The sequence below is a fragment of the Bradyrhizobium sp. HKCCYLRH3097 genome (genome assembly GCF_051167875.1).
Lineage (GTDB): Bacteria > Pseudomonadota > Alphaproteobacteria > Rhizobiales > Xanthobacteraceae > Bradyrhizobium.
Genome location: NZ_JBNPTX010000001.1, coordinates 965820 through 1023490, shown reverse-complemented (window position 1 = coordinate 1023490; position 57671 = coordinate 965820). Strand labels below are relative to the sequence as shown.

Below are 57671 nucleotides of genomic sequence, written 5' to 3'. Positions count from 1 at the left end.
GCAGCAGCCCGCGTACGATGCGGGAGGCGCTTGCCGAGATGGGCCTCGCCGGACGGCCGCGCCTGCAGGCCGAGCGCGGCCGGCATATCGGCTATCTCGAAGCTCATATCGAGCAGGGCGACACGCTCGAGGCGAGCGGGCTCAAGATCGGTGTCGTCACCTCGATCGTCGGCATCTGGCAATACCGCATCACCTTCACCGGCGAGCAGAACCATGCCGGCACGACGCGGATGGCGGTGCGCAAGGATGCCGGGCTCGCGCTCGCCAAGTTCTGTGTGGCGATCGATACGCGCTTTCCGGCCGCCTGCGGCCCGCGCACGGTGTGGACCACGGGACGCATCACGCTCGATCCGGGCGCACCGAGCATCATCCCCGGCCAGGCCGAGATGCTGTTCCAGATCCGCGACGACAATGCCGCCGTCGTCGACCGGCTCGAAGAGCTGCTGCGTGAGATGGCTGCGCAGGCGTCAGCGGCAGGTCCATGCCAGGTCGTGGTCGAGCGCATCCGGACCGGCGCGCCGGCCATGATGGACGGCACGTCCCAGGATGCGATCGAGGCCGCCAGCCGCGATCTCGCCGCCGGCAAGTCGCTGCGGATGCCGAGCGGCGCCGGACACGACGCGCAGGTGCTGGCCACCATCATGCCGGCGGGCATGCTGTTCGTGCCGTCGATCGGCGGCATCAGCCATCACTGGACCGAGAACACCTCCGATGCCGACATCGTCACCGGAGCCGCCGTGTTCGTCGACACCTGCCGCCGCCTGCTGACAGGCGCGACACGATAGGCCACGTCATCAGCGAGGCACGTCGTCAGTCCGGCTGGTTGAGCGCGGCCATCGGCGGATTGCGCGCCTTGCCCTTGCCCTGGCTCTGCCCCTGAATCATCTGCTTGAGATAGGCGACGTTGGCGGCGGCCTCGTCCGGCGGCAGATCGGCCCGTGCGATCTGCTCGGCCTCCGCGAAGCGCCCCTGCAGGCCAACGACGAGCGCGAGGTTCTGGCGCACCCGCGCGTCCGCCCCCTGCGAGCCGTAGGCCTGCCGCAGCACCTCCTCGGCCTTCGGCAGCTCCCGCGTCAGCATGTAGGACAGGCCGAGATTGGACAGCACCGAGGGCTCGCCGGGCACGATCTTCAGCGCGCTATCGTAATAGCGCCGCGCCTCCTCGTGGCGGCCCATCTGGTCAAGCACCGTGCCCTGCACCGACAGCAGCTTCCAATCGGGATTGTCCGGCGAGTGCGCGCGCGACAGCACGTCGAATGCGAGCTTGAAATTGCCGTTGTCGGCCAGCGCTCGGCCATAGGCCGCGAGCACGGTCTTGTTGCCGGCGTTGGCGAGCGTCGCCTGCTCCAGCACCGCAACCGCCTGCTCGCGCTGGCCGTTGTTGCGCAGCGCCTGGCCATAGGCGACCGCGATGGCCGCATCCTTGGGGTTGGCGCGGTAGCGCTCGCCATACACCTCGACCGCGCGCTGCGGGGTCGCGGGCGGCGGCGGCTCGGCCCGGCCGCGCAGCGAGCCCGTGACGTCGGACATGGTCTGGCAGCCGCCGAGGCCCGCAGCGACGAGCGCGGTGAGGGCAACGGACGCAAGCAGCCGGGGAATGGAAGGCGATTGACGCATGTCACGTGGACTCGAACGAGCGAATTGAACGCGCCAGCAATAAACTGTTAACGCTAACAGCCGGTTAATGGCGCGGCCACGGCGCCGTCGTCACATCCGCGTCGGTTTGCGGGCCAGGCGGCCGGCGTGATTGCAGCGGCCTTCAAACTCTGCGAAGTCTGGCTGCCGCGCGCCAGTTAGGGAACCATTAGGCATGCCGTCGATGTTCGAGACCGCCTCCACAACGTCCGCCATCCCGATCACCTTCGTAACGAAGGCGAGCTGGCCGGGGATCAAGGAGAGCCTGTCGGCCGAAGCACGCAACTTCGCCGAGGCCAACGTCTACACCGCGAAGCCCGGCAGCTATCTGGCGTTGCCCGCCGCCGACGGCCACATCGCGCAGGTGCTGTTCGGTCTCGAGGACGACGACGCCAAGCACCGTGACCCGTTCCGGCCGGGCGCCCTGCCCGGCCTGCTGCCCGCCGGCACCTACCGCTTCGCCAATGCGCCGCATGATGCACGGCTCGCCGCGCTCGCCTTTGCGCTCGGCAGCTACCGTTTCGGCCGCTACCGCAAGACCGAGACGCCGGAGGTCCGCCTCGTTCCGCCGGATGGCGTCGACGCCGCCGAGCTGAACCGCCTTGCCGACGCGGCGACATTGGCGCGCGACCTCGTCAACACGCCGTCCAACGACATGGGACCCGAGGAGCTCGAGGCCGCGGCGAAGCAGGTCGCCGACCGCTTCGGCGCGCGCTTCACCAGCATCGTCGGCGACGATCTGCTGCGCCAGAACCATCCGCTGATCCATGCCGTCGGTCGCGCCTCGACCCGCGCGCCGCGCCTGATCGAGCTCGTCTGGGGCGATCCATCGCATCCCAAGGTGACCCTGGTCGGCAAGGGCGTCTGCTTCGATACCGGCGGGCTCGACCTGAAGCCGTCGAGCAGCATGCTCCTGATGAAGAAGGACATGGGCGGCGCCGCCAACGTGCTGGCGCTGGCGCAGATGGTGATGGATGCCAAGCTCAAGCTGCATCTGCGCGTGCTGATTCCAGCGGTCGAGAACGCGGTCGCCGGCAACGCCTTCCGTCCGCTCGACGTGTTTCCCTCGCGAAAGGGCATCACGGTCGAGATCGGCAATACCGATGCCGAGGGCCGGCTGGTCCTGGCTGACGCGCTGGCGCTGGCCGACGAGGACAAGCCCGACCTGCTGATCGACATGGGCACGCTGACCGGCGCCGCGCGCGTCGCACTCGGTCCCGATTTGCCGCCGTTCTACACCCAGGACGAGGCGCTCGCCGCGGACGTCGCGCGCTGCGCGGCCGCCGAGAACGATCCGCTGTGGCGGATGCCGCTATGGGCGCCGTACGACTCGTGGCTCGACTCCAAGGTCGCGACCATCAACAACGCGCCGTCCGGCGGCTTCGCCGGCTCGATCACCTGCGCGCTGTTCCTGCAGCGCTTCGTCGAGCACGCCAAGAGCTGGCTGCATCTCGACATCTTCGCCTGGACGCCATCCGCCAAGCCGGGCCGGCCCGAGGGTGGCGAGTGCCAGGCGGCGCGTGCGCTCTACAAGCTCCTGAGCGAGCGCTATGGCTGATCCGCGCCTCACGCCTGCGCGCGGCGACGTCGCGGCGAAACATCTCGAAGGCCAGGTGACGGCCGCGCGTTTCGTCGAGGGCGAGGCGCTGGTCGTCATCGATCCGATCGCGCCGCTGCGCCAGCAGCCATATTCCGGCGCCGAGCTGGCGACGCAGGCGCTGAAGGGCGAGCGCGTCACGGTCTACGACCGCAACGGCGAGGGCTGGGTCTGGGGCCAGCTCGCAGCCGACGGCTATGTCGGCTGGCTGCCGGAGGCTGCGCTGGCGGCGCCCGCCGCAGCACCGACGCACAAGATCAGCGCGCTGCGCAGTTTCGCGTTCCCCGGGCCGTCGATCAAGCTGCCGCCGGTGGAGACGCTGCTCATGGGATCGACCATCGCCGTGACGCGCGAGGAGGCCAGCTTCGTGGTGACGGCGGAGGGCTGGTTCGTCCCGCAACAGCACGTCACGTTGCTGGATGCTATCGAGCACGACTACGTCGCAGTCGCCGAGCGCTTCGTCGGCACGCCCTATCTGTGGGGCGGCAAGAGCAGCCTTGGCATCGACTGCTCGGGCCTGGTGCAGGTGTCGTTGAATGCTGCGGGTGTGCCGTGCCCGCGCGACAGCGACATGCAACTCGCCGCGCTGGGGCGCTTGCTCGACGGCGGAGAGCCGCTTCGCCGCGGCGATCTGATGTTCTGGAAGGGCCACGTCGCCATCGTGCGCGATGCTGACACGATCGTCCACGCCAACGCGTTTCATATGGCCACGCAGATCGAGCCGATCGGCGAAGCGATTGCCCGTATCAAGGCGAGCGGGAGCGATGTGCTCGCGATCAAGCGGCTGGATTGACTCGCCTCATCGCGCTGGCGCGTCCTCCCGATGAGGTTTTGAGACGCAGGCTCCCTCCTCCGTCATTGCGAGCGTAAGCGAAGCAATCCAGAGTCCCGCCCACGACTCTGGATTGCTTCGCTGCGCTCGCAATGACGCGGAGAGAGCGGCGCAAGAGTCCGATATACCTATCAAACAGCAACAGGCCGCGCCAAACAGCAGGGCAAGCATCCGCATTCTCGCGGCCGCGTCGGTCCGAGTCCTGCTGCAATCATCCGCCCTCGGCAACATGAGAGGGCGCAGGGAAGGCCGGGTGCCGACCGCACCCGTGGTTGCGTGCAACAAGCACGCGGTAGTCACCACAGGTACGGGCCGAACATCCGGCCTTCCCTGCGCGATGTTTTGCGACTTACTTCGTGATCTCCCCAGGGACCGGCTTTCTTGCCCCTGTCGGCCGCAGGCCTCATCGGCTCCCGCGACCTTGACGCCAGCATCGGGGCGCCAGGACCACACGACTTCGCCGTCCGCATGACGCCGTTCGTCGGTGCGCACATGCACACTGCAACATCATCGCGGCCATCGCATCCCGCACCCGACGTCCGTGACGACGCGTACGTCCCTCTCGTGGGGCAGGACGGGGCGGAGTATGCACGATTTCCGAAAAAAAGAAAGATGAATATTTTTCGCGAGAGGACTGGACAGGCGTTCGCGGACCGCGCCCGTCGGCCAAATCACCCGCAATCGCGTGGGTTCTCGCCGCAGCCCAAGAGAGCTGAGATTCTGACTGTCGGCGCTTTTGGTAATTCGCCCGATCTCGAGAGTATAGCGACAGATTCGTGGCCCGGCAGACGATTGCCGCTTCTGTGAAGGGTTTCGGATGCCGGCCGCACGATTGACGGCGCGGCATGTTCGGGCGGCCGGCGTCCGAAAGCTTCCAAGGGAGGAAGCCGCGCATGGTGGGCAGGACTGGTGCGGAGGCGCTTTCCACCGTGGCCGGTCGATGAGCGGCGGGCACGACGAGCAGCTTTGCAGAACGGCGGTCGTGCGGTGATGAGGTGTCGATCCTGATGGCGCCGGTTGGCGCAGTCGGTCGATGGCGCGGCTGCCGTCGCCTCTGTTGATCTAGCGCAAGGCTGGAATTGAGAAGAACGCCCACGTTGATGCGACAGAGGGGCGGACCATGGTGTGCGCAGGACGCTGGCGGGTTCAAGGAGCGGCCATCGTCGCCGCGATGATTCTGCTGGCATCGCCGGCGCGGGCGGGCTGCAGTCCAGAAGACATCGCGGATGCCTTTATCGGGACGCTGTCCGCCGCATATGAGTGCAAGTCGGTCTATGAGAATGACGCAAGCCGCTACGCAGCGATTGCACTGACCGCAGCACTCAGCGGCGTCGCCTTGTCAGGGTCGGACACGGGGAAAGGGCAAGCCCTGGTCAATCAATTCTGCGCAGAGGCGCAGGGCAACGCCGACCAAGTCGTCAGCAAGCTGAACACGATCTTTGGCAACGCGATCGCGGAAAATGTTCTCGGCGATCTTTCCAAGGAGCTCGCAGCCATTGGCGCGGCCGCAGACGTCGTGAAATGCGCCTGCAAGAGCGAGCAGAGCACCGTTGGATTGGGTTCCGAAATCGGCTCATGTCTTCAGGAGGCGCTGTGCTGGGGGCAGGAAAAGCTTGGCATGCAGTCCTGCGGCGATTGCGAGGTCCTCCCGCCTGTTCAAGCCACATGCGCCGCGATCAACGCGACGTGCGAAAAAGTACCTTACATGGAGTGGTGGAGGTACCCGGAATGTCAAGGCATCGGCGGTCCCGGCTCGATCTTCAGCCCTTCCAGCAAAGGCGTCTATCAGGATCAATACGATCGATATGGCGTGGGCATGGTGGAAACCGGCGACGGGACGCTGGTGGTCACGGATCCCGGCGCCTATGCCTGCCACACAGGGAGCAGTTACTGCACCTGTCCGAAACCGATGGTGCCGCACTGGCAACAGGTCCCCAACCCCGGATCCGGCGATAGCAAGTACGTGTTCTCGTGCGATTGCCCGAAGGACACCCATCCCGGCGCGTTGAAGTCGGACGGGCTCTCCGAGTGCCTGTGCGACGACACCAACCAGGTGGCGGTCTTCGGCTTTGCGCCCTACGGCATGTGTCCGCCCGCGGCCTGCCCGGCCGGACAGACAAGACTCGGCGGCGACAAGAACAGCCCCTGTGTCACGCCCTGCTCCGACAAGAGCCAGGGAATGGCCTTTGACGGGAGCTGCTGCAATCCCGCGCAGATGACCAATTGTGGAGAATGTTGCCCGCCGGACACCGTGCCCAACGTCAAGACCGGCTCCTGCGAGCCGCGGCCCAAGCAGCCGAAATGAGGCGGACCGACATGATGGAGCTTGGCCGACAGACGTCCATGACAGCCGCCGTCCGTGCGATGCGGCACCTCGCCTGGCTGCTGATCCTGCCTCTCGCACTCGGGGGGCCCGCGTCGGCGCAAACGCCGCCCGGCGTTTACACCCCCGGCGATGCTGCAGTCACCGGATTCTCCGGGGCTATTCGCCCGTTCGAGATCGAGCCCGGTCAGGATCCCGACGTTCGGACCATCATCAATCCTGGAGGGCCGTCGCTGCGCATCGTCGATCTAAGACGCATGGGCGGTCCGCCCCAGGCGCAATTGGTCGGTGCGCCGAAACCGTTCACCGTCAGCGCGAAGTCGATCGGGCAGGTGTTTGGCGTCGCTCTGGACGACAGTTCCCCCGCCAACATTTACGTCGCGGCGACATCCGCCTATGGTCTCTCGATCGTCGCGCCGGGACCTGAAGGTCGACCGCAACATGTCAGGCTCGGGACTAGCGGCGCGACCTTCATGCCGGCACAATGGGGTCCGGGCGGCGGTCCGGGATCGATCTGGAAGATCAATGGCGCCACCGGCGCGGTGACGCTGTTCGCGAATGTCACCACGGGCGACAAGGCCAATTCGGGCGCGGCGCTCGGGGGATTGGCCTATGATCCGGCGACCAAGTCTCTGTTCGTCGCCGACCGTGAGACCGGGCTGATCCATCGCTTCGGCCCGAACGGCGTCGACCTCGGTGTCTATGATCACGGCGTCGCCGGCAGCGCAGCCGCGGAACTTCCAACGGCGCCGGCGCCAGCCGGGCCAGGCGTCGATATTACGAGTCCTCAATTCGACAGCGCGCAGCCCGAGACCTGGGGCTACGCGGCACCGGATCGGCGAGTGTTCGGCCTCGCCATTCGCGACGGCCGGCTCTACTACGCGGTCGCCGAGGGCTTGCGGGTGTGGTCGGTCGGGCTCAACGCGAACGGCTCGTTCGGTGCGGACGCCAGAATCGAAGTCGTCGTACCGTCCGCCGCCGGTCCCACCGAGATCTCCAGGATCACTTTCGACGATGAGGGACGGATGTTTTTGGCCGAGCGGCCGGCGCCGACCGGGGCGCAGGATTTCGAGGCCTTGTCCGCGCCGTCGATCGGCCGCGTGCTGCGCTATACGCTGATCGGTGTCACTGAGATCAAGCAGCCGATCTGGCAGCCCTTGCCGGACGAATATGCGGTGGGATTCCCCGAACGTTTCCGCAATGGCAATGGCGGCGTCGCGATCGGCTACAGCTACGACATGGGCGGGACCATGAATCCGGCCTCCTGCGGCGGCTTCGTCTGGACCACCGGCGAACAATTGCGCAACGCCACCGATCCCAAGCTCGTGGCTCAACTCGGCCAGAACGACGCGCTTGCGATCGACGGACTGCAGGGGAATCCGATCTGGCGCATCCGCCGCGGCGATGAGCCACCGCTGCTCAGTTACTTCATCGACTATGCCGACGCGCCGCCCGATCTATCAGCTCGCGGGCACATGGGAGATATCGCCATCTTGCGCGCGTGTACAAGGGAAGCCGCACGGATACGGCTGGCGCCTCGTCCAGCCGGCGCGCCGCCTCCCGCCGGCATGCCGAGGCCGCCGGGTCTGCAGACCTGCAAGACCCATGTCTGCGGTTCGGACGGATCGGTTTGTCCGCCCAATCAGATCTGGATCATCAAGACCAAGAGCTGCGCGTCGAGCTGCGCCCCGCCCAATGTTCTGGTCAATGGCCAATGCTGCTCGCCCAAAGACCTGCAGCCGGGGGGCATCTGTTCGAACAACAATCCGTCGACTGATATCGCCAAGCCGATGTGCGGCGTCAACCAGACGGCGATCGGCCCGAACAATGAATGCTGCGAGAACAGCCAGATCTATTCCGGCCCGATTGGCCAACAACTTTGCTGCGGGACGACCGTGGTGAACGGCGTGTGCGATCCGTTGAAGCCGAAAATTCCGGACTGGAAATGCCCCGGCTGCTGTGCGCCCGGCTATATGAAGATCGCCGGCAAGTGCTGTCTCAAGAGCCAGGCGACATCGAAGGGACAGTGCTGCCCGGCCGGCCAGATTGCGAGCCCCGACGGCACGCTATGCATACCGCTGCACTGGCTGCCGAGACTTTCACAGTGTTGCGCCTCGGGCTTCGTGCCGACTGCGAATAGCAAATGCTGCGCGTCCGCGAATCTGACGACGAGCGGCGAGTGCTGCGCGGCCCCGGTCGACCCAAAGGATCGAAGCCAGTGCTCCAAGACGATCGAGAAGAAGTCCACCACGGTCGTCCCCGTGATTCCGAAGCTGCCGACGACGTGCCAACCTGGTGAGCGGCGCAATGCCGACGGCGTGTGCGTGGCCCGCAAGCCGGGGGTGACGCGGGACCGGCAGGCGCCGGATGTCGGTCGCCCGATCGTCTGCCCCCCCGGTTGGATTCCGGGGCCGCTTGGCGCGCGCTGCCGGCCGACCGGCCGATTTGCGCCGCGCATGCGGGGGGTCAGACCGGTCCCCCCGCCCGGCATGATGATGCCGCGACGATGAAGGAAGCAGCGATGCACGAGGACACGAATTCCCAAATCATTGCTGCACGCCAACTGCGGAAGTCGGCAGCCATATGGAGGATGACCGATGACCAATTTGATCCGTAGCGTTGCCACGGCGGCTGCCGTCTTCACGCTGTCTTTGCTTTGCGTGCAGCCCGGCCGAGCGGAGAGTTCGCGCAGCGACATCGAGGCGATCGTCAAGGACTACATAGCGACCCATCCCGAAGAAATCGAGCAGGTCGTGAAGGACTACCTCGCCAAGCACCCCGAGGCCGTGCAACAGGCCATCTCCGACCTGATCAAGAAGCGGCAAGCCGCGATGCCGGCGGCAGCGCCCGGCTCCGACAAGACCGCACTGGTCAAGCAAAATGCGCCGGCCTTGTTCGCGTCCGCGCACCAGGTCACGCTCGGCAACCCGCTGGGTGATGTCACCCTGGTCGAGTTCTTCGATTACAGCTGCGGCTACTGCAAGCGCGCGCTCGGCGAGATACTCGAATTGTTGAAGAGCGACCCCAAGCTCAAGATCGTGCTCAAGGAATTTCCGATCCTCGGCCCCGGCTCGCTGGAGGCGGCGCGCGTCGCGGTAGCGGTACGCATGCAAGACCCGACGGGCGCGAAATACCTCGACTTTCATCAGCGGCTGCTCCAAAGCAGCGGACCCGCCGACAAGGCGCGCGCGTTGGCCATCGCGCAGACGATCGGTCTCGACGTTGCTCAGCTTGAAAAGGACATGGACAGCCTGGAGGTGCGCCAAAGCCTCGATGAGAGCGGCAATCTTGCGCAGAAATTGGGATTGAACGGGACGCCGAGCTATGTCATCGGCGGCAATGTCATCGTCGGCGCGGTCGGACTTGCCACGCTGAAGGCCAGAATTCAGCAGGCTCGCCAGTAGTACGCTCCGATCGCGAAGATATGCATCGACGCCCGAGGTCTCGATTTGTGCAGCGCGCGAGGTCCGCTGCTGTGAAGGGCTTCGGATGCCGGCAGCATGATTGACGGCGCGGCACATTCGGGCGGCCGGCGTCCGAAAGCCTCCAAGGGAGGACACCACGCATGGTGGGCAGGACTGGTGCGGCGGGCTCTATGGGGATTTGAGCGCCGCAGGCGATCTGGCTGATTGAGCTCGAAATGATGCAGCGAGCTTCGCGACGATGGCGCCGCGTTGCGCCTCGCGTGAAGTCGGTCTGCCTCGCGCTCCAGCAACCGGAGCGCTACGGCACCCCGCTCGGGCAATCGCTGACGACGCGTACGTCCCTCTCGTGGGCAGGACGGGGCGGAGCACGCACGACTTCCGAAAATAAGAAACAGAAATATTTTTTCAGGAGGGGCTGGACGGGCTTTCGCAGACACGACCCGTCGGGCAAATCATCACACCTATCCGCCGTCGTCGCCGGCGGCTTGGCTTTGATGGATCATGACTGCCCTGGCCGCGATCAGGCGATCCGCTTCAGGACGACCCGGAAGTGACATTCTGTCGGTGACGACTTCGGTGAGATAGTTCGCGATCGACTCGGCATCGGCACCATCGTCAAGCATGCTGAAGACCTGCAGAGCGTAGCGGTCATATTCGTCTTCGGCGCCCTCGCAGCCCGAAAGGCCGATCGGGTCCCACTCGGACAGCAGAAGAGCTCTGATGAGATCCAGCTTGGATGGCATTGTCTCGCGATTGCTCGGCTGCGGAGGTCCGCTGATCCTCTACGAAGCCGCCGCGCCGTTCCCCGCCGTCTCGTTCCGGAACGCCGCCGCAAACAGCGCGCGAGTGTAGTCGGTCTTCGGCGCCTTGAACAGCTCCACCGCCGGCCCCTCCTCCACCACCTTGCCGTGGCGCATCACGATCAGGTGGCTGGCGAGTGAGGCGACCACGCGCAGATCATGCGAGATGAACATGTAGGTGAGATCGAGCTTGCGCTGCAGGTCGCGCAGCAGCGCGACCATCTGCGCCTGAAACAGCATGTCGAGCGCCGAGGTCGGCTCGTCCAGCACGACGAAGCTCGGCTCGAGCACGACGGCGCGCGCGACCGAGATGCGCTGGCGCTGGCCGCCGGAGAATTCGTGCGGATAGCGGAAGCGCGTCGCCGGATCGAGCCCGACCTCGTTCAGCGCCTTGATGACCTTGGCCTCCCGCTCCTCTTCGCTGAGCCTGGGCTGATGCACGCTGATGCCCTCGGCGATGATGTCGCCGACCGACATGCGCGGGCTGAGCGAGCCGAACGGATCCTGAAACACGATCTGCATGTCGCGGCGGAACGGCCGGACATCCTTGAAGGACAGGCCCTGGATCTCCTTGCCCAGGAACACGATCGGACCGTCGGAGGAGATCAGCCGCAGCAGCGCCAGGCCCAACGTGGTCTTGCCGGAGCCGGACTCGCCGACGACGCCGAGCGTCTCGCCCTTGCGCACGGCGATGCTGACGCCGTCCACGGCCTTGATGTGGCCGACCGTGGAGCGGAACAGGCCGCGCTTGATCGGAAACCAGACCTTGAGGTCCCTGGCCTGCATCACGACCGGCTGATCGGGCCGCGGCGGCGCCGGGTCCGGCTTCGGCTCGGCCGCGAGCAGCGCCTTGGTGTAGGGATGGGAGGGCGCGGTGAACACCTGCTCCACCGGCCCCTGCTCGACGATCTTGCCACCGTTCATGACGCAGACGCGATCGGCGATGCGCCGGACGATGCCGAGATCGTGGGTGATGAAGAGCAGGCTCATGCCGAGCCGCGCGCGGATGTCGGCGAGCAGCGCCAGGATCTGTGCCTGCACGGTGACGTCGAGCGCGGTGGTCGGCTCGTCGGCGATCAGCAGATCCGGCTCGTTGGCGAGCGCCATCGCGATCATCACGCGTTGGCGCTGGCCGCCGGAGAGCTGATGCGGATAGCTGCCGAGCCGCGTTTCCGGCTCGGGGATGCCGACCTGCGTGAGCAGCTCGAGCACGCGCGCCCGCGCCGCGCCGTTCGAGATCGGTCGATGCAGATGCAGGATCTCGCCGATCTGCCGCTCGATCGTGTGCAGCGGATTGAGCGAGGTCATCGGCTCCTGGAAGATGATGGAGATGTCGCTGCCGCGGATGCCGCGCATCTCGCCCTCCGACAGCGGCAGCAGATCGCGGCCGTTGAAGCGGATGCTGCCCGACGGGTGCGAGGCGACCGGATAGGGCAGCAGCTTCAGCACCGACAGCGCGCTGACCGATTTGCCCGAGCCGGATTCGCCGACGAGGGCAACGCACTCGCCGCGCCTGATGTCGAACGAGACGTGGTCGACGGCGGTCGACACGCGGCCCTGCTGGTGGAAGGTCACCGAGAGATCGCTGACCGAGAGCAGCGGCTGGCTGATCGCATCCATGTCGGTCACCTGAACGTCTTGCGCGGATCGAACGCGTCGCGCACGGCCTCGCCGATGAAGATGAGCAGCGACAGCATGATCGCGACCGAGAAGAAGCCGGTCAGGCCGAGCCACGGCGCCTGCACATTGGCTTTGGCCTGCGACAGCATCTCGCCCAGCGACGGCGAGCCGGGCGGCAGGCCGAAGCCGAGGAAGTCGAGCGCGGTCAACGTCATCACCGAGCTCGACACGATGAAGGGCAGGAAGGTCATGGTCGCGACCATCGCGTTCGGCAGGAGATGCCGCCACATGATGACGGCATTGGAGACGCCGAGCGCGCGCGCGGCCTGGATGTATTCGAAATTGCGGCCGCGCAGGAATTCGGCGCGGACCAGGCCGACCAGCGACACCCAGGAGAACAGCAGCATGATCCCGAGCAGCGTGAAGAAGCCGGGCACCAGCACCGCCGACAGGATCAGGAGCAGATAGAGATAGGGAATCGCGTTCCAGATCTCGATGAAGCGCTGGAACAGGAGATCGACCCAGCCGCCGAAATAGCCCTGCACGCCGCCGGCGGCGATGCCGATGATCGAGGAGAAGAACGTCAGGGACAGGCCGAACAGGACGGAGATGCGGAAACCGTAGATCAGCCGCGCGACGACGTCGCGACCCTGATCATCGGTGCCGAGCCAGTTGTATTCGAGATCCCGGCAGCTCTTCAGCCCCTTTCTCTCGACCACCGCCTTGCACTGCGATTCCTTCAGCATCCAGGTCGGCGGCGACGGCGCCGGCGTGGGCAGGTCGAGATTATGCGTGGCGTAGGAATAGCGGATCAAAGGCCAGATCACCGTACCGCCCTTGTCGGCGATCAGCTTCCGCAAATAGGGATCGCGGTAGTCGGCCGCGGTCTCGAAGTCGCCGCCGAATGCCGTTTCCGGATAGGAGACGAACGCCGGGAAGTAAAGGTGGCCGTCGAACTTGATCAGGAACGGCCGGTCGTTGGCGATCAGCTCGGCGAACAGCGAGACGACGAACAGGAACAGGAATAGCCACAGCGACCAGTAGCCGCGGCGGTTGGCCTTGAAGTTCTGCCAGCGGCGCTGGTTGAGCGGCGACGGCCGGAAACGATGCCGCGTCGGCGGCACGGCCTCGCCGAGCGGGGCCTGCGCCTTGGTCTCGACCGGAGGGGTGGCTGTGATCGTCATCAGACCTCCCGCGCCTCGAAGTCGATCCGCGGATCGATCCACATGTAGGTCAGATCCGAGACCAGGTTGATGGCGAGGCCGAGCAGCGAAAAGATGAAGAGATTGCCGAACACAACGGGATAATCACGATTGAGAATGCTCTCGAACGAGAGCAGGCCGAGCCCATCCAGCGAGAAGATCGTCTCGATCAGCAGCGAGCCGGAAAAGAACGCGTGGATGAAGGTGCCCGGAAAGCCGGCGATCACGATCAGCATGGCGTTACGGAAGACGTGGCCGTACAGCACCTGGTTCTCGCTGCAGCCCTTGGCGCGCGCAGTCATCACATATTGCTTGCGGATCTCGTCGAGAAACGAGTTCTTGGTCAGCAAGGTCATGGTCGCGAAGGCGCCGAGCGCCATCGACACCAGCGGCAAAGTGAGATGCCAGAAATAGTCGATGATCTTCCAGTACCACGGGAAGTCCGACCAGCCATCCGAAGTCAGCCCGCGCAGCGGGAAGATGTTGAGAAACGAGCCGCCAGCGAGCAGGATGATCAGCAGGATCGCGAACAGGAAGCCCGGAATGGCGTAGCCGACGATGATCACGGCCGAGGTCCAGACGTCGAAGCGCGAGCCATCCTGCACCGCCTTGCGGATCCCCAGCGGAATCGAGATCAAATAGGTCAGCAAGGTCATCCAGAGGCCGAGCGACATCGACACCGGCAGCTTCTCCTTGATGAGCTGCAGCACTGACGTGTCGCGGAAATAGCTCTTGCCGAAATCGAAGCGCGCGAAGTTCCAGACCATCAGCGCGAACCGCTCGGGCGCCGGCTTGTCGAAGCCGAACTGCTTTTCGAGCTGCTTGATGAAGGCGGGATCGAGCCCCTGCGCGCCGCGGTATTTCGAGTTCAGCTCGCTGCCGGATCCGACCTGTCCCGGCGGACGCGCGCCGAAATCCGAACCGCTGCCGCCCGAAATCCGCGAGGTGCCGCCGGTGTCGGCGCCGGTCAATTGCGCGATGACGCGCTCCACCGGACCGCCCGGCGCGAACTGCACCACGACGAAGGAGATGAAGAGGATCCCGAGCAGGGTCGGGAGCATCAGCAAGATGCGACGGGCAATATAGGCAGCCATGAACTACTTCGCCTGCTCCAGCTTTGCGGCCTTGGCGGCATCGTACCACCAGATGTCGGGGGCGCCGACGCCCGAGGCGTATTTCGGCGGCTTCGGCGGATGGTCGAACTGATCCCAATAGGCGATCGGGTGGGTCTGGCGATACCATTGCGGTATCCAGTAGTGGCCGGCGCGGAACACGCGGTCGAGCGCCCGGCAGGCCAAGGTCAGCTCGCTGCGCGTCTCCGCGGCGATCGCCTTGGCGACCAGCGCATCGATCGCGGGATTGCTGATCCCGGCGAGATTGTAGGAGCCCTTGGTTTTGGCCGTGTCCGAGGTGAAATAAGCCCGGAGGCCGTCGCCGGGGGTCGGCGACATCGACATGCGCTGAATGGCGATGTCGAAATCGAAATCCTCGACGCGGGCGCGGTACTGCACGGCATCGACGATGCGCAAATCGGCGTCGATGCCGAGCGTCTGCAGGTTCTTGATCAGGGTGCCGTGGTGCGGCTTGAACGAGACCTCGTCGATCAGGAACTCGATCGCGAACACCTCGCCGGACGGCAGCAGCCGCTTGCCGTCCTTGACCGGCAGGCCGGCCTGCTGCAAGAGCTGCATGGCCTTGCGCAGCAGCGCGCGATCCTGGCCGGAGCCGTCCGAGACCGGCGGCACGAACGGCTCGCCGAACACATCGTCAGGCACCTGGCCGCGGAACGGCTCGAGCAGCTTCAGCTCCTCGGGCGAGGGCGGCCCGACCGCGACCATGTCCGAGTTCTGGAACGGCGACACCGTGCGCGCATAGGCGCCGTACATGATGGTCTTGTTGGTCCACTCGAAGTCGAACGCGTAGGTCAACGCCTGGCGGACGCGGGGATCCTTGAACTTGTCGCGGCGGGTGTTGATGAACCAGCCCTGCCCGCCGGACGGCGTCTCGTCCGGCAAGAGCTCGCGCTTGACGCGGCCGTCCTTGATCGCCGGGAAATCGTAGCGCGTGGCCCAGATGCGCGCGGTGAACTCCTCGCGGAACAGATAGCTCTTGGCGGTGAAGCCCTCGAAGGCGACGTCGCGGTCGCGATAGAACTCGTAGCGCACGATGTCGAAATTATACATGCCGCGGCTGACCGGCAGATCGGCCGCCCACCAGTCCTTGACACGCTCGAACTCGACGTAGCGGTTGATCTCGTATTTGCCGACCTTGTACGGCCCCGAGCCGAGCGGCACGTCGAGCGGACCCTCGTCGAACGCGCGGTTGGCGTACCAGGCCTTGGAGAAGATCGGCAGGGTCACGACATAGAGCGGCACGTCGCGCGCGCGCTTCTCGACGAAGCTCACCACGACGGTCGCATCGTCGATCGCCTCGGCCTTCACGAAGTCGCGCAGCTGAACAACGATCAGTGGATGGCCCTTCTCCTTCAGCGTGTTCAGCGAGAAGGCGACGTCTTGCGCGGTGATCCTGCTGCCGTCATGGAAGCGCGCCTCGGGCCGCAAGGTGAAGCGGTAGGCCAGCTTGTCCGCGGAGACCGCCACGGATTTCGCGACCAGCCCGTACACCGCGTCCGGCTCGTCGCTCGCGCGCACCATCAGGGTCGCGAACGTCATGTCCATGCCCTGCGCGCCCTCACCTTTCAGGACGTAGGCATTGAACGAGTTGAAGGTCTGATAGGACTGGTTATAGGCGCGCACCGAGGGGATCAGCGAGAACATCCCGCCCTTCGGAGCGTCGATATTGACGTAATCGAAATGATGGAAGTCGGCTGGATATTTCAGGTCGCCGAAGGCCGACGTGCCGTGCGACTCGGGGCCGAACTCCGCGGCCACGGCCGGCGTCAGCAGCGGATAGCTGAGCGCGCCGAACCCAAGCCCGAGCACGCCGCGGCGCGACAGATGCGGGAGCCGGCTCAAGAGCGCTTCACCTTGGCGGCCTTGTCGGCATCGTACCACCACAGATTCGGCCAGCCGGACCGCGCATATTTCGGGAACGGCGTGAAATGGCTGAAGCGGTCCCAGCGTGCGCTGCGCGCGAACGGGTAGGTGAACTGGGGGACGACGTAGAAATTCCACAGCAGCACCCGGTCGAGCGCATGCGTCGCCGCTTCGAGGGAGGCACGATCCTTGGCGTAGATGATCTTCTCGATCAGCGCGTCGACAGCGGGGTTCTTGATGCCGATCGTGTTCTTCGAGCCGGACTCGTCGGCGGCCTTGGAACCCCAGAAATCGCGCTGCTCGTTGCCGGGCGACAGCGACTGCCCCCAGACATCGATGATCATGTCGTAGTCGAAGGTGCGCACCCGGTTCTCATACTGGACGTTGTCGACCTGGCGTACCGTGACAGCGACGCCGAGGCGCTCCAGCGACGGCTTGTAGAACAGCACGATACGCTCGGAGGACGGGTCCTGGACCAAGAGTTCGACCGTGACCGGCTTGCCGGCGGGATCGACGAGCTTGCGGTCCTTGATCTCGAAGCCTGCGTCCTTCAGCAGCCTGGTGGCCTCGCGCAGATTGGCGCGAACATTCTCGGGATTGCCGCCCACCGGGGCCTGGTAGACCGTGGTGAACACGTCCGGCGGCACCTTGTCGCGCAGCTCCTCGAGGATCTGCAGCTCCTGGCCCTGCGGCAGCCCGGAACAGGCCAGATCCGTGCCTTCGAAATAGCTGTTGATCCGCTTATACTGGCCGTAGAACAGCTGCTTGTTCATCTCCTCGAAATCGAAGGCGTAGTTGAAGGCACGCCGCAGCCGCGCGTCCTGGAATTGCGGACGCCGCAGGTTGAAGGCGAAGCCCTGCATGCGGCCGGAATCGCTGATCGGGAATTCGTCCTTGACCACACGCTTGTCGTTGATGGCCGGGAAGTCGTAGGCCGTCGCCCATTGCTTGGCGGAATTCTCGTTGATCCAGTCGGCCTGATCGGCCTTGAAGGCCTCGAGGGCGACGATGTTGTCGCGGAAATATTCGAACTGCAGCTCGTCGAAATTGTTCTGGCCGATCTGGACCGGCAGGCTGGCGCCCCAGTAGTCCTTGACGCGCTCCATCTTGATCGAGCGGCCGGGCACGAACTCCTTGATGCGATACGGGCTCGACCCGAGCGGCGGCTCCAAAGTCGTCGCAGTGACGTCGCGCTTGCGGCCCTGCGCGTCGGTGCCTTCCCACCAGTGCTTGGGCAGAACCAGCAGCTCACCGACGATGTGCGGCAGCTCGCGATTGCCCGGACCATCGAAGGTGAACTTGACCTCGAGGTCGCCGGTCTTCTCGGCCTTTACGACATGGCGGTAGTAGGAGGAGTAGTGCGGGCTGTTCTTCTTGAGCACGTCGAGCGAGAAGATGACGTCCTCGGGCGTCACCGGCTTGCCGTCGTTCCAGCGCGCTTCCTTGCGCAGCCGGTAGATGACCCAGGAGTAGTCGTCCGGATAGGCCGCCGACTCGGCGAGGAGGCCGTATTCGGTCGACACCTCGTCCTGCGAGCGCGTCATCAGGGTCTCGTAGACCAGCCCCGCCGCGGACGCGATGTTGCCCTTCACATACATCACGACGATGTTGAAATTGTCGAAGGTGCCGAGCGAGATCATCCGCGCTGTGCCGCCCTTGGGCGCGTCGGGATTGACGTAGTCGAAGCGCTTGAAGTCCGCCGGGTACTTGATCTCGCCGAACAGCGACAGGCCGTGGCGCCAGACCAGTTGCTCACCGGCCTGCGCCTGCGCGGCGTCGAGCGGGGCAAGGCTGGCGGCGGTGCCGAGCGCCGGGGTCATCGCAGCGAAGACGCTGCTCTGCAGGAGCTGTCGTCGGGTAATCGTCAAATGAGACTTCCTCTGAATAAGACCGCTTGAAGCAGGTGGTCGGCCGTGGCCGCTGCTGCTCCCAGATCCAACGTTCGATCGTAACCCAATTCGCAAGGGCAGGTTTCGCCGGCCTCAGCCAGGGTGCTCCGGCCCCGCGAACCCGTTCCATTCAGGGGACCAATATACGGCAAGGTTTCGACCAATAACCTTGCTTTTTCCTCATGATACCGGGTTGTGAACGAGGTGGATGCGACCAAAGGTCCCAAATGCGGCGAATTTCGTCCCGCAAAGCAAAACGGCCGGGCTTGAGGCCCGGCCGTCGGAAATTGGGGGGTTAGCAGCCGATCACTTGGCTGCGGTCGGCAGCGGCGCCGGATTGTCCGACAGCGAGTTCAGGTAGGCCAGCACGTCGGCGCGCTCCGAGTCCTTCTGGATGCCGGCAAAGCCCATCGCGGTGCCCGGGATGTAGCCCTTCGGATTGGCGATGAAGTGGTTGAGATCCTCGATCGTCCAGGTGCCGCCCTTGGCCTTCATCGCGGCCGAGAAGTTGAAGCCGCGGCCTTCGCCGATCTTGTCGCCGACGATGCCGTAGAGGTTGGGGCCGACGGCATTCTTGCCGCCCTTGTCGAAGGTGTGGCAGGCCGCGCATTTCTTGGCGGCGGCAGCGCCCTTCTCAACCGAGGCGGTTTGCAGCAGCTTCTCGATCGGCTCGGCCGCGGCCGGCGCAGCGGCTTCCTTGCCTGCGCCCTGGGCCTCCTTCACGGCGATCTCGAACCCCGGTTTCTCCGGCATTTTCGGCGCGAAGATCGCGCCAGCGGAGAAGCTCGTGACCAGCACGACCAGACAGGCGGCCAGAACGGCGCCGAGGATTTTGTTCAGTTCGAAGGAGTCCATTTTGGAATCAGGCTCCGAGGGCGGATTTCATTGCTTGGAAGGCCGCGGGGCCGCGACCGTGAATCGCCCCAGGATTCGTCAAGGCATCGAGCGGAATCGAGCCGTCGCGCCTCCCCCTGCGGCAGAAGTGAGATATCGGTTTGCCCGTGCTCTGGCAACCCGTATAAGCGGGCCGCCCCTGCTGTCCCCATCCAGTCCGGCCCGCGCTGTTGCGACCGGCTCCGACCTGCCGTTTCCCGGATGACCAAGTCCAAAATCCTCGTGCTGATCCCTGCCCGCATGGCCTCGACCCGCCTGCCCGGCAAGCCGCTGCTCGACATCGCCGGCCAGCCGATGATCGTGCAGGTGCTCCGGCGCGCGCAGGAGGCCGCGATCGGCCGCGTGGCCGTGGCAACCGACACGCTGGAGATCGCGAACGCCGTGACGGCGGCGGGTGGCGAGGTGGTGATGACCAAGCCCAATCATCCCTCCGGGTCGGACCGCATCTACGAGGCCATGTGCAAGCTCGACCCTGCGCGCGAGGCCGAGATCGTGGTCAATCTGCAGGGCGATTTCCCGACCATCGACCCGCAGAACATCAGCGACGTGCTGCCGCCGCTGGACGATCCCGCCGTCGACATCGCGACCCTTGCCGCGCAGATCCATACCGAGGAGGAGAGCCTCAATCCGAACGTCGTCAAGGCGGTCGGCTCGCCTCTCGGCGGCCGGCGCATGCGCGCGTTGTATTTCACCCGGGCCACGGCGCCGTATGGCGACGGACCGAGGTACCATCACATCGGGCTTTACGCCTACCGCCGGGCGGCGCTGGAGCGCTTCGTCAGCCTGCCGCCGTCGCCGCTGGAGCAACAGGAAAAGCTGGAACAGCTGCGGGCGCTGGAAGCCGGCATGCGCATCGACGTGATGGTCGTCGACGCCGTGCCCCGCGGCGTCGACACCCCCGCCGACCTCGAAACCGCACGCCGGCTGCTGTCCAAGTCCTAAGCTGCTGCTACAAGGCCCCTCATGAGCAAGATCTTGAAAATCGCATTCCAGGGCGAGCCGGGAGCCAATTCCCACATCGCCATTTCCGAGGCCTATCCGACCGCCGAGGCCATGCCGTGCGCGACCTTCGAGGACGCGCTGAGCGCGATCTCCTCCGGCGAGGCTGACCTGGGCATGATCCCGATCGAGAATTCGGTCGCCGGCCGCGTCGCCGACATCCATCACCTGCTGCCGGCCTCCGGCCTCTACATCATTGGCGAGTGGTTCCTGCCGGTCCGCCACCAGCTGATGGCGCTGAAGGGCACCAGGCTCGCCGACATCAAGACGGTCGAGAGCCACGTCCATGCGCTCGGCCAGTGCCGCCGCATCATCCGCCAGCTCGGCGTCCGGCCGATCGTCGCCGGTGACACCGCGGGCAGCGCCCGGGACGTCTCCCAGCGCGGCGACAGGAGCGTCGCGGCGATCGCCTCGCGCCTCGCCGCCGAGATCTACGGCCTCGACATCCTCGCCGAGGACATCGAGGACGAGGCCCACAACACCACCCGCTTCGTCGTGCTGGCGCGCCAGGAGCAATGGGCCGAGCAGAACTCCGGGCCGTTGGTCACGAGCTTCGTGTTCCGCGTCCGCAACCTGCCGGCTGCGCTGTACAAGGCGCTCGGCGGATTCGCGACCAACGGCGTCAACATGACCAAGCTCGAGAGCTACATGGTCGACGGCAATTTCTTCGCGACGCAGTTCTACGCCGACGTCGACGGCCATCCCGACGACAAGGGGCTGGCCTTCGCCCTGGAGGAATTGAAGTTCTTCTCGCGCGAACTGCGCATCGTCGGCGTCTATCCGGCGCATCCGTTCCGCGCGACCTTCAGCGAGCGGATGGAATGATCGGACCGTCATCCCGCGGCTCCACATAGGCCGCCAGCTCGGCCGGCGTTCCCACCGGGAATGCCTGCTTCAGATGGTCGAGAAAGGCGGAGACGCGCGCGCTCAACAGCCGCCGCGACGGATACAGCGCCCACAGCGCAACCGCTGGCGCGTCCAAATCGCCCCAATGCGCCAGCCGGCCAGCCGCCAGATCGTGGCTGACGAGCGAGAGCGGCAGGCATGCGGCACCGACGCCGGCACGGACCGCATCGCGCACCATGATCAGCGATGACAACCGCAGGATCGGATCGATCGCGATGCGCGACGATCCCGTTGCAGCCATGACGTCCCACGCTGCGATCTGCTCGGTGCTACGAACAACCGCAGGAACGAGCGCGCCGTCCGCCGGCCGCGTCAGGCTTGGGCTGGCCACGACCACCAGCCGATCGCGCAGGAAGATGCGGCCGACGAGGCTCTCATCGGGATCGGGATTGACCCGGATCACTAGGTCATAGCCCTCCTCGACCATGTCGACGGCGCGGTCGTCGGTCGTCACCTCGAGCCGGACCTCCGGATATCTGAGCGCGAACGTAGCGGCGAGCTTACCCATCGCGGTCTGCGAGAACAGCAGCGGCGCGCTGATCCGCAACCGGCCGCGCGGCTGATCGCCGCCTGAGGCTATCGCACCGACGGTCTCGTCGAGCTCGGTCAGCAGCGCGCCCGTGCGCTCGAACAGCGCCCGCCCTTCCTCGGTCAGCCTCAGTGTGCGCCCGCCGCGCTCGATCAGCCTGATGTCCAGGCTCGCTTCGAGCTCCGCGACGCGGCGGGACAGCGTTGCCTTCGGACGACCGCTGGCGCGGGCGGCCCGGCCGAAGCCGCCGTGGCGGGCGACGAGCGTGAAATCGGCGAGCGCGAGCAGATCCATCTGTTCCATCAATGAGACGACATGTCCAAATATAGCGCCTATTGGCTCGCGTTTGGATCGATATCTTCCGGGTGTCTCAACACCAACCCCGGAGTGATCCCATGACCATCCTCGTGACCGGTGCCACTGGAACCGTCGGCCGTCGCGTCGTCGAACAACTCGTCAGGCGCGGGGCCGATGTCCGCGCCCTCGTCCGCGATCCTGGGAAGGCCAAGCTTCCGGCGGGCGTTCAGATCGCCCAAGGCGACCTGCTCGACGTCGATTCGCTGCGCGGCGCGTTCTCGGGCGTCTCGACCCTGTTCCTGCTCAACGCCGTCACGCCTGATGAATTCACTCAGGCGCTGATCGCGCTCAATCTGGTCCGCGAGGCCGGCATCGAGCGCATCGTCTATCTGTCGGTGATCCACGGCAACGTCTACGTCAACGTGCCGCACTTCGCCGGCAAGTTCGCCGTCGAGCGGATGGGCCTGAACGCCACCATCTTGCGCCCCGCCTACTTCATGAACAACGATCTCGCGATCAAGGACGTCGTGCTCGACTACGGCGTCTACCCGATGCCGATCGGAGCCAAGGGCCTCGCGATGATCGACGTCAGCGACATCGGCGAGATCGCAGCGATCGAGCTGATCCGCCGCGAGCAGTCAGCCGTGCCGCTGCCGCTCGATCGCATCAACCTGGTCGGTCCGGACACGCTGACCGACGCTGATGCCGCTGCGATCTGGTCTGACGTGCTGGGCCGCACGATCGCCTATGGCGGCGACAACACCGCGCAGTTCGAGACCAACCTCCGGCAGGTCATGCCGAGCTGGATGGCGTTCGACATGCGACTGATGGCCGAGCGCTTCCTGACCGACGGCATGGTGCCGGGCGAGGGCGACGTCGCGCGCCTCACCACGCTGCTGGGCCGGCCGCGGCGCTCGTACCGCGACTTTGTCGCCGAGATCTCGGCCACGGCCTGAAGCCGAGCCGCTCATCATCCCCCGAAACCAAATTGCGCGGCGCGCTTCCGCGAATGCGCCCCCTCCATGGAGATCATCATGACCAGTCAAGATAGCAATGTCACCACACCCAAGTCTAACATCCTCGTGCTTGGCGCCACCGGCGGCACCGGACGGCTGATCGTGCGCGACGCGCTGGCGCGCGGCCATCACGTCACCGCGCTGGTGCGCTCGCCCGACAAGGCCGGGGACCTGCAAGGCGCGCAACTGATCGTCGGCGATGCGCGCGACGAAGCCACGCTTCGCAAGGCGCTCAAGGGACAGGATGTCGTCATCAGTTCCTTGGGCACCTCGCTCAGCCCGTTTCGCGAGGTCACCACGCTCTCGACATCGACGCGGGCGCTCGTCAAGGCGATGGAGGCCGAGAATGTTGCGCGCCTTGTCGCCATCACCGGGATCGGCGCAGGCGACAGCCGGGGACATGGCGGCTTCGTCTACGACCGGCTGATCCTGCCGCTGCTGCTGCGCAACGTCTATGCCGACAAGAACCGGCAGGAGGCGATCATCCGCGATAGCGGGCTCGACTGGGTCATCGTCCGTCCCGCCATGCTCAACGACAAGCCGGGCGGCCAGACGGTCCGCGCGCTGACGGACCTCACAGGTTTTCACGGCGGCACGATCGCGCGGGCCGATGTCGCGCGCTTCGCGGTGGACCAGGTGAGCGACGACAGCTTCCTGCGTCGTTCGCCGCTAATCACGTGGTGAGACCGGCACGGCGCGCTTCGAAGTCCCGATCACGCCATTGTTCGCCTCAACTCTCTGCACGAACTCCGTTCGTCCAAGTGGGGGCTAGTTCGAGCACACATCTTCGCGGCGACGGGATTTTACCTCGCCCCGCTTGCGGGGAGAGGTCGGATTGCATCGAAAGATGCAATCCGGGTGAGGGGGGCTCTCCGCGAATGCGGTGCTCGCGGAGAGCCCCCCTCTCCCCGCAAGCGGGGCGAGGGAGCCCACCGTCCGTGCCTTGAAGTGACTGGATCCGACTTCGAGATGCGTGCTCACGCTAGCCCCGTCGGGGAGAGCTGAATCTTGATGCTGCACGATCCAGAACTCATCGGCTGCTGGGCTCGTGCGGGACTACGCCGCCGCCTTCCGCTCCAGGCCGAAGGCGTCGGCAAGCAGGCTGTAGGAGCGCTTGCGGGCGTCGTGGTCGAAGGTCGCCGTGATCACCATCAGCTCGTCGGCCTGGCTTGCCGCGATCATCGGATCGAGCTTGGCTCGCACCGTCGCCGGGCTGCCCACGAACAGCCGCGACCGGTTGCGTGCGATCGAGGCGCGGTCGGCGTCTGTATACATGTACGCCGCGGCCTCCTCGGGGCTCGGCAGCGGCAGGAACTGGCCGCGGTCGCGCCTGAGGCGGTTGAGGTCCATCGACGACGCCAGCCGCTCCGCCTCGGCGTCGGTCTCGGCCGTCACCACCGCGACCGCCAGGATCGCATGCGGCTGTGTCCGCCAGCGCGACGGCGTGAAATGGGCGCGGTAGGTTCGCATCGCGTCGACGGCGTCGTGGCTGGCGAAATGATGTGCGAAGCCGAACCCCATGCCGAGCTGCGCCGACAGCTCGCTGGAATAGTCGCTGGAGCCGAGCAGCCAGATCGGCGGCAATGGCGCGTCGTCGGGCATGGCGATGACGTTGTTGTAAGGATGACCGGCAGGGAACTCGCGGGTCTCCCACAGCATCAGCTCATGCAGCCGCTCCAGGAAGTCGTCGCCCTCGCGGCGGTCGAGCCGGCTGCGCAGCGCATAGGCCGTGGTGCCGTCGGTGCCCGGCGCGCGGCCCAGGCCGAGATCGATCCGGCCGGGAAACAGTGCCTCCAGCATCTTGAAGCGCTCCGCGACCACCAGCGGCGCATGGTTGGGCAGCATGACGCCGCCGGAGCCGACGCGGATGTGCTGCGTCGCTGCCGCGATCTGCCCAATCATGATGTCGGGCGACGGGCTCGCCACCGACGGCAGGCTGTGGTGCTCAGCCAGCCAATAGCGGACGTAGCCGAGCTGATCGACATGGCGGGCCAGATCGATGCTGTTGCGCAGTGCCGCCGAGGCAGGCGTGGCGGTGGTCGTGACGGAGAGGTCGAGCACTGAAAGCGGGATCATGGCTTCAACCTAATGACTGCGCGGCGTGCCACAATGGGCCAACCGCGGCGGAGCCCTGCTGGAAATGCAGGGATCGACATCATCCCGAGTTGGGACGCTGACATTGTATACAACGTCGCCCTCGAAACATCCCACACTCGATCTCGATCAAATCCGTTCACCCACAGCCAACACACATTGAAACATCAACATTTTATCTGCCCATCACATGATCGATGATAGCGGACAAAAGTCATCAAAATACATACAAGTGGGCTAAATCCCATTTAGGGTGGGCTGTCTATTGCGACGCACTTCCCTTATCTTCCCACATCCAAAGAGCGATCCCCTCTTGAGTTGAAATTTACGCGCCACCGGGAACCTGCGCTGCCATGACCGACCTCGCCACCGCCATCGCCGACGGCCACTCCGCAATCATCCGGCCGAAGATCTCGTTCGAGTTCTTCCCGCCGAAGACCGAGGAGATGGACCGGACGCTGTGGGCCTCGATCGAGCGCCTCGCCCCTCTGGAGCCGAGCTTCGTCTCGGTGACCTACGGCGCGGGCGGCTCGACCCGCGAGCGCACCCACGCCACGATCGCGCGCATCCTGAAGGAGACCGCGCTGCTGCCGGCGGCGCATCTCACCTGCGTCGGCGCTTCGCGCCACGAGATCGACGAGGTCGTCGACCGCTATCACGAGGTCGGCGTCCGCCACATCGTGGCGCTTCGCGGCGATCCGCCCGGCGGCATCGGCACGCCCTACTACACCCATGCCGAGGGCTATCAGAGCTCGCCCGAGCTGATCGCCGGCATCAAGAAGCGCCATCCCGACATCGAGGTCTCGGTCTCGGCCTATCCGGAGAAGCACCCCGAGAGCCGCGACTTCGACGCCGACATCGACATGCTCGAGGCCAAGGTCGACGCCGGCGCCACCCGCGCCATCACCCAGGTGTTCTTCGACAACGATCTCTACTTCCGCTACCTCGACCGTGTCCGCGCCCGCGGCATCACGATCCCGATCGTGCCCGGCATCATGCCGATGCACAATTTCAAGCAGGCGCGTGGCTTCGTGACGCGCGCCGGCACGACGGTGCCGGACTGGCTGGCCGAAAAATTCGACGGTCTCGACGACGATCCCGAGACCCGCAAGCTGGTCGCGGCGACCGTCGCCGCAGGCCAGGTGCAAAAGCTCGCCAAGCATGGCGTCGACACCTTCCATTTCTACACCATGAACCGCGCCGACCTCGTGTTCGCGATCAGCCATCTGCTCGGCATCCGTCCGAAGTCCGCCAACAAGGCTGCCGCCTGATGTCCACCCCTGTATCTCCAGCGCGTACCGCCTTCCTTGCCGCTGCAGCCAAGCGCATCCTGATCCTCGACGGCGCCATGGGCACGATGATCCAGGCGCTGCAGCTCGACGAGGCCGCCTTCCGCAGCGAGCGGTTCAAGGACTTCCATCGCGACCTCCGCGGCAACAACGACCTGCTGATCCTGACGCAGCCCGACGCCATCGAGGACATCCACGCGCAATATCTGCGCGCCGGGGCCGACATCGTCGCCACCAACACCTTCTCGGCAACCTCGATCGCGCAGGCCGATTACGACCTCTCCGACATCATCTACGAGCTGAACCGCGAGGGCGCCCGGCTCGCCCGCAATGCCGCGACCCGCGTTGCGGCCGAGGACGGCAAACAGCGCTTCGTCGCCGGCGCAATGGGCCCGACCAACCGCACCGCCTCGATCTCGCCCGACGTCTCCAACCCCGGCTACCGCGCCGTGACCTTCGACGACCTCCGGCTCGCCTATGGCGAGCAGGCGCGCGGGCTCCTGGACGGCGGCGCCGACATCCTGCTGCTCGAGACCATCTTCGACACGCTCAATGCCAAGGCGGCGCTGTACGCCATCGCCGAGCTCTGCGAGGAGCGCGGCATCGACGTGCCCGTGATGATCTCGGGCACCATCACCGACAAGTCCGGCCGCCTGCTCTCGGGCCAGATGCCGGAGGCGTTCTGGAATTCGGTGCGGCATGCCAGGCCGCTGACCATCGGCTTCAACTGTGCGCTCGGCGCCGAGGATCTGCGCGCCCATGTCGCCGACATCGGCCGCGTCGCCGACGCGCTGGTGTGTGCCTATCCCAATGCCGGCCTGCCCAACGAGTTCGGCCAGTATGACGAGACGCCGGCCTACATGGCGCGACTGATCGGCGAATTTGCGCGGGACGGCCTCGTCAACATCGTCGGCGGCTGCTGCGGCACCACGCCCGAACATATCGCGGCGATCGCCGCCGCCGTCGCCCCGCACAAGCCTCGCGCCGTGCCGGAGATCGCGCCGCGGCTGCGGCTGTCGGGCCTCGAGCCGTTCGAACTCACGCCCGCCATTCCGTTCGTCAATGTCGGCGAGCGCACCAACGTCACGGGCTCGGCCAAATTCCGCAAGCTGATCACCGCCGGCGATTACACCGCGGCGCTGCAGGTCGCGCGCGACCAGGTCGAGAACGGCGCCCAGGTCATCGACGTCAACATGGACGAGGGCCTGCTGGATTCGGAAGCCGCGATGCGGACCTTCCTCAACCTCGTCGCTGCCGAGCCGGACATCGCCCGCGTTCCCGTGATGGTCGACTCCTCGAAATTCCACGTCATCGAGGCCGGCCTGAAATGCGTGCAGGGCAAGCCGGTGGTGAACTCGATCTCGCTCAAGGAAGGCGAGGAGAAGTTCATTCACGAAGCGAAGATCGCGCGTCGCCACGGCGCCGCCGTGGTCGTGATGGCGTTCGACGAGACCGGCCAGGCCGACACCTACAAGCGCAAGACCGAGATCTGCGCCCGCGCCTACAAGATCCTGGTCGAGCAGATCGGCTTTCCGCCTGAGGACATCATCTTCGATCCCAACATCTTCGCCATCGCGACCGGACTTGAGGAACACAACAATTACGGCGTCGACTTCATCGAAGCGACACGCTGGATCCGGCAGAACCTGCCGCATGCGCATGTCTCGGGCGGCGTCTCCAATCTCTCCTTCTCGTTCCGCGGCAACGAGCCGGTGCGCGAAGCCATGCATTCGGTGTTCCTGTATCACGCCATCAAGGCGGGCATGGACATGGGCATCGTCAATGCCGGCCAGATGATCGTCTATGACGACATCGATCCGGAGCTGCGCCAGGTGTGCGAAGACGTCGTGCTCAACCGCGACCCCGGCGCCTCGGAGCGGCTGCTGGCGCTGGCCGAGAAATTCCGCGGCCAGGGCAAGCAGACCAAGGAGGCCGATCTGGCCTGGCGCGAATGGCCGGTCGACAAGCGGTTGAGCCACGCGCTGGTGCATGGGATCACGGAGTTCATCGAGCAGGACACCGAAGAGGCGCGCGCCGCCTCGACGCGGCCGCTCGACGTCATCGAAGGCCCGCTGATGGCCGGCATGAACGTGGTCGGCGACCTCTTCGGCGACGGCAAGATGTTCCTGCCGCAGGTCGTGAAGTCCGCGCGCGTGATGAAGCAGGCGGTGGCCTATCTGATGCCGTTCATGGAGGCGGAGAAGGCTGCCAACAAGGGCCGGGCCAACGAGCGCTCCAACGCCGGCAAGATCGTGCTCGCCACCGTCAAGGGCGACGTCCACGACATCGGCAAGAACATCGTCGGCATCGTGCTCCAGTGCAACAATTTCGAGGTCATCGACCTCGGTGTCATGGTGCCCGCGGCCAGGATCATCGACACGGCCAAGGCCGAGAACGCCGACATCATCGGTCTCTCCGGCCTGATCACGCCCTCGCTCGACGAGATGGCGTATCTCGCCTCGGAGATGGAGCGCCAGGGTCTCAACGTGCCGCTCCTGATCGGTGGCGCGACGACGAGCCGTGTCCATACTGCGGTCAAGATCGATCCGAACTACCAGAATGGCCCGGTCGTTCACGTCAACGACGCCAGCCGCGCCGTCGGCGTCGCCTCCTCACTGCTGTCGCCGGAGCGCAAGGATACCTACGCCACGGAGGTTCGCAGCGAGTATCAGAAGATCGCCGCTGCGCATCTGCGCGGCCAGGCCGACAAGAAGCGGCTGAAGCTCGCGGACGCCCGCGCCAACGCGCCGAAGATCGACTTCGCCAAGGCGAAGCCGGTCAAGCCGACCTTCCTCGGCACCAAGACGTTCGTCGACTACGACCTCGCCGAGCTTGTGCCCTATATCGACTGGACGCCGTTCTTCCAGACCTGGGAGCTCGCCGGCCGTTTCCCTGGCATCCTCGACGACGCCAAGGTCGGCGAGGCCGCGCGCTCGCTGTATGACGACGCGCTGAAGATGCTGAAGCGCATCGTCGACGAGAAGTGGTTCACGGCGCGCGCCGCGATCGGCTTCTGGCCGGCGAATGCGGCCGGCGACGACATCGTGCTCTATGCCGACGAGGGCCGCACCAAGCAGATCGCGACGCTGCACACGCTGCGCCAGCAGCTCGAGAAGCGCGAGGGTCGCTTCAATACCGCGCTCAGCGACTTCATTGCGCCGCAGGGCTCGGGCGTGCCGGACTATGTCGGCGGCTTCGTCGTCACGACAGGCCTCGGCGAGGATGCCGTCGCCGACCGCTTCAAGAACGCCAATGACGACTATTCCTCGATCCTGGTGAAGGCGCTGGCCGACCGCCTCGCCGAGGCGTTCGCCGAGCGCCTGCATGCCCGCGTCCGCCGCGAGTTCTGGGCCTACGCTCCGGACGAGGCGCTCTCGCCGGACGATCTGATCCTGGAGAAGTATCACGGCATCCGTCCCGCGCCCGGCTATCCGGCGCAGCCCGACCACACCGAGAAGGCGACCTTGTTCGAACTGCTCGACGCCGAGAAGAATGCCGGCGTGCGGCTGACCGAGAGCTTTGCGATGTGGCCGGGCTCGTCGGTGTCGGGCCTCTATTTTGCCTCGCCGGAGAGCTTCTATTTCGGCGTCGGCAAGATCGAGCGCGACCAGGTCGAGGACTACGCCGCGCGCAAGGGCATGACCGTCGCCGAAGTCGAGCGCTGGCTGGCGCCGATCCTGAACTACATTCCGGCAAGGGGCGGCCAGCAGGCGGACGCGGCAGCGCGCGCCGTCGCTTCGCCCGCTCCGGCCAACGACGCCGCCCCCGCCGAGCTCGCGAGCCATCCGGTGGGCTGCACCTGTGCCGTTCATCTCGCCTGGCGCAAGAAGGCGGTCGGCGCGAAGTAGCCGGCGCGGTCGCCCCATCCACAGCTGTCGTCCCCGCGAACGCGGGGACCCATACCGCGTGATCTACCCGTCGTCCGCGGGGCTGATATCGCGCAAAACAACATCTCCCTGTGGTTATGGGTCCCTGCGTTCGCAGGGACGACAGCGGTTATGACGCCCCCTGCTCGGCTCACACGCTGCACTTGGACGCCCCTGCCCGTGTCCCCCGCGCCACGGCCGCCGCGAATGACAATGCGCCACAGCCGGCGCCATGCGATGCAGCGTGGACTTATCCCCGGTAACCGGCTGAAATGCCGCCGGGGCCTCCGGGTGGTTTTTCGTTCATGTCGTTGCAGTTCAGGCTTGCGTCCCGAAACCTGTTCCATGACAGGCTTCGATTCATTGCCACCATCATCGGCATCATCTTCTCGATCGTGCTGGTGACCGTGCAGATGGGCCTCTATGTCGGCTTCCGCCGGATGGTCACGACCATGATCGACCATTCCCCGGCCGAGCTGTGGATCATGCCGGTCGGCACCAAATGCTTCGAGGACCCCTCGCTGCTCGACGAGCGGCAGCGGTTCCGCGCGCTTGCTGTTCCCGGCGTGGCGGAGGCGACGCCGCTGGTGATCGGCTATGCGCAATGGCGGCTGCCGCAGGGCACCACGACGCCGGTCTTCGTGGTCGGCTCGGAACTGCGCGGGCTCGGGCTGCATCCCTGGAACGTGGTGGAGGGACGGCTGGACGACCTGTCCGTGCCGGGCGCGGTCGCCATCGACCAGACCTATTTCGAGCGGCTCGGCATCGGCGGCGCCGGCCAGGCTGCGGAGCTCCGCGACCAGAAGGTGCAGGTGATGGCTGTCACCAAAGGCATCCGCTCGTTCACGACAACGCCTTACGTGTTCACCGACGTCGACCGCGCCCGCGCCTATACCGGCATCGCCTCGAACAAGGCGTCCTATCTGGTGGTCAGGCTGGCGGCCGAGGCCGACCTCTGGACCGTGCAGCGGGCGCTGCGCGACAGCCTGTCCAATGTCGACGTGCTGACCGCAGCCGAGTTCGCGAGCCGCAGCCGCTCGTTCTGGCTGTTCGGCACCGGCGCGGGTGCCGCGCTGTTCGCCGGCGCCCTGCTCGGCCTCATCGTCGGCACCGTGATCGTGGCGCAGACGCTCTATTCCAGCACCAAGGATCACATCAACGAGTTCGCGACCCTGCGCGCGATCGGCTCGTCCAGCCGCTACATCTACACCGTCATCATCTGGCAGGCGCTGCTCAGCGCCATCGTCGGCTTCGCCGGCGCTGCGGCGATCGGCAGGATCGTGGCGGCGGCGACCGCGGAATCGGCGCTGCCGGTCATCATGACCCCGACGCTGACGGTCGCGCTGTTCGTGCTGACGTTGACGATGTGCGTCGGCTCGGCGATCGCGGCGATCCTCAAGGTCATGCGCATTGACCCGACCCTGGTGTTCTCGCGATGACCGACACCGTGCTCGAGGCCACCGATCTCGTGCATCACCTCGGCCAGGGGGCCGGCCGGGTGCAGGCGCTGAAGGGCGTGAGCCTGTCGTTGAAGGGCGGCGAGCTGGCGCTGCTGATGGGCCCCTCAGGCAGCGGCAAGACGACGCTGTTGTCGATCCTGGGCTGCCTGATGACGCCGGATGGCGGTGCCGTGCGGGTTGCCAACCAGCCGGTCGCGGGGCTCGATCCCGAGGCGCTGGCGAAGCTGCGCCGCGAGCGCATCGGCTTCATCTTCCAATCCTATCATCTGTTTCCGACGTTGAACGCCGAGGACAATGTGCGGCTCGCGCTCGACGTGCGCGGCGAACGCGCGCGGGCCACGAAACTGGCGGCGCGCGAGGTGCTCGAGCGGGTCGGCCTCGGCCCGAAGAAGCGGTCGTTCCCGCGCCAGCTCTCGGGCGGCGAGCAGCAGCGCGTCGCGATCGCCCGCGCCATCGTCGGCAAGGCGCAGGTCATTCTCGCCGACGAGCCGACCGGCGCACTCGATACCGCCAACGGTCAGGCGATCATGACCCTGCTCGCCGATATCGCCAAGGATCCGTCGCGCGCGGTGCTGGTGGTGACGCACGATCCGCGCATCCTGCCGTTTGCCAATCGCGTCATTCACATCGAGGACGGCCGCATCGTCCGCGAGGAGAGCGGCGGCGAGTCCATGAAGAAAGTCTCGCACGCATGATATCGGGAATTCCAGAACGCGCTCACCTGCTCGGGCTCGTCGCCGCGGCTGCATTGGCTATCATCGTCACGCCGACCTCGATTCCACCGACGGCGCGTGCCGCCAATGCCCAGGAGGAACGCTGGCTGGCCGTCGCACCCGGCCGGGTCGAGCCGGCATCCGGCCTGATCAAGCTCGGCGCGCCGGTGGTTGGGCTGATCCAGGAGGTGCTGGTCAGGCCAAACGAGACCGTGTTCGCCGGCCAGGCCCTGGTGCGGCTCAGCGATGGCGAAGCTCGCGCGCAGCTCGCCAGCGCCGAGGCGCAGGTCGCGATGCGCAAGCGCGTGCGCAACAAGGAGTCGACGCCGTCTGGCGCGGGTCCCCGGCGCCGCGCCGAAGACGGCCTCGCCGATGCGCAGGCGGCGGCGTTCGACGCGCGTGCTGCGCTCGACAAGGCCGTGACCGAGCGGCGCGCCGGGCGCGGCGCCGATGCCGATGTCGACACCGCACGCACGCAATTGACAGCCGCGCAGGCGAAGCTGGAGCAGCAGGCCGACGAGCTGCGCAAGGTCACCGCTGATGCGCCACTGCCGATCAGCGCCGAGGGCCAGCTCAACGTCGCCCGCAGCGAACTGCAGAGCGCCCGCGCCACGTTGGAAAAGCTCACCATCCGCGCGCCGCTCGACGGCACGGTGCTGCAGGTCAATGCGCGCACCGGCGAGATCGCTTCGCCGCAGACGACGCCACCGCTGGTGCTGCTCGGCGACACGTCCTCGCTGCGCGTGCGCGCCGAGCTCGACCAGCGCGACCTCGACAAGATCAAGGTCGGCCAGCAGGCGGTGGTCCGCTCCGACGCCTTCCGCGGCCGCGACGTCGCCGGCAAGGTCGCCGCCATCGCCCCGCTGGTCGAGAGCAGCCGCACTGCTGCGCTCAGCCAGCGCAACATGACCGATGTCGACGTGGTGGAAGTGCTGGTCGATCTGGCCGAGCCGGGGCCATTCGCGGTTGGGATGAAGGTGGACGTGTATTTCAAGCCGTGAGGGGCGCGCCGTTCGGCCTACGCCTCGTGCGCTGCTGCCCACCCTCCCCTGGAGGAGGAGGGTCGCTCGCACGCGCAGCGGGCGATCGGGGTGGGTGAAGCCACGAGCACTGCTGCTGATGAGAGATCACCCCACCCCGCCTCACGTTTCGCTTCGCTCATCGTGCGGCGACCCTCCCCCTCCAGGGGAGGGTGAGCACCGAGCAAGCGGCACGGTCTGACGTCTCGATGGACTCCATCAATCCCCGCTCGGCGGGGCCAGCGGCTGGACGATCTCCTGGAATGGCGGCAGCGCCTCGCACCTTGCGGCGTGGGCCGCCAGCGCCGGATAGCGCGCGGCGTCGAACAGATGCGGATGCGCCTCGCGTGTGAAGCGCAGCACGCAGGCGACGGCGATGTCGGCGTGGCCGATGTTGTCGCCATACCAATAGGCGCTCGTCACATCTGCGCGCTCGGCCTCCAGCATTGCCAGCACGCCGGAGATCTGGGCCTCGCAGCGCGCGACCCACAGCGCGAGGCGGTCCTTGCGCAGCACGCGCTCGTAGATCAGGCTGACGGCCTTGTCGCCGAGACCGGTCGCGAGCGCGACCGTATGCAGCTGCTGGCGGCGCAGCGCGCCGCTCCGCGCCAGCATCGCGCGCTCGGGCCCGACGGTCTCGTCGAGATGATCGAGGATCGCCGCTGAATCGATCAGCGCCTCGCCGTCATCCAGCACCAGCACCGGCACGCGCAGCAGCGGATTGTACGGCGCGATCTTGTCGGCGTCGCCGAAGGTCGACCACGGCTTGTGCTCGAACGGCACGCCGTAGAGCTTGAGCGCGATCGCGGTGCGGCGGACGAAAGGCGAGTCGTATTGGCCGATCAGGAACATCGGTTATCCTCCTGTGCGGCGCATTGAAGCGCCGTTCGGCGCCGTTGTCAGCTCCGATGTTCAGGCGAGCAGCGGCACATGCGCTGCGACGTCGCGCGGCAGCGTGCCGTCGAGGCGCGGGTCGGGGGCGATCTCGATCTGCCGCCGGAAGGGACGGAAGCCGGAGCGCTGGTAGAAGGCCAGCGCACGGGGATGATCGAAGCTGCAGGTGTGGACCCAGAGCCGCGTCAGCGGCTGCGCCCAGGCGCGGCGCAGCGCGTGGTTCATCAGCAGCCGTCCGGCGCCGGTGCCGATCAGCTTCGACGTGACGCCGAACAGCGCCAGCTCGCAATCGGTCTTCTTGCGGAAGTCGAGCTCCAGCAGGGCTTCATCACCGCCGCCATGCGCCAAGGTGTAGATCTCGACTCCGTCAGCGCGAATCGTCTTGGCAAGCTCCGCATCGCTCATCCGCGTGCGCTGCGACCACAGCCACTCCCAGCCGACGCGGGCATAGAGGTCGCGGTACCAAGCGAGATCGGGCTGCGCGACGCGGCGAATGCTCCAGTCGCCGACCGGATCGGGCGGCAGCACCGGCGGTGCCAGCATTTCCAGCGAGGTCACCACGGCCGCGACCTTGCCGGGCGGGACGTCGACATATCCGTCGGGAATGGTCACTCAAGACGACCTGATTGAAGGGTGATCGGCAACCAGCTTACCTCGGACGTAATTGGAACCGCACAGCGGTCCCGGCATGGTCGGCGCATTCAACATCAGGAGCCATGCCCATGCAACGACGAGACGTGCTGCTGACCGCGGCAGCAGCCACCTTCGCGGCGACGGGACCGAGCCTCGCCGCCGCACCGACCGCGGCGCGCCCCCGTATCCGCTGCAGCGACGGCGTGACGCTCTATCACGAGGAGTGGGGCAGCGGCCGGCCGGTGCTGTTCGTACATGCCTGGGCGCTGACCAGCGCGATGTGGACCTACCAGATCTCCGATCTCAGCCAGCGCGGGCTGCGCTGCATTGCCTTCGACCGCCGCGGCCATGGACGCTCCGACGTGCCGGGCAGCGGCTACGAGCTCGACCGCCTGGCCGACGACATCGCCGAGGTCATCGCGCAGCTCGACCTTGATGATGTCGCGCTGGTCGGCATGTCCATGGGCTGCAACGAGATCCTCAACTGCGTCGCGCGGCACGGCACGGGACGCATCTCGCGCATCGCGATGCTCGGACCGACGACGCCGTTTCCGCTGCAGACCGCGGACAATGCGCTCGGCGCGCCCCACGGCTATTTCGAGCAGTGCTGGGCCGCGTGGCAGAGCGACTTTCCGAAATGGATCGAGGACAACAAGCTGCCGTTCTTCACGAAGGACGCCTCGCCGCAGATGATGGAATGGGTCGCGGCGATGATGCGCCAGATGCCCATTCCCGTCGCGGTCGCCACCAACCGCGCGCTGATCGCGACCGACCTGCGGCCGGTGCTTGCGAAGATCGACCGTCCCGTGCTGATCCTGCACGGCGACAAGGACGTCTCAGCGCCGCTCGACATGACGGCACGGCCGACCGCCAAGGGCATCAAGGGCGCCGAGCTGAAGGTCTATCCCGGCGGCCCGCATGGGCTATTCGTGACCCACATGAAGCAGGTCAATGCGGACCTTGCTGCGTTCCTGGCTTAGCTGCTGTGGGAGGCGAGCGCCCTACTCGCCCTCGTCGCTCGCCAGCACCCCCTTCACGGCGCGAGCCCAGCCGGCGAGCTTGCGCTCTCGCGTCGCCGCGCTCATCGCCGGCCGGAAGCGGTGCTCGAGCCGCCAATTGTCGGCGAACTTTTCCGGCTCCGGATAGACGCCCGCGTGGAGGCCGGCGAGATAGGCGGCGCCGAGCGCGGTGGTCTCCTGGATCATGGGACGGTCGACTGGTGCGTCGAGCAGGTCGGCGAGACGCTGCATGGTCCAGTCCGAGGCGGTCATGCCGCCGTCGACGCGCAGCACGATCGTGGCGGCGGACGCATCGGGCCAGTCGGCGCGCATCGCGGCCCACAGATCGTAGGTCTGGTAGCACACGCTCTCCAACGTGGCATGCGCGAGCTCGGCCGGGCCGGTATTGCGGGTCAGGCCGAACAGCGCGCCGCGCACGCGCGGATTCCAATACGGTGCGCCGAGGCCGACGAAGGCCGGCACCAGATAGACCGACTGCATCGAGTCGGACTTGTCGGCGAGCGGGCCGGTTTCGGCGGCATGCTTGATGATGCCGAGCCCGTCGCGCAGCCACTGCACGGCCGAGCCGGCGACGAAGATCGAGCCTTCGAGCGCGTAGGTCCTGACGCCGTTGAGCTGATAGGCGATCGTCGTCAGCAGCTTGTTGTTCGATTTCACCGGCGTGGCGCCGGTGTTGAGCAGCGCGAAGCAGCCGGTGCCGTAGGTCGACTTCATCATGCCCGGCGTGAAGCAGGCTTGGCCGATGGTGGCCGCCTGCTGGTCGCCGGCGATCCCCGCGACCTTGATCGGGCCGCCGAACAGATCGGGCGTGGTGGTGCCGAAATCGGCGGAGGAATCCTTCACCTCGGGCAGCATCGAGCGCGGCACGCGCAAGAGCTTCAGCAGCGTCTCGTCCCACGCACCGGTGTGGATGTTGAACAGCAGCGTGCGCGAAGCGTTGGTGGCATCGGTGGCATGCACCTTGCCGCCGGTCAGCCGCCACAGCAGGTAGCAATCGACGGTGCCGAACATCAGTTCGCCGCGTTCGGCGCGCTCGCGCGCGCCAGGGACGTGGTCGAGGATCCAGGCGACCTTGGTGCCGGAGAAATAGGGATCGATGATCAGGCCGGTTTTGGCGCTGACATCCGGCTCGTGGCCATCGGCCTTGAGCTTGGCGCAGATGTCGGCGGTGCGGCGGTCCTGCCAGACGATGGCGCGGTGGACGGCCTGGCCGGTGGCGCGGTCCCATACCACGGTGGTCTCGCGCTGGTTGGTGATGCCGATCGCCGCGATGTCCTTGGCCGTCAGTCCCGCCTTCTCAAGCGCATCGCGGCAGGTCATCACCGTCGAGGTCCAGATGTCCTCCGGCTCGTGCTCGACCCAGCCGGAGGCCGGGAAATGCTGCGGGAATTCCTGCTGCGCGACCGCGGCGATCGAGATGTCGGAGCGGAACACCATCGCGCGCGAGGACGTGGTGCCCTGATCGATGGCCAGCACGAAGGACATGGGTTTTCTTCCCGGTAGGTTGACGACGTTGGGCCGACAAGCAAGCGGATCGGGCGGGCGAGGTCAAGGTGGAGCGGCACGTGTCTATCCACCCTCCCCTGGAGGGGGAGGGTCGCCCGCGCAGCGGGCGAGCGGGGTGCGGTGAGCCACGGGCGATGGCGATTGTGGAGAGATCACCCCACCCCGCCTCACGTTTCGCTTCGCTCGTCGTGAGGCGACCCTCCCCCTCCAGGGGAGGGTGAACACCCGCGATCAGCTCCGCCGCTCGGATACGAAGGCTACACCGCGGCCGTTGTCACGCCGCCGTCGACGACGATGGTCTGGCCGGTCATGAAGGTCGACGCGTCCGAGGCGAGGTAGGCGACCGCGCCGGCGATCTCGTGCGGCTCGCCGATGCGACGCAGCGGGGTGGTGGCGCAGCGCTGCTTCAGGCGGGCTTCGTCCTCCCACAGCGCGCGGGCGAAATCGGTCTTGATCAGGCCGGGCGCGACGCAATTGATGCGCACGCCGTGCGGCCCCCATTCGCCGGCAAGGCTGCGGCACAACGCGAAGTCGGCGGCCTTGGAGATGCCGTAGGCGCCGATCACGGTCGAGCCGCGCAGGCCGCCGATCGAGGAGACGATGATGACCGAGCCCTTGCCCCGCGCGGCCATCGGCGGGATCGCCTTGGCGCAGAGCCAGAGATTGCTCTTCACGTTGGAGGCCATGATCTTGTCGAAGGCCTCGTCGGTGATGTCGAGCAGCGGACCGTAATACGGGTTGACCGCAGCATTGCAGACGAGGATGTCGACCTGGCCGCAATGCTTCACGGCGCCGTCGATCAGCGCGTCGACCTCGGCCCGCCGGGAGATGTTGCAGGGGATGACGTGGGCCTCGCCACCATTGGCGCGGATGGCGCTCGCAACCTCCTCGCATGCGTCCGGCTTGCGGCTGGAGATCACCACCTTGGCGCCGAGTTGCGCGAGCAGCTCCGCCGACGCCCGGCCGATTCCGCGGCTCGAGCCGGTGATGACGGCGACCTGGCCGGAGAGGTCGAAGGGATTGGGGGTCATGTCTGCTTCCTCCGCGTCATTGCGAGGAGCGAAGCGACGACGCAATCCAGATCAAGCATACCGCCCTGGATTGCTTCGCTTCGCTCGCAATGACGGCTCGATTGATCAAATCACTCCGGAGCCGCTCGACACCGGCAGCGTAGCCCTCTCAAATCCGTCATGCGCGGGCTTGACCCGCCTGCGGGGCCGAAGCCCCTTCGGCGCGGCGAAGGCCCGCGCATCCATCTTCAGAAAGCGATGGGTTGCCGGGTCAAGCCCGGCAACGACAAAGCTTTCTAGATCAACCCGCCCGCCTCGCTGACGCGGCGCATGTGGTAGTCGGTGTCGCCGAAGGTGCTCTCGATCATCGTCAGACGCTTGAAGTAGTGGCCGATCTTGGCCTCCATGGTCATGCCGATGCCGCCATGGAGCTGGATCGCCTGCTGGCCGACGAACTTAGCCGACTTGCCGATCTGCACCTTGGCCGCGGCGATCGAGGTGGCGCGCTCCTTGGCGTCGTCGAACTCGGCGGCCATGGTCGCGAACATCGACATCGAGCGGGCCTGCTCCAGCGCGACGAACATGTCGGATGCCCGGTGCTGCAGCGACTGGAACGAGCCGATCGCGACGCCGAACTGCTTGCGCGTCTTGATGTACTCGACCGTGGTCTTCAGCGACTCGTCCATCAGGCCGACGGCCTCCGCGCACAGCGCGATGCGGGCCTCGTCGACGACGCGCTCGATCAGCGGCAGGGCATTGACCGGATCGCCGATCGCGGCGTCGGCGCCGACTTCCACACCGGTGAAGGTGATGTCGGCGGCATGCAGACCGTCCTGGGTCGGATAGCCCTTGCGGGTGACACCCTTGGCGTCGGCCGGCACGATGAACACGCCGATGCCCGACTTGTCGCGCTGGCCGCCCGAGGTGCGCGCGGTCACGATCAAGGTGTCGGCGTTCTCGCCGTTGAGCACGACGAACTTTTCGCCGTCGATGACCCAGCCATCGCCCTTCTTCTTCGCAGACGTCGCAACGTCGAACAGGTCATAGCGCGACTGCTTCTCGAGCTGGGCAAACGCAAACGTCCTGCTGCCGTCGATGATTCCAGGCAGATGCGCGGCCTTCTGCGCCGCCGAGCCGCCATGACGGAGGAAACCGCCGGCCAGCACCACGGTTGCGAGATACGGCTCGAGCACCAGCGCGCGACCCATCGCCTCCATCACGATCATGGTCTCGACGCCGCCGGCGCCGAAGCCGCCGTCGTCTTCCGAGAACGGCAGACCGAGCAGGCCCTGCTCGGCGAGCTTGGACCACATCGCGCGGCTCCAGCCGCCCTTCTCCTTCATGTACAGCTTGCGCTTGTCGAAATCGTAGGCATCCGCCAGCAGGCCGTCGATGCTGTCCTTGAGGAGACGCTGCTCCTCGGTGAGATCAAAATCCATGCTCTCTATCCTCGTACCCGGAATTCATCATCGGCGTCATTCCGGGACGCGCCGCAAGGCGCGGGCCCGGAATCCATACTCACGATGGTGGTTATGGATTCTCCGACGCGCAACTGCGCGTCGTAGCTCGCCGCTTCGCGGCGCCCCGGAATGACAGCAACTCAGAGCCCCAGCACCGCCTTGGCGATGATGTTGCGCTGGATCTCGTTGGAGCCGCCGTAGATCGAGACCTTGCGGTTGTTGAAGTAGCTCGGCGCGATCTGGGCGGTCCAATCCATGGTCTCGTTGCTGTCGTCGTCGCCATGGACGTCGTAGGGCGCGGCAAACGGGCCGATCACCTCCATCAGCAGCTCGGTCGTGGTCTGCTGGATCTCGGAGCCCTTGATCTTCAGCACCGAGGACGCCGGATTGGGCTTGCCCTTGCCGTGCTTGCCCTCGTCGGCGACGACGCGCAGTTGCGTCAGCTCGAGCGCCTTCAGCTCGACCTCGCAGGCGGTGAGCTTCTCGCGGAACGACGGGTCCTCCAGCACCGGACGGCCGCCGGATTCGATCTTGCCGGCGAGCTCCTTGATGCGGCGGATACGCTCCTTGGAGACGCCGACGCGGGCGATCCCCGTGCGCTCATTGCCGAGCAGGAACTTGGCGTAGTCCCAGCCCTTGTTCTCCTCGCCGATCAAGTTCTCGATGGGCACTTCGACGTCGTCGAAGAACACCTCGTTGACCTCGTGGCCGCCGTCGATGGTCTGGATCGGACGCACCGTGACGCCCTTCGACTTCATGCTGAACACGATGAAGGAGATGCCCATCTGCTTCTTCGCGGAGGGATCGGTGCGGCACAAGCAGAAGATCATGTCGGCGTGCTGCGCGAGCGTGGTCCAGGTCTTCTGGCCGTTGATGATCCACTTGTCGCCGCGGCGCTCGGCCTTGGTCTTCAGCGATGCGAGGTCGGAGCCCGAGCCCGGCTCGGAGAAGCCCTGGCACCACCAGTCGTCGACATTGGCGATGCGCGGCAGATACTTCTTCTTCTGCTCCTCGTTGCCGAAAGTGTAGATGACGGGGCCGACCATGCTGACGCCGAAGGCGAGCGGCTGCGGCGCCGGATAGGCCTGCAACTCCTCGTTGAAGATGTAGTGCTGCACCGAGGTCCAGCCGGTGCCGCCATATTCCTCCGGCCAGTGCGAGACACCCCAGCCCTTCTTGTTGAGGATGCGCCACCAGGTCACCATCTCGTCCTTCGACAGATGGCGGCCTTCGATCATTTTGCGCCGGGTCTCCGGCGGGACATTGTCCTTGAAGAACTGCCGGACTTCCTCGCGGAACGCCTGCTCTTCCTTCGTGAATGCAAGATCCATCGGATCCTCCCGTGTGTATATATTCGTCGACAAATCGAGCTGTCATTCCGGGGCGCCTCGAAGAGGCGAACCCGGAATCCATAACCACCATCGTGAGTATGGATTCCGGGCTCGCGCTCCGCGCGCCCCGGAATGACGAAGACCTATTGCAGCACCTCGAACAGGCCGGCGGCGCCCATGCCGCCGCCGACGCACATCGTCACCACCGCGTACTTGGCCTTGCGGCGGCGGCCTTCGATCAGCGCGTGGCCCGTGAGCCGCGCGCCCGACATGCCGTAGGGATGGCCGACCGCGATGGCGCCGCCATTGACGTTGATCTTGTCGGGGTCGATGCCGAGCTTGTCGCGGCAGTACAGCACCTGCACGGCGAACGCCTCGTTGAGCTCCCACAGGCCGATGTCGTCGACGGTCAGCCCGTGGCGCTTGAGCAGGCGCGGCACCGCGAACACCGGGCCGATGCCCATCTCGTCGGGCTCGCAGCCATGCGCGACGAAGCCGCGGAAGATGCCGAGCGGCTGCAGGCCGCGCTTCGCCGCGGTGGCGTCGCTCATGATCACGCAGGCGGAGGCGCCGTCGGAGAGCTGGCTGGCATTGCCGGCGGTGATCGAGAAGCCGTCGCCGCGCACGGCCTTGAGGCCGGCGAGACCTTCGGCCGTCGTCTCGGGACGCGGACCTTCGTCCTGCGACAGGGTGACGTCCTTGAACGAGACGTTGCCGGTGGCCTTGTCGGTGACCGCCATCTTGGTCGAGATCGGCGCCAGCTCGTCGTTGAACTTGCCGCCCTGCTGCGCGGCAGCGGTGCGGCGCTGGCTCTCCAGCGCATATTCATCCTGGCGCTCGCGGGAGATGCCGTAGCGCTTGGCGACGATCTCGGCGGTGTCGATCATCGGCATGTAGACGTCGCCCTTGATCTCGAGCAGCGCCGGATCGGTGGCCTGGAACGTGTTCATCTTGTCGTTCTGGACCAGCGAGATCGATTCGCCGCCGCCGCCGACCGCGATCTCGACACCGTCGAAGATCACCGAGCGCGCCGCGAGCGCAATCGCCTGCAGGCCGGAGGCGCACTGGCGGTCGATGGTGGTGCCGCCGACCGACACCGGCAGGCCGGCACGCAGCAGCGCCTTGCGCGCGATGTTGCCGCCGGTCGAGCCCTGCTGCAGGGCTGCGCCCATCACGACATCCTCGACCTCGGCCGGATCGACCTTGGCGCGCTTGACGGCCTCGCCGATGGCGTGGCCGAGCAGCGTCGCGCCGCCGGTGGCGTTGAGCGCGCCGCGATAGGCCTTGCCGATCGGCGTGCGGGCGGTGGAAACGATGACGGCATCGGTCATGGGCGACCTCCTGTTGTTGTTACGGATGTTTGCTGTGAGACGTGGGTGATTGCTGCTGGCGCAGTTCGTGACGCGACAGCTTGCCGACCGGCGTGCGCGGCAGTTCGTCGACGAACTCGACCGCCGCCGGCAGCTCGTGCTTGCCGAGCTTGCCGGTGAGGAAGGCGCGGAGATCCTCGACCGGGAACGGCGCGAAGCCGTCGCGCAGCTTGATGAAGGCCTTGGCCGCCTCGCCGCGATAGGCGTCGGGAATGCCGATCACGATAACCTCCTGCACCGCCGGATGGGTGTAGATCGCCTGCTCGATCATCTGCGGATAGACGTTGAAGCCGCCGGAGATGATCATGTCCTTCTTGCGATCGACCAGGAAGTAGAAACCGTCGGCGTCGACATAGCCGATGTCGCCGGTCAGGAAATGATCGCCGACGAACGACTGCGCCGTTTCGTCCGGCCGGTTCCAATAGCCCTTGGTGACGTTCGGCCCCTTGATCCGGATCTCGCCGACCTCGTTCACGCCGAGCACCTTTGCGGGATCCTCGAGCGACACGACGTCCATCTCGATGCCGGGCAGCGTGATCCCGATCGAGCCGGGCTTGTCCGGGCCACCCTTGGGATGGGCGGTGCCGGGCGAGCAGGTCTCGGTCATGCCCCAGCCGCTCTTCAGCTTCATGCCGACGCGGCGCTCCAGGATGCGCGCGACCTCGACTGGCAGCGGCGCGCCACCGGAGCCAACGCTGGTCAGCGACGACAGATCGCGCGTGTCGAGATCGGGCAGGTTGGCGATCGCGATCCACATCGTCGGCACGCCGGGAAAATAGGTCGCGCGCTTGACCTCGATGTCGCGCATCACGGCTTCCAAGTCGAAGCGCTGGTGCAGCGAGATCAGGCTGCCGAGACGCAGCGAGGTCAGCAGCACCACCGTCAGTGCATAGATGTGGAACAGCGGCAGCACGCAGATGACTCGGTCGGAGCCGTTGCCGTTCGCGCGCGTCGCGCGGCCCCAGATTTCGGCGATCGACACCGCCGAGGTGAGATTGCCATGGGTCAGCATCGCGCCCTTGGGCAGGCCGGTGGTGCCGCCGGTATATTGCAGCAGGGCGATGTCGTCGGGCGAGATGGCCGGCCACGCTGCCGGCGCCACGGCGCCCTCGACGAAGGCACGATGGGTGGTCACGGCGGAGCTATCCGGCAACGGCGTCTGCGACGTACCGACCTTGCCCCAATGATCATCCTCGCAGACGATCAGGCGGTCGAGCAGGCCCTTCTCGAGGAACTTCAGCGCCGTCGGCAGCAGCGCCGACAGGTTCGAGGTGACGAGAATGCGTGCGCCGGAATCGCTGAGCTTGTGCGACAGCGCGATCTCGCCATCGAGCGGCGACAGGTGCACGACGCGGGCGCCGGCCTTGAGCGCGCCGAAGAAGTTGATCGGATGATCCGGCGTATTGCCGAGGAACAGCGCGATCGACGCGCCCTTGCCAAAACCGGCTCGCAGGAACGCGGCGGCAGCCTGGTCGACGAGCGCCGCGAGTTGCTTGAAGGTGACGGGGCGGTCGCGGAATTCCAGCGCGTCGCGATCGCCGAAGTCACTGACCGCCTTTGCCAGCAGATCTGGCAAGGTGCCACGCGCGATCGGCGCGTCCCAGCGGACGCCTTCGGGATAGAACTGTTCGCCAGGATGGGTCATGCGGACTCTGTGTTTCTTGCCGTAAGGCGGCCCCGCTCTTCCCGTTCCCTCCCCCCTTGTGGGGGAGGGCCAGGGAGGGGGGTGGCTCCGGGCGAGACTGCCGTTGTGGACCCCCACCCCCAACCCCTCCCCGCAAGGGGGAGGGGGGCGCAGCTGTGCACGGAGCTAGGGCAAAGCCTCAAGCGGCCTTCCCCTGCGCCAGCGAGGCGAAAGTCTTGCCTTCCTCCGCGAGCTGCTTCAGCAGCGGCGCCGGCTCGAGCGAGGGATCATTGGTCTCCTTGGCATAGAACGCCAGCCGCTCGGCGATGTGCTTCAGGCCGACGCTGTCGGCCCAGTACATCGGGCCGCCGCGATAGATCGGCCAGCCATAGCCGTACAGCCAGACCACATCGATGTCGGACGGACGCGCGGCAATGCCTTCGGCGAGGATCTTCGCGCCCTCGTTGATCATCGGATACATCATGCGCTCGAGGATCTCCTCGTCGCTGACCGCGCGCCGCTTGAGGCCGAGCTTGGCGAGCGTCTCGTCGATCAGCTTCTCGACATCGGGATCCGGCAGCGGCGCGCGCGAGCCCGCCTCATATTTGTAATAGCCCTTGCCGGTCTTCTGGCCGAAGCGGCCGGCCTCGCACAGCGCATCCGCGATCTCGCTCTTGATGCCGCGGTCCTTGCGCGAGCGCCAGCCGATGTCGAGACCGGCGAGATCGCCCATCGCGAACGGGCCCATCGGCATGCCGAACTTGGTGACGACCGCGTCGACCTGCTGCGGCAGCGCGCCTTCGAACAACAGCTTCTCGGCCTGCTTGCCGCGCTGCGCCAGCATGCGGTTGCCGACGAAGCCGTCGCAGACGCCGACCACGGCCGGCACCTTTGCGATCTTGCGCGCGATCGACACCGCGGTGACGAGCGCATCCGGCGCCGTCTTCTCCGCACGCACGATTTCGCACAGCTTCATGACGTTAGCCGGCGAGAAGAAATGCATGCCGAGCACGTCCTGCGGCCGGCTGGTCTCTGCGGCGATGGCGTCGATGTTCAGATAGGACGTGTTCGAGGCCAGCACCGCGCCCGGCTTTGCGTATTGATCGAGCTTGCCGAACACTTCCTTCTTCACCGCCATGGTCTCGAACACCGCCTCGATGACGAGGTCGGCGTCCTTGACGTTCTCGAGACCGACCTTGCCGTCGATCAACGCCATGCGCTTGGCCGGTGCATCCGCCGGGATGCCGCCGCGCGCGGCGGTCGCCTCCCAGTTCTTCTGCATGACGCCCATACCGCGCTTCAGCTGCTCCTCGGCGGTCTCGATCAGCGTGACCGGAATGCCAGCATTGGCGAACGACATCGCAATGCCGCCGCCCATGGTGCCGGCGCCGATGATCGCGACGCGCTCGACCTTGCGGCCCTTGGTGCCCTCGGGCACGCCGGCGATCTTGGCAGCCTCGCGCTCGGCGAAGAACGCATAGCGCTGCGCCTTGGACTGATCGCTGGTGAGCAGCTTGAGGAAACCTTCGCGCTCCTTCTTCAGGCCCTCGTCGAACGGCAGGTCGATCGCATAGCCGACCGCGTCGGCCGCTGCGAACGGCGCCTCGAGCCCACGCGACTTCTTGGTGATCGCCGCCACCGCACTGGTGAAGATCGTGCGATCGGCCTTGGCGGCCGCCAGCTTGGAATCGTCATCGCGCAATTTGCGCAGCGGACGGTTCTCCGCCACCACCTTGCGCGCGAAGGCTTCGCCGCCCGATGCCGGCCCCTCGACGATCTCCTCGATCAGGCCCGCCTTCAGCGCTTCCACTGCGCCGATCGGGTCACCGCCGACGATCATCTTGACTGCGAGCTCGGGGCCTACGGCGCGCGGCAGGCGCTGGGTGCCGCCCGCGCCCGGCAGCAGGCCGAGCTTCACCTCGGGCAGTCCGAGCTTCGCCTCCTTGGTGGCGACACGATAATGACAGGCGAGCGCCACTTCGAGACCACCGCCCAGGGCCGTTCCATGAATCGCCGCAATGACCGGCTTGGGGCTGTTCTCGATCGTGCTCAGCACGTCGTTGAGCGCCGGCGGCTTCGGTGGCTTGCCGAACTCGGTGATGTCGGCCCCGGCGATGAAGGTACGGCCGCCGCAGGTCAGCACGATCGCCTTGATCGCGGGATCGGCGATCGCCGCCTTGACGTTGTCCAGGATGCCGCCGCGAACTGCGGCACTCAGCGCATTGACGGGCGGGCTGTCGATGGTGACGATGCCGATGATGTCATGACGGTCAAGCTTTGCCACTTCGCTCACGCGTAAGCTCCTTGGGATGTCGTTTCTTTGCGGCCGGTTAACGCACCGGCCAATTCTTGGCTCTTCATTTGCGCAGAGTATCAGCCTTGCTTGCGTCTACCCGCTGCCGAACATCAATTCCGCAGTGCGAAATCTAATTCCACATCTTGACATCCAGGGTTATTTTGAAGCACGAGCGTTGTCAACGAGGCTCATCAATCAACAGCCGATGACATGAAACGCCCAGGGAAGAAACCCGCGACCGATCGGAGCTTCGTCGTCGCGCTGGCGCGCGGCCTCGACGTGCTGCGGGCGTTCCGGCCGAATGACGGCCTGCTGGGCAATCAGGAAATCGCCGCGCGCACCAACCTGCCGAAGGCGACGGTCTCGCGCCTCACTTACACGCTCACCAAGCTCGGCTATCTCACCCCGGTGCCGCGCTTCGAGAAATACCAGCTGGCCCCAGCGGCGCTGGCGCTGGGCTACGCCGCGCTCGCCAATCTCGGCATCCGCCATCTTTCCGAGCCGTTCCGCGAGCAGCTGATGCGCGAGACCGGCGGCGCGGTCGCCATCGGCGGCCGCGACCGGCTGAGCATGATCTATTTCGGCCAGAGCCGTCACGGCGTCATCAACGTTCAACTCGACGTCGGCTCGCGCATTCCGATTGCAACGACCGCGATGGGCCGCGCCTACATCTGGGCGCTGCCGGACGAGGACCGCGCCGCGTTGATGCGGGAGATGCGCGAGCATTACGGCAGCCGTTGGCCGAAGATCCGCGACGGCATCGAGCGCGCCGGCGAGACCGTTGCGAAATATGGCTTCACGATCTCCGCCGGCGAATGGCAGGACGACGTTCATGCGGTCGGCGTCGCGTTGCGGCTGAACGACGGAACCGGTCCCTACGCCGTGAATTGCGGAGCACCGGCATTCCGCTTCACGGAAGAGCGCTTGCGCACCGACATTGGACCTCGTCTCGTCGCGATGGTAAGGAACATCGAAGCGGCGCTCGGCGGCCTCGCGCCGTCAACTAATCAAACAAGCAGCCCATCAAACAAAGAACTCAATAAAAAGCCGAAGCCAGGAGGAAAAGTTGCCCGTGTTGCCGAGGGTATCAGATAGCCTGCATCATCGCGGTCGGCTGGCGCCGCGTCCTGACCTGAACGATTTGGGGAGGGGCGAGACGAGATGACGCAGGCACAACTCGCCCAGACCAACGATCCGCTGCTCGTCGTCCGCGACGTCAGCGTCGTGTTCGGCGGCATCGTGGCGCTGAACGGCGTCTCGTTCGAGATGCGCGAGGGTCAGATCCTCGGCCTCATCGGCCCGAACGGCGCCGGCAAGACCACCCTGTTCAACTGCCTCAGCCGGCTCTACCAGCCGAGTTCCGGCGACATCCTGATGGAAGGCCACAGCATCCTGAAGCGGCCGCCGCACCGCATTGCCGAGATCGGCATCGGCCGCACCTTCCAGAATGTCGCGCTGTTTCCCAATCTCTCCGTGCTCGACAACGTCCGCGTCGGCACCCATGCGCGCACCTCCAGCGACATCATCTCGGATTCGCTGCGTCTGGCCTGGGTCCGGCGCAGCGAGAATTCCGTCAACACCAAGGTTCACGAAATTCTCGCCTATCTCGACCTCGAGGAGGTCGCGCACAAGACCGTGTCCGGGCTGCCGTTCGGCACCCAGAAGCGCGTCGAGCTGGCGCGCGCGCTCGCCGCCGATCCCAAGATCCTGCTGCTCGACGAGCCCGCCGGCGGGCTCAATCATGAGGAAGTCCATGTGCTGGGCGATCTGATCCGGCGCATTCGCGACGACCGCAAGGTGACCGTGCTGCTGGTCGAGCATCACATGGGACTGGTGATGTCGATCGCCGACCACGTCGTGGCGCTGAATTTCGGCCGCAAGCTCGCCGAGGGCACGCCCGCCCAGGTGCAGGCCGATCCCGACGTCATCAAGGCCTATCTCGGGAGCAAGGATCAATGACGCCGCTGCTCAACGTCAAGGACCTGCGCGCCTATTACGGCCAGGTCCAGGCCCTGCACGGCCTCTCCTTCTCCCTCAACGAGGGTTCGCTGACGACCCTGCTCGGCGCCAATGGCGCCGGCAAGACCACCACCCTGCGCGCCATCTGCAACATGGTGCGCTCGACCGGTGCGATCGAGTTCGAGGGGAAGCCGCTCAACAACAAATCGACCGAGAGCATCGTGCGCTTCGGCATCGCGCACGTGCCGCAGGGCCGCGGCACCTTCACCAACATGACGGTGGAAGAAAACCTGCAGCTCGGCGCCATCACGCGCAGCGACAAGGCGGGCATCGTCGCCGACATCGAGCGGATGTACTCCTACTTCCCCAAGCTGAAGGAACGCCACACCCAGCAGGCCGGCACCTTATCCGGCGGCGAGCAGCAGATGCTGGCGGTGGCCCGCGCGCTGATGCTGCGACCCAGGCTGATGCTGCTCGACGAGCCGTCGTTCGGCTTGGCACCGCTGGTGGTCCGCGACCTTTTCGGCATCCTCGGCAAGATCAACCGCGAGGAAAAGGTCTCGATCCTCGTGGTCGAGCAGAATGCGCAGCTCGCGCTCGAGCTCGCCGATCGGGCCTATGTGATCGAGACGGGCCGCATCGTCATGTCGGGCGCGGCCTCGGACATCGCGAAAGACGAGAACGTCCGCAAATCCTATTTGGGCTACTAACGGAGGCGGGACAATGGAGCTCTTCACCAACCAGGTCCTGGCCGGCATTGCGACGGGCGCGATCTACGCCTGCATGGCGCTCGCCGTCGTGATGATCTACCAGGCCATCGACCATCTCAACTTTGCGCAAGGCGAGATGGCGATGTTCTCGACATTCATCTCCTGGCAGCTGATGCAATGGGGCCTGCCCTACTGGGTCGCCTTCGTGGTGACGCTGGCCTTCTCCTTCGCCGGCGGCATCGTGATCGAGCGGGTGCTGTTCAAGCCACTGACCAAGGCGCCGATCCTGACCCAGGTCGCCGGCTTCATCGCGCTGTTCTCGATCATCAACTCCTGCGCCGGGCTGATCTGGGACTTCACCATCAAGCAGTACCCGACGCCGTTCGGCTCCTCGCCGTTCCTGGGCAGCCAGCTGATCTCGACCCATCAGGCCGGCATGATCGGCATCACCCTGCTGCTCCTGATCGGGCTGTACTTCTTCTTCCAGTACACCCGTGTCGGACTTGCGATGCGCGCGGCCGCAGCCTTGCCGGAATCGGCGCGGCTGGTCGGCATCAACACCTCCTGGATGATTGCGCTCGGCTGGGGCATGGCGGCCGCGATCGGCTCGATCGCCGGCATGCTGATCGCGCCGGTGGTGTTCCTCGAGCCCAACATGATGGGCGGCGTGCTGATCTACGGTTTCGCCGCGGCCGTGCTTGGGGGCCTCACCAGCCCCTTCGGTGCGGTGCTCGGCGGCTTCCTGGTCGGCATCTTCGAGAATCTCGCCGGCACCTACATTCCCCACGTGGGCAATGAGATGAAGCTGCCGATCGCACTGGCCCTCATCATCTCCGTCCTAGTCATCAAACCGGCCGGCCTGTTCGGCCGCAACATCGTGAAGCGAGTCTGATCATGAGCGCAGTCGAGGACATCGCATCCCAGGCGCCCGCGGTCGATGCCGTTCCGAAGCGGGCCATGACCTTGAGTTCCGGCACCACCTTCGTCGTCGTGCTTCTGCTTCTCGTGGTTCCGCTGTTCGTCAAGAACTTCATCATCTTCCAGATGACGATGCTCCTGATCTACGGACTCGCCGTGCTGGCGTTGAACATCCTGACCGGCGGCTCCGGACAGTTCTCTCTCGGGCAGAGCGCGTTCTATGCGGTCGGCGCCTATACGTCGGCGATCCTGATGGAGCAGTACAATGTCAACTACGCGCTGACCCTGCCGGTCGCCGGCGTCATCTGCTTCGGCTTCGGCTTCCTGTTCGGCCAACCGGCGCTGCGGCTCTCGGGCGTGTATCTCGCGCTCGCCACCTTCGCGCTCGCCACCGCGATGCCGCAGATCCTCAAGCTCGGCTTCTTCGAGGAATGGACCGGCGGCGTGCAGGGCCTCGTCGTCACCAAGCCGGACGCGCCGTTCGGCCTGCCGATGTCGCAGGACATGTGGCTGTACTACTTCACGCTGGCGATCACGATCGCGATCTACGTGTTCTCGGTGAACCTATTACGCTCGCGTTCGGGGCGGGCTTTCATGGCGATTCGCGACAACGAGATCGCAGCGTCCGCCATGGGCATCGACGTCGCGACCTACAAGACGCTGGCGTTCGGCGTCAGCGCCGGCATCACCGGCGTCGCCGGCGGCCTCGGCGCCATCGCCGTGCAGTTCGTGGCACCCGACAGCTACACGATCGTTCTCGCGATCTCGCTGTTCCTCGGCATGGTCGTCGGCGGCGTCGGCTGGCTGCCCGGATCGTTCGTCGGCGCGGCCTTCATCATCTTCGTTCCCAACATCGCCGAAGGCATTTCGAAGGGCCTGTCCGGCGCGGTGTTCGGCGTGCTGCTGTTCCTCGTCATCTTCCTCGTGCCGCACGGCTCGCGGCAGGTGGCGATGGTGGCGCAGCAGCTGCTCGGCAAACTCAGAAAGAACTAAGGAGGAACTCTTGCAGGTCGTTCAACAACTACGAATCGCCGCGATCGCGACGGCGGTCATCGCCCTCACCTCGGGCGCAGCACTCGCCCAGAAGAAATACGACGCCGGCGCGTCGGATACCGAGATCAAGATCGGCAACATCATGCCCTATAGCGGGCCGGCGTCCGCCTACGGCGTGATCGGAAAGACCGAGGAGGCGTATTTCAAGAAGATCAACGCCGAGGGCGGCATCAACGGCCGAAAGATCAACTTCGTCAGCTATGACGACGCCTATTCGCCGCCCAAGGCGGTCGAGCAGGTGCGCAAGCTGGTCGAAAGCGACGAGGTCCTGTTCGTCTTCAACCCGCTCGGCACGCCCTCGAACTCGGCGATCCAGAAATATCTCAACGGCAAGAAGATCCCGCAACTGTTCGTCGCCACCGGCGCAACCAAGTGGAACGACCCGAAGAACTTCCCCTGGACCATGGGCTGGCAGCCGAGCTACCAGAGCGAGGGCCGCATCTATGCGAAGTACCTGCTCAAGGACAAGCCCGGCGCCAAGGTCGGCGTGCTGTTCCAGAACGACGATTTCGGCAAGGATTATCTGAAGGGCCTCAAGGATGGCCTCGGCGACAAGGCCGCGTCCATGATCGTCATGGAAGAGAGCTACGAGACCTCCGAACCCTCGATCGACGGCCACATCGTCAAGCTGAAGGCCTCCGGCGCCGACGTCTTCTTCAGCGTCACGACGCCCAAGTTCGCGGCGCAGGCGATCAAGAAACTTGCCGAGATCGATTGGCATCCGACGCATCTGGTCGTCAACGTCTCGGCCTCGGTCGGCAGCGTGATCAAGCCGGCCGGCTTCGAGAACTCGCAAGGGATTCTTTCGGCCGCCTATGCCAAGGACGCTGCGGATCCGCAGTGGAACGATGATCCCGGCATGAAGAAGTTCTTCGACTTCCTCGCGCAGTATTATCCCGACGCCAACAAGCTCGACAGCTCGACCGTCTATGGCTACGGCGCCGCACAGACGCTCGTGAAGGTGCTGCAGATGTGCGGCGACGACCTCACCCGCGCCAATGTGATGAAGCAGGCCGCCAGCCTGAAGGACTTCGCGCCCGACACCTTGCTGCCGGGCGTCAAGATCAACACCTCGGCTACCGACTTCGCGCCCATCGAGCAATTGCAGATGATGCGGTTCAAAGGCGAGAAGTGGGAGCTGTTCGGCGAGGCGATCAGCGGCGCCATCGAGTAATCGTGCAATCGAGCATCGCCGCCGAGAGCGGTGCCGATCTCAACCTCGCCCTCCGCGCCATCCGCGCGGAGGGCTTTTTCGTAGGTCGCACCGACGATGCCATGAACGGTGGACAGACACCGTTTAGCTGATCTCAGGCTGTTCTCGCAGAGCAAGCACCCGCCCAAATTGTGCGCACTTCTCGCAACTGCGCAGATGTTGCGCGGACGCGGACCGATAAAACACGGACCGTGCCGTGATGTCGCAACCACGCCGCGGCGGCTCTGCTATAGTCCCCCGACACACGAGAGCTTCCGTCAAGGAGGCCACGGCACGTCATCCAGAACCAACACGGGAGAAACGCACCATGATGATCACGCGAAGGGCCGCCCTCGCCTCGGCCGCCGCCATCGTCCTCGCCTCGAGCTCCGCAATCGCCGCCGACAAGAAGTACGACACCGGCGCCTCCGACACCGAGATCAAGATCGGCAACATCATGCCCTATAGCGGGCCGGCCTCTGCCTACGGCATCATCGGCAAGACGGAAGCGGCCTACTTCAAGAAGATCAACGCCGAGGGCGGCATCAACGGTCGCAAGATCAACTTCATCTCTTATGACGACGCCTATTCGCCGCCAAAGACGGTCGAACAGGCACGCAAGCTGGTCGAGAGCGATGAGGTGCTGTTCATCTTCAATTCGCTGGGCACGCCGCCGAACTCGGCAATCCACAAATACATGAACTCGAAGAAGGTCCCGCAGCTGTTCGTCGCCACCGGCGCCACCAAGTGGAACGACCCGAAGGATTTCCCCTGGACCATGGGCTGGCAGCCCAACTACCAGAGCGAATCCCGAATCTACGCAAAATATCTGCTGAAGGAAAAGCCGGACGCCAAGATCGCTGTGCTGTATCAGAACGATGATTACGGCAAGGACTATCTGAAAGGGCTGAAGGACGGGCTTGGCGCCAAGGCCGCCTCAATGATCGTGATGGAGGAGAGCTACGAGACCGCCGAACCCTCGATCGACAATCACATTGTCAAACTCAAGTCCACCGGCGCCGACGTATTCGTGAACATCACCACGCCGAAATTTGCGGCACAGGCAATCAAGAAGGTCAAGGAGATCGACTGGAAGACGCTGCATATCCTCAACAACGTCTCCGCCTCCGTCGGCAGCGTCCTGAAGCCGGCTGGCTATGAGAATTCGCAGGACATCATCTCGGCGGCCTATCTGAAGGACGTCTCCGATCCGCAATGGAAGGACGATACCGGGATGAAGCAATTCCTCGACTTCATGTCCAAGGATTTTCCCGATGGCGACAAGCTCGACGGCGGAACGGTCGTCGGCTACAGCGTCGCGCAGACGCTGGTCCAAGTGCTGAAGCAGTGCGGCGACAACCTCACCCGCGAGAACGTCATGAAGCAGGCCGCATCCCTGCGCAACTTCCGCACCGAGATGCTGCTGCCTGGCATCACGATCAACACCTCGGCGACCGACTTCGCACCCGTCAGCCAGCTGCAACTGATGCGCTTCAAGGGCGAGAAGTGGGAGCTGTTCGGCGACGTGATCTCCGCCGACGTCGGCGGCTAACGACGGAACGCAGTTGAAACCGCCTCCTGCGGCCTCCCGCCGCAGGCGGCGCTCTCTCCAAGCATCTTTGCTGTCTTTGCCAATAATTTCTTAAGCTAGGAGTTGAAAGAGAGGCGGTCATGCAGCGGCGGCGGTTACGCCGAGCGCGCGGCTGCGCTATGGGGACTCGTCCGGAGTGAAACGAGTCGCCCGCCTTGCGGGCGGATCCAACAACAAGGCCAAGCTCCAAGGCCGAGAAGGAGTCCCCACGTGACCACTGCCCTCACCCGCCGCACGCTCTCCAGCATGCTCGGTCTCGCCTTGGTTGGCGCCGCTGCCGGCAGCGCCCATGCCGACAAGAAATACGACACCGGAGCCAGCGACACCGAGATCAGGATCGGCAACATCGTGCCCTATAGCGGCCCGGCCTCGGCCTATGGCTCGGTCGGCAAGGCGATGTCGGCAGTGTTCAAGAAGGTCAACGACGAGGGCGGCATCAACGGTCGCAAGATCAATTTCATCTCCTACGACGACGCCTATTCGCCGCCAAAGACCGTCGAGCAGGCGCGCAAGCTGGTGGAGAGCGACGAGGTGCTCTTCCTGTTCGGTGTGCTCGGGACTGCGCCTAACACGGCGATCCAGAAATACATGAACGCCAAGAAGGTGCCGCAGCTGTTCGTCGCGACCGGCGCCACCAAATGGAACGAGCCCAAGACCAATCCGTGGACCATGGGATGGCTGCCGAGCTATCAGTCGGAAGCCCGCATCTATGCCAAATATCTCACCGCGCAGCAGCCGACCGGCAAGATCGCAGTGCTCTACCAGAACGACGACATGGGCAAGGACTATCTGAAGGGTCTCAAGGACGGCCTTGGCGACACCTCCCGCGTGGTGCTGGAGGAGAGCTATGAGATCGCCGAGCCCACGATCGAGTCGCACATCGTCAAGATGAAGTCGGCCAATCCGGACATCGTCGTGCTGTTCACCACACCGAAATCCGGCGCACAGGCGATCAAGAAGCTCGGCGAGATGAACTGGAAGCCGCTCACCATCATCTCGAATGTCAGCGCCTCGACCGCGGCGGTGATGCGGCCGGCCGGCGTCGAGAACTCGCAAGGGGTGATCTCGGCCGCCTATGCCAAGGATGCCTCCGATCCGCAATGGGCCAACGACCCCGGTCTTGGCGCGTTCAGGGAGCTGCTCGCCAAATATCTGCCGGAAATCAACCCCGTGGATTCGTCGGCGCTGACCGGTTACAACATCGCCACCACAATGGTCGAGGTGCTGAAGCGATGCGGCGACGAACTGACCCGCGCCAATGTCATGAAGCAGGCGGCAGGCCTGAAGCAGTTTGCGCAGGGCGGGCTGTTGCCCGGCATCACGCTGACCACCGGTCCGGACGACTTCCAGCCGATCGAGCAGCTGCAGCTGATGCAGTTCAAGGGCGAGCGCTGGCAGTTGTTCGGCGAGGTCATGAGCGGCGAGCTGAAATAGGCTCTGCACGGCAGACGGGCGGCGCCGCATGACCAGCCGCCGTCCGTTGTTGCGCTCAATCTTCGATGCCGCCGTCGCCGCGGCGCATCCCGACGTCGTGCTGCCGGCATTCCTGCCGGCGGCTCCCAAAGGACGAATCATCTGCCTCGCCGCCGGCAAGGGCGCGGCCGCGATGGCGCTCGCGGCCGAGCGCCATTACCTGGACACGCTCGGGTTCGATCCCGCGAAGCTGACCGGCATCGCAACCACCCGCCACGGCCATGGTGTGCCGACCCGGCGGGTGAAGGTGATCGAGGCCGGACATCCGATGCCGGACGAGGCCGGGCTGAAGGCCGCCGACGAGACGCTGCAATTGGCGGCAACCGCCGAGCCCGGCGACCTGATGCTGGTGCTGCTCTCCGGTGGTGGGTCCGCCAATTGGGTCGCGCCGGTGAACGGTGTCAGCTTCGCGCAGAAGCAGCAGCTGACCCGCGCGCTGCTCCGCTCGGGCGCACCGATCGGCGAAATGAATACGGTCCGCAAGCATCTGTCGCGAATCAAGGGCGGCCGGCTGGCGCGGGCCGGGCAGAAGGCCGAGATCGTGACGCTGGCGATCTCCGACGTGCCGCATGACGATCCCTCGGCGATCGCATCGGGTCCGACGGTGCCCGATCCGACCACGCTGGCCGATGCCCGCGGCATCGTCGCCAAATACAAGCTCGAGGTCGACCCGGCGATCGGTCGGGCGCTCGATGATGCCGCCAATGAGAGCTGCAAGCCCGGCGATGCCGCCTTCGTCCGCGCCTCGTTCGAGCTGATCGCGCGCCCCGCCAGCTCGCTGGAGGCGGCCGTGGCCAGCGTCAAGGCCGCGGGCTACGACGTGCTCGATCTCGGCGCCGATCTCGAGGGTGAGGCCCGCGAGGTCGCGGCCGATCACGCCAAACTGGCGCGCGAGGCCCGCGCGCTCGGCCGCCGCATGGCGATCATTTCCGGCGGCGAGCTCACCGTGACGGTGCGCGGCCAGGGCCGCGGCGGCCCGAACCAGGAATATGCCCTGGCGCTCGCCGACCTCCTCAAGGACATGGAGGGCGTCGCGGCGCTCGCCGGCGACACCGACGGCGCCGATGGCGGCGGCGGCAGCGCCTCCGATCCGGCCGGTGCGCTTGTCGATGCCGAGGTCATCGCCGCGATGCGGGCGCAGGGGCTGGATCCGCAGGCCTATCTCGCCAACAACGACGCCACCGCGTTCTTCGCCGCGACCGGCGGCCTGCTGCAGACCGGACCGACGCTCACCAACGTGAACGACGTCAGGGTCATCCTGGTCGATTGAAGGGCGCGACTGCGTCCTTCAGAACTCCTCCGCGATCTTGGTGAGCATCGCCAGCAGCGCGTCGCGGCCATCCGGGCCCAGCAGCTCGTTGAGCCGCGCCTCGTGCTTCGACACCACCAGCTTCTTGGCGCGGGCCAGCACGGCGCGGCCCTTCTCGGTCAGCATCAGGATGTGCGAGCGCCGGTCGTTGGCCGAACGCACCCGCGCACACAGGTCGCGGCTCTCGAGGCTGTCCAGCAAGGACACGAAGTTCGGCCGCAGGATGCCCAGGGTGTTGGCGATCTCGGTCTGGTTACGGCCCGGATTGGCGTCGAGCAGCAGCAACACCGAGAACTGGGCCGGCGTCAGTTGCAGCGGCGCGACGCAGCGCAGGAAGTCCTCGAACACCTTCAACTGCGCCCGTTTCAGCACATAGCCAAGCAGATCCGACAGCTCGCCGAGCTGGACCGCTTGCGTCTCGTCGGCCGCTACGGCAGCTTCCTTGCGGCTTTCCCTCTTGCTGACGGGCTTGGCGCTATCGGCCATCACGGTCCGCCAAATTCATCGCATTTGCTTCCATCCCTGGTCTCGAATGCCGCAGCCGGAACAGCGGCCTTGAGATTATAATCGATAATTGTTATCCACTATATCAAACACGGGCAGCCCAATTCAACTGCCCAAGACCGGCGGACGGCGCAGGGCGCCGGCCGCGCCCGGTCACCACAGAGGGGGAGCGTCCTGTCTTGAACACAACGATCTTGCTGTTCCTGTTGCAGGACGGCATTACCAATGGCGCGATCTACGCGCTGCTCGGGCTGGCGCTCGTGCTGGTGTTTGCCGTCACCCGGGTGATCCTGATCCCGCAGGGCGAATTCGTCACCTACGGCGCCCTCACCTATGCCTCGCTCGCTGCCGGCCAAATGCCGGGCACCGCGAAGCTCGCCGTCGTGATCGGGCTCGCGGCCTTCGCCTTCGACCTCTA

The 57671-nt window shown here is 65.8% G+C and carries 47 protein-coding genes (2 of these 47 cut by a window edge); 27 read left to right on the top strand and 20 right to left on the bottom strand.

Annotation, left to right across the window (positions count from 1 at the left end; translation table 11 throughout):
• A protein-coding gene (locus tag ACQR0U_RS04575; protein WP_315825980.1) for a Zn-dependent hydrolase crosses the window boundary here: on the top strand, window positions 1–785 show its 3' portion. It extends 457 nt beyond the left edge of the window; the window shows 785 of its 1242 coding nt (coding positions 458–1242); its start codon lies beyond the left edge, outside the window; it ends in the stop codon at window positions 783–785.
• A 25-nt stretch (window positions 786–810) separates the two neighbouring features.
• Here ACQR0U_RS04575 and ACQR0U_RS04570 read toward each other — a convergent pair whose 3' ends face one another.
• Window positions 811–1617 (bottom strand): tetratricopeptide repeat protein, encoded by an 807-nt coding sequence (locus ACQR0U_RS04570; RefSeq protein WP_315825979.1) that lies wholly within the window; start codon window positions 1615–1617, stop codon window positions 811–813.
• Window positions 1618–1810: 193 nt separating this feature from the next.
• Here ACQR0U_RS04570 and ACQR0U_RS04565 point away from each other — a divergent pair, with 193 nt between their 5' ends.
• From ACQR0U_RS04565 to ACQR0U_RS04545, 5 genes are all read left to right on the top strand, one after another.
• Window positions 1811–3193 (top strand): leucyl aminopeptidase family protein, encoded by a 1383-nt coding sequence (locus ACQR0U_RS04565; RefSeq protein ID WP_434842662.1) that lies wholly within the window; start codon window positions 1811–1813, stop codon window positions 3191–3193.
• Entirely contained in the window at window positions 3186–4025 is an 840-nt protein-coding gene (locus ACQR0U_RS04560; RefSeq protein WP_434842661.1) for an NlpC/P60 family protein, read from the top strand. The genes ACQR0U_RS04565 and ACQR0U_RS04560 overlap by 8 nt, the downstream gene beginning before the upstream one ends.
• Window positions 4026–5235: 1210 nt before the next feature.
• Window positions 5236–6369, top strand: a complete 1134-nt coding sequence (locus tag ACQR0U_RS04555; protein ID WP_434842660.1) for a hypothetical protein — start codon at window positions 5236–5238, stop codon at window positions 6367–6369.
• Window positions 6370–6407: 38 nt separating this feature from the next.
• The gene (locus tag ACQR0U_RS04550) at window positions 6408–8897 is read left to right on the top strand and encodes a hypothetical protein (protein WP_316172667.1); all 2490 of its coding nucleotides are present in this window, start codon (window positions 6408–6410) and stop codon (window positions 8895–8897) included.
• A gap of 87 nt (window positions 8898–8984) precedes the next feature.
• Window positions 8985–9791 carry a DsbA family protein gene (locus ACQR0U_RS04545; RefSeq protein WP_316172668.1) on the top strand — a complete coding sequence of 269 codons (807 nt, stop codon included), beginning with the start codon at window positions 8985–8987 and terminating at the stop codon, window positions 9789–9791.
• A gap of 482 nt (window positions 9792–10273) precedes the next feature.
• On the opposite strand, the gene ACQR0U_RS04540 is transcribed toward ACQR0U_RS04545, so the two are convergent.
• The 7 genes from ACQR0U_RS04540 to ACQR0U_RS04510 all read right to left on the bottom strand — a co-directional run bounded on the left by ACQR0U_RS04540 (window position 10274) and on the right by ACQR0U_RS04510 (window position 19174).
• Window positions 10274–10555, bottom strand: a complete 282-nt coding sequence (locus ACQR0U_RS04540; protein ID WP_316172758.1) for a hypothetical protein — start codon at window positions 10553–10555, stop codon at window positions 10274–10276.
• A 39-nt stretch (window positions 10556–10594) separates the two neighbouring features.
• Entirely contained in the window at window positions 10595–12232 is a 1638-nt protein-coding gene (locus tag ACQR0U_RS04535; RefSeq protein WP_316169637.1) for an ABC transporter ATP-binding protein, read from the bottom strand.
• A 5-nt stretch (window positions 12233–12237) separates the two neighbouring features.
• Complete coding sequence (locus ACQR0U_RS04530; RefSeq protein WP_316225817.1) at window positions 12238–13416, bottom strand: ABC transporter permease; 1179 nt, start codon at window positions 13414–13416, stop codon at window positions 12238–12240.
• Window positions 13416–14528: a microcin C ABC transporter permease YejB gene (locus ACQR0U_RS04525; RefSeq protein WP_316225816.1), complete on the bottom strand. Its 1113-nt coding sequence runs from the start codon at window positions 14526–14528 to the stop codon at window positions 13416–13418. Before ACQR0U_RS04525 ends, ACQR0U_RS04530 begins: the two co-directional genes overlap by 1 nt.
• A gap of 3 nt (window positions 14529–14531) precedes the next feature.
• Window positions 14532–16409, bottom strand: a complete 1878-nt coding sequence (locus ACQR0U_RS04520; RefSeq protein WP_434842659.1) for an extracellular solute-binding protein — start codon at window positions 16407–16409, stop codon at window positions 14532–14534.
• The gene (locus tag ACQR0U_RS04515) at window positions 16406–18250 is read right to left on the bottom strand and encodes an extracellular solute-binding protein (RefSeq protein ID WP_316225955.1); all 1845 of its coding nucleotides are present in this window, start codon (window positions 18248–18250) and stop codon (window positions 16406–16408) included. Before ACQR0U_RS04515 ends, ACQR0U_RS04520 begins: the two co-directional genes overlap by 4 nt.
• 375 nt (window positions 18251–18625) lie before the next feature.
• Window positions 18626–19174, bottom strand: a complete 549-nt coding sequence (locus ACQR0U_RS04510; RefSeq protein WP_315825971.1) for a c-type cytochrome — start codon at window positions 19172–19174, stop codon at window positions 18626–18628.
• A 240-nt stretch (window positions 19175–19414) separates the two neighbouring features.
• Between ACQR0U_RS04510 and ACQR0U_RS04505 the strand changes: the two genes are divergently transcribed.
• Together ACQR0U_RS04505 and ACQR0U_RS04500 are read left to right on the top strand one after the other, a co-directional pair.
• Window positions 19415–20155: a 3-deoxy-manno-octulosonate cytidylyltransferase gene (locus ACQR0U_RS04505; RefSeq protein WP_316172672.1), complete on the top strand. Its 741-nt coding sequence runs from the start codon at window positions 19415–19417 to the stop codon at window positions 20153–20155.
• A gap of 21 nt (window positions 20156–20176) precedes the next feature.
• Complete coding sequence (locus tag ACQR0U_RS04500; protein ID WP_316169528.1) at window positions 20177–21037, top strand: prephenate dehydratase; 861 nt, start codon at window positions 20177–20179, stop codon at window positions 21035–21037.
• Here ACQR0U_RS04500 and ACQR0U_RS04495 read toward each other — a convergent pair.
• Entirely contained in the window at window positions 21018–21941 is a 924-nt protein-coding gene (locus ACQR0U_RS04495) for a LysR family transcriptional regulator (RefSeq protein ID WP_316172754.1), read from the bottom strand. The genes ACQR0U_RS04500 and ACQR0U_RS04495 overlap by 20 nt on opposite strands.
• A 101-nt stretch (window positions 21942–22042) precedes the next feature.
• Between ACQR0U_RS04495 and ACQR0U_RS04490 the strand changes: the two genes are divergently transcribed.
• Together ACQR0U_RS04490 and ACQR0U_RS04485 are read left to right on the top strand one after the other, a co-directional pair.
• Entirely contained in the window at window positions 22043–22900 is an 858-nt protein-coding gene (locus tag ACQR0U_RS04490; protein WP_316172673.1) for an SDR family oxidoreductase, read from the top strand.
• A gap of 78 nt (window positions 22901–22978) precedes the next feature.
• Entirely contained in the window at window positions 22979–23644 is a 666-nt protein-coding gene (locus ACQR0U_RS04485) for an NAD(P)-dependent oxidoreductase (protein ID WP_316169531.1), read from the top strand.
• 372 nt (window positions 23645–24016) lie between these two features.
• Here the strand turns inward: ACQR0U_RS04485 and ACQR0U_RS04480 are convergent, their stop codons facing one another.
• Window positions 24017–25036, bottom strand: a complete 1020-nt coding sequence (locus ACQR0U_RS04480; RefSeq protein ID WP_315713793.1) for an LLM class flavin-dependent oxidoreductase — start codon at window positions 25034–25036, stop codon at window positions 24017–24019.
• 371 nt (window positions 25037–25407) lie between these two features.
• On the opposite strand from ACQR0U_RS04480, the gene metF reads away from it, so the two are divergent.
• The 5 genes from metF to ACQR0U_RS04455 all read left to right on the top strand — a co-directional run bounded on the left by metF (window position 25408) and on the right by ACQR0U_RS04455 (window position 33383).
• Entirely contained in the window at window positions 25408–26325 is a 918-nt protein-coding gene (metF, locus tag ACQR0U_RS04475; RefSeq protein ID WP_315713792.1) for a methylenetetrahydrofolate reductase [NAD(P)H], read from the top strand.
• A complete protein-coding gene (metH, locus tag ACQR0U_RS04470; protein WP_316201479.1) occupies window positions 26325–30191 on the top strand; it encodes a methionine synthase in 3867 nt (1288 codons plus the stop codon). Before metF ends, metH begins: the two co-directional genes overlap by 1 nt.
• A 323-nt stretch (window positions 30192–30514) precedes the next feature.
• Entirely contained in the window at window positions 30515–31648 is a 1134-nt protein-coding gene (locus ACQR0U_RS04465; RefSeq protein ID WP_316167378.1) for an ABC transporter permease, read from the top strand.
• Window positions 31645–32364 carry an ABC transporter ATP-binding protein gene (locus ACQR0U_RS04460; RefSeq protein WP_316167376.1) on the top strand — a complete coding sequence of 240 codons (720 nt, stop codon included), beginning with the start codon at window positions 31645–31647 and terminating at the stop codon, window positions 32362–32364. Before ACQR0U_RS04465 ends, ACQR0U_RS04460 begins: the two co-directional genes overlap by 4 nt.
• Window positions 32361–33383, top strand: a complete 1023-nt coding sequence (locus ACQR0U_RS04455; protein ID WP_316167375.1) for an HlyD family secretion protein — start codon at window positions 32361–32363, stop codon at window positions 33381–33383. The genes ACQR0U_RS04460 and ACQR0U_RS04455 overlap by 4 nt, the downstream gene beginning before the upstream one ends.
• A 237-nt stretch (window positions 33384–33620) precedes the next feature.
• On the opposite strand, the gene ACQR0U_RS04450 is transcribed toward ACQR0U_RS04455, so the two are convergent.
• Both ACQR0U_RS04450 and ACQR0U_RS04445 read right to left on the bottom strand, forming a co-directional pair.
• The gene (locus ACQR0U_RS04450) at window positions 33621–34253 is read right to left on the bottom strand and encodes a glutathione S-transferase family protein (RefSeq protein ID WP_434842658.1); all 633 of its coding nucleotides are present in this window, start codon (window positions 34251–34253) and stop codon (window positions 33621–33623) included.
• Between the two features lie 60 nt (window positions 34254–34313).
• Complete coding sequence (locus tag ACQR0U_RS04445) at window positions 34314–34907, bottom strand: GNAT family N-acetyltransferase (RefSeq protein ID WP_316225807.1); 594 nt, start codon at window positions 34905–34907, stop codon at window positions 34314–34316.
• 110 nt (window positions 34908–35017) lie between these two features.
• On the opposite strand from ACQR0U_RS04445, the gene ACQR0U_RS04440 reads away from it, so the two are divergent.
• Window positions 35018–35908, top strand: coding sequence for an alpha/beta fold hydrolase (locus ACQR0U_RS04440; RefSeq protein ID WP_434842657.1), 891 nt, complete (start codon window positions 35018–35020; stop codon window positions 35906–35908).
• 21 nt (window positions 35909–35929) lie between these two features.
• On the opposite strand, the gene glpK is transcribed toward ACQR0U_RS04440, so the two are convergent.
• The 7 genes from glpK to ACQR0U_RS04405 form a co-directional block, all read right to left on the bottom strand.
• Window positions 35930–37432 (bottom strand): glycerol kinase GlpK, encoded by a 1503-nt coding sequence (gene glpK / locus ACQR0U_RS04435; protein ID WP_316194823.1) that lies wholly within the window; start codon window positions 37430–37432, stop codon window positions 35930–35932.
• Window positions 37433–37710: 278 nt separating this feature from the next.
• Window positions 37711–38484 carry an SDR family NAD(P)-dependent oxidoreductase gene (locus ACQR0U_RS04430; protein ID WP_315825958.1) on the bottom strand — a complete coding sequence of 258 codons (774 nt, stop codon included), beginning with the start codon at window positions 38482–38484 and terminating at the stop codon, window positions 37711–37713.
• 275 nt (window positions 38485–38759) lie between these two features.
• Window positions 38760–39902, bottom strand: a complete 1143-nt coding sequence (gene pimD / locus ACQR0U_RS04425; protein ID WP_315713781.1) for a pimeloyl-CoA dehydrogenase small subunit — start codon at window positions 39900–39902, stop codon at window positions 38760–38762.
• 161 nt (window positions 39903–40063) lie between these two features.
• On the bottom strand, window positions 40064–41254 hold the full coding sequence (gene pimC / locus ACQR0U_RS04420; protein ID WP_315825957.1) for a pimeloyl-CoA dehydrogenase large subunit: 1191 nt from the start codon (window positions 41252–41254) through the stop codon (window positions 40064–40066).
• 143 nt (window positions 41255–41397) lie between these two features.
• Window positions 41398–42585 carry an acetyl-CoA C-acyltransferase gene (locus ACQR0U_RS04415; RefSeq protein WP_315825956.1) on the bottom strand — a complete coding sequence of 396 codons (1188 nt, stop codon included), beginning with the start codon at window positions 42583–42585 and terminating at the stop codon, window positions 41398–41400.
• 19 nt (window positions 42586–42604) lie between these two features.
• Window positions 42605–44269 carry a dicarboxylate--CoA ligase PimA gene (gene pimA, locus ACQR0U_RS04410; protein WP_434842656.1) on the bottom strand — a complete coding sequence of 555 codons (1665 nt, stop codon included), beginning with the start codon at window positions 44267–44269 and terminating at the stop codon, window positions 42605–42607.
• Between the two features lie 178 nt (window positions 44270–44447).
• Window positions 44448–46541: a 3-hydroxyacyl-CoA dehydrogenase NAD-binding domain-containing protein gene (locus ACQR0U_RS04405; RefSeq protein ID WP_316225805.1), complete on the bottom strand. Its 2094-nt coding sequence runs from the start codon at window positions 46539–46541 to the stop codon at window positions 44448–44450.
• Window positions 46542–46754: 213 nt separating this feature from the next.
• Between ACQR0U_RS04405 and ACQR0U_RS04400 the strand changes: the two genes are divergently transcribed.
• From ACQR0U_RS04400 to ACQR0U_RS04355, 10 genes are all read left to right on the top strand, one after another.
• Window positions 46755–47639 carry an IclR family transcriptional regulator gene (locus ACQR0U_RS04400; RefSeq protein ID WP_315713776.1) on the top strand — a complete coding sequence of 295 codons (885 nt, stop codon included), beginning with the start codon at window positions 46755–46757 and terminating at the stop codon, window positions 47637–47639.
• Window positions 47640–47705: 66 nt separating this feature from the next.
• Window positions 47706–48503: an ABC transporter ATP-binding protein gene (locus tag ACQR0U_RS04395; protein ID WP_315713775.1), complete on the top strand. Its 798-nt coding sequence runs from the start codon at window positions 47706–47708 to the stop codon at window positions 48501–48503.
• Complete coding sequence (locus ACQR0U_RS04390; RefSeq protein WP_315713774.1) at window positions 48500–49213, top strand: ABC transporter ATP-binding protein; 714 nt, start codon at window positions 48500–48502, stop codon at window positions 49211–49213. Before ACQR0U_RS04395 ends, ACQR0U_RS04390 begins: the two co-directional genes overlap by 4 nt.
• 13 nt (window positions 49214–49226) lie before the next feature.
• Window positions 49227–50105 carry a branched-chain amino acid ABC transporter permease gene (locus ACQR0U_RS04385; RefSeq protein ID WP_315713773.1) on the top strand — a complete coding sequence of 293 codons (879 nt, stop codon included), beginning with the start codon at window positions 49227–49229 and terminating at the stop codon, window positions 50103–50105.
• A 2-nt stretch (window positions 50106–50107) separates the two neighbouring features.
• A complete protein-coding gene (locus ACQR0U_RS04380) occupies window positions 50108–51124 on the top strand; it encodes a branched-chain amino acid ABC transporter permease (RefSeq protein WP_315713772.1) in 1017 nt (338 codons plus the stop codon).
• A gap of 10 nt (window positions 51125–51134) precedes the next feature.
• Window positions 51135–52358 (top strand): ABC transporter substrate-binding protein, encoded by a 1224-nt coding sequence (locus ACQR0U_RS04375; RefSeq protein WP_315713771.1) that lies wholly within the window; start codon window positions 51135–51137, stop codon window positions 52356–52358.
• Between the two features lie 2 nt (window positions 52359–52360).
• A complete protein-coding gene (locus ACQR0U_RS04370) occupies window positions 52361–52489 on the top strand; it encodes a hypothetical protein (RefSeq protein WP_315713770.1) in 129 nt (42 codons plus the stop codon).
• A 215-nt stretch (window positions 52490–52704) separates the two neighbouring features.
• On the top strand, window positions 52705–53928 hold the full coding sequence (locus ACQR0U_RS04365; protein WP_315753512.1) for an ABC transporter substrate-binding protein: 1224 nt from the start codon (window positions 52705–52707) through the stop codon (window positions 53926–53928).
• A gap of 249 nt (window positions 53929–54177) precedes the next feature.
• The gene (locus ACQR0U_RS04360; RefSeq protein WP_316169546.1) at window positions 54178–55401 is read left to right on the top strand and encodes an ABC transporter substrate-binding protein; all 1224 of its coding nucleotides are present in this window, start codon (window positions 54178–54180) and stop codon (window positions 55399–55401) included.
• Window positions 55402–55429: 28 nt separating this feature from the next.
• Window positions 55430–56710: a glycerate kinase type-2 family protein gene (locus tag ACQR0U_RS04355; protein ID WP_316169547.1), complete on the top strand. Its 1281-nt coding sequence runs from the start codon at window positions 55430–55432 to the stop codon at window positions 56708–56710.
• Between the two features lie 18 nt (window positions 56711–56728).
• Here the strand turns inward: ACQR0U_RS04355 and ACQR0U_RS04350 are convergent, their stop codons facing one another.
• Entirely contained in the window at window positions 56729–57235 is a 507-nt protein-coding gene (locus ACQR0U_RS04350; protein WP_315713766.1) for a MarR family winged helix-turn-helix transcriptional regulator, read from the bottom strand.
• A gap of 197 nt (window positions 57236–57432) precedes the next feature.
• Between ACQR0U_RS04350 and ACQR0U_RS04345 the strand changes: the two genes are divergently transcribed.
• On the top strand, window positions 57433–57671 hold the start of the coding sequence (locus ACQR0U_RS04345; protein WP_315713765.1) for a branched-chain amino acid ABC transporter permease. 802 nt of this gene lie beyond the right edge of the window; the window shows 239 of its 1041 coding nt (coding positions 1–239); it begins with the start codon at window positions 57433–57435; its stop codon lies beyond the right edge, outside the window.

Excerpts from the sequence above, each read along its gene's own strand:
- glpK (WP_316194823.1), bottom strand. The coding sequence starts at position 37,432 with ATGTCCTTCGTGCTGGCCATCGATCAGGGCACCACGTCCTCGCGCGCG.
- metH (WP_316201479.1), top strand. The coding sequence starts at position 26,325 with ATGTCCACCCCTGTATCTCCAGCGCGTACCGCCTTCCTTGCCGCTGCA.
- ACQR0U_RS04395 (WP_315713775.1), top strand. The coding sequence starts at position 47,706 with ATGACGCAGGCACAACTCGCCCAGACCAACGATCCGCTGCTCGTCGTC.
- ACQR0U_RS04430 (WP_315825958.1), bottom strand. The coding sequence starts at position 38,484 with ATGACCCCCAATCCCTTCGACCTCTCCGGCCAGGTCGCCGTCATCACC.
- ACQR0U_RS04450 (WP_434842658.1), bottom strand. The coding sequence starts at position 34,253 with ATGTTCCTGATCGGCCAATACGACTCGCCTTTCGTCCGCCGCACCGCG.
- ACQR0U_RS04500 (WP_316169528.1), top strand. The coding sequence starts at position 20,177 with ATGAGCAAGATCTTGAAAATCGCATTCCAGGGCGAGCCGGGAGCCAAT.
- ACQR0U_RS04460 (WP_316167376.1), top strand. The coding sequence starts at position 31,645 with ATGACCGACACCGTGCTCGAGGCCACCGATCTCGTGCATCACCTCGGC.
- ACQR0U_RS04380 (WP_315713772.1), top strand. The coding sequence starts at position 50,108 with ATGAGCGCAGTCGAGGACATCGCATCCCAGGCGCCCGCGGTCGATGCC.
- ACQR0U_RS04550 (WP_316172667.1), top strand. The coding sequence starts at position 6,408 with ATGACAGCCGCCGTCCGTGCGATGCGGCACCTCGCCTGGCTGCTGATC.
- ACQR0U_RS04505 (WP_316172672.1), top strand. The coding sequence starts at position 19,415 with ATGACCAAGTCCAAAATCCTCGTGCTGATCCCTGCCCGCATGGCCTCG.
- ACQR0U_RS04515 (WP_316225955.1), bottom strand. The coding sequence starts at position 18,250 with ATGACCCCGGCGCTCGGCACCGCCGCCAGCCTTGCCCCGCTCGACGCC.
- ACQR0U_RS04390 (WP_315713774.1), top strand. The coding sequence starts at position 48,500 with ATGACGCCGCTGCTCAACGTCAAGGACCTGCGCGCCTATTACGGCCAG.
- pimD (WP_315713781.1), bottom strand. The coding sequence starts at position 39,902 with ATGGATTTTGATCTCACCGAGGAGCAGCGTCTCCTCAAGGACAGCATC.
- ACQR0U_RS04510 (WP_315825971.1), bottom strand. The coding sequence starts at position 19,174 with ATGGACTCCTTCGAACTGAACAAAATCCTCGGCGCCGTTCTGGCCGCC.
- ACQR0U_RS04495 (WP_316172754.1), bottom strand. The coding sequence starts at position 21,941 with ATGGATCTGCTCGCGCTCGCCGATTTCACGCTCGTCGCCCGCCACGGC.
- ACQR0U_RS04350 (WP_315713766.1), bottom strand. The coding sequence starts at position 57,235 with ATGGCCGATAGCGCCAAGCCCGTCAGCAAGAGGGAAAGCCGCAAGGAA.
- ACQR0U_RS04565 (WP_434842662.1), top strand. The coding sequence starts at position 1,811 with ATGCCGTCGATGTTCGAGACCGCCTCCACAACGTCCGCCATCCCGATC.
- ACQR0U_RS04530 (WP_316225817.1), bottom strand. The coding sequence starts at position 13,416 with ATGACGATCACAGCCACCCCTCCGGTCGAGACCAAGGCGCAGGCCCCG.
- ACQR0U_RS04400 (WP_315713776.1), top strand. The coding sequence starts at position 46,755 with ATGAAACGCCCAGGGAAGAAACCCGCGACCGATCGGAGCTTCGTCGTC.
- ACQR0U_RS04555 (WP_434842660.1), top strand. The coding sequence starts at position 5,236 with ATGATTCTGCTGGCATCGCCGGCGCGGGCGGGCTGCAGTCCAGAAGAC.
- ACQR0U_RS04365 (WP_315753512.1), top strand. The coding sequence starts at position 52,705 with ATGATGATCACGCGAAGGGCCGCCCTCGCCTCGGCCGCCGCCATCGTC.
- pimC (WP_315825957.1), bottom strand. The coding sequence starts at position 41,254 with ATGGATCTTGCATTCACGAAGGAAGAGCAGGCGTTCCGCGAGGAAGTC.
- ACQR0U_RS04385 (WP_315713773.1), top strand. The coding sequence starts at position 49,227 with ATGGAGCTCTTCACCAACCAGGTCCTGGCCGGCATTGCGACGGGCGCG.
- ACQR0U_RS04415 (WP_315825956.1), bottom strand. The coding sequence starts at position 42,585 with ATGACCGATGCCGTCATCGTTTCCACCGCCCGCACGCCGATCGGCAAG.
- ACQR0U_RS04560 (WP_434842661.1), top strand. The coding sequence starts at position 3,186 with ATGGCTGATCCGCGCCTCACGCCTGCGCGCGGCGACGTCGCGGCGAAA.
- ACQR0U_RS04440 (WP_434842657.1), top strand. The coding sequence starts at position 35,018 with ATGCAACGACGAGACGTGCTGCTGACCGCGGCAGCAGCCACCTTCGCG.
- ACQR0U_RS04540 (WP_316172758.1), bottom strand. The coding sequence starts at position 10,555 with ATGCCATCCAAGCTGGATCTCATCAGAGCTCTTCTGCTGTCCGAGTGG.
- ACQR0U_RS04525 (WP_316225816.1), bottom strand. The coding sequence starts at position 14,528 with ATGGCTGCCTATATTGCCCGTCGCATCTTGCTGATGCTCCCGACCCTG.
- ACQR0U_RS04480 (WP_315713793.1), bottom strand. The coding sequence starts at position 25,036 with ATGATCCCGCTTTCAGTGCTCGACCTCTCCGTCACGACCACCGCCACG.
- ACQR0U_RS04455 (WP_316167375.1), top strand. The coding sequence starts at position 32,361 with ATGATATCGGGAATTCCAGAACGCGCTCACCTGCTCGGGCTCGTCGCC.
- ACQR0U_RS04355 (WP_316169547.1), top strand. The coding sequence starts at position 55,430 with ATGACCAGCCGCCGTCCGTTGTTGCGCTCAATCTTCGATGCCGCCGTC.
- ACQR0U_RS04535 (WP_316169637.1), bottom strand. The coding sequence starts at position 12,232 with ATGGATGCGATCAGCCAGCCGCTGCTCTCGGTCAGCGATCTCTCGGTG.
- ACQR0U_RS04465 (WP_316167378.1), top strand. The coding sequence starts at position 30,515 with ATGTCGTTGCAGTTCAGGCTTGCGTCCCGAAACCTGTTCCATGACAGG.
- ACQR0U_RS04490 (WP_316172673.1), top strand. The coding sequence starts at position 22,043 with ATGACCATCCTCGTGACCGGTGCCACTGGAACCGTCGGCCGTCGCGTC.
- ACQR0U_RS04570 (WP_315825979.1), bottom strand. The coding sequence starts at position 1,617 with ATGCGTCAATCGCCTTCCATTCCCCGGCTGCTTGCGTCCGTTGCCCTC.
- metF (WP_315713792.1), top strand. The coding sequence starts at position 25,408 with ATGACCGACCTCGCCACCGCCATCGCCGACGGCCACTCCGCAATCATC.
- pimA (WP_434842656.1), bottom strand. The coding sequence starts at position 44,269 with ATGACCCATCCTGGCGAACAGTTCTATCCCGAAGGCGTCCGCTGGGAC.
- ACQR0U_RS04485 (WP_316169531.1), top strand. The coding sequence starts at position 22,979 with ATGACCAGTCAAGATAGCAATGTCACCACACCCAAGTCTAACATCCTC.
- ACQR0U_RS04545 (WP_316172668.1), top strand. The coding sequence starts at position 8,985 with ATGACCAATTTGATCCGTAGCGTTGCCACGGCGGCTGCCGTCTTCACG.